This window comes from Dokdonella sp., assembly GCF_041395345.1.
In the GTDB taxonomy this organism is placed as follows: domain Bacteria; phylum Pseudomonadota; class Gammaproteobacteria; order Xanthomonadales; family Rhodanobacteraceae; genus Dokdonella.
Window position 1 is genome coordinate 230,687 of record NZ_JAWLAR010000004.1, and the last position, 44,564, is coordinate 275,250.

Annotated in this window: 33 protein-coding genes (1 of these 33 cut by a window edge); 21 read left to right on the forward strand and 12 right to left on the reverse strand. The window is 61.1% G+C overall.

What is annotated here, in order from left to right:
• On the forward strand, positions 1–170 hold the end of the coding sequence (locus tag R3F00_RS05500; RefSeq protein ID WP_371280726.1) for a TIGR00730 family Rossman fold protein. The gene continues 412 nt to the left of window position 1, outside the view; the window shows 170 of its 582 coding nt (coding positions 413–582); its start codon lies beyond the left edge, outside the window; it ends in the stop codon at positions 168–170.
• Between the two features lie 355 nt (positions 171–525).
• On the opposite strand, the gene R3F00_RS05505 is transcribed toward R3F00_RS05500, so the two are convergent.
• Both R3F00_RS05505 and R3F00_RS05510 read right to left on the reverse strand, forming a co-directional pair.
• Positions 526–939, reverse strand: coding sequence for a TfoX/Sxy family protein (locus R3F00_RS05505; protein WP_371280727.1), 414 nt, complete (start codon positions 937–939; stop codon positions 526–528).
• Entirely contained in the window at positions 936–1,454 is a 519-nt protein-coding gene (locus tag R3F00_RS05510) for a GAF domain-containing protein (protein ID WP_371280728.1), read from the reverse strand. Before R3F00_RS05510 ends, R3F00_RS05505 begins: the two co-directional genes overlap by 4 nt.
• 436 nt (positions 1,455–1,890) lie before the next feature.
• Here R3F00_RS05510 and R3F00_RS05515 point away from each other — a divergent pair, with 436 nt between their 5' ends.
• The 4 genes from R3F00_RS05515 (at position 1,891) to R3F00_RS05530 (ending at position 7,249) form a co-directional block, all read left to right on the forward strand.
• On the forward strand, positions 1,891–2,631 hold the full coding sequence (locus R3F00_RS05515) for a TMEM175 family protein (protein WP_371280729.1): 741 nt from the start codon (positions 1,891–1,893) through the stop codon (positions 2,629–2,631).
• Positions 2,628–3,341, forward strand: coding sequence for a dethiobiotin synthase (gene bioD, locus R3F00_RS05520; RefSeq protein WP_371280730.1), 714 nt, complete (start codon positions 2,628–2,630; stop codon positions 3,339–3,341). Before R3F00_RS05515 ends, bioD begins: the two co-directional genes overlap by 4 nt.
• Before the next feature lie 6 nt (positions 3,342–3,347).
• Positions 3,348–3,698, forward strand: coding sequence for a hypothetical protein (locus R3F00_RS05525; protein WP_371280731.1), 351 nt, complete (start codon positions 3,348–3,350; stop codon positions 3,696–3,698).
• Between the two features lie 254 nt (positions 3,699–3,952).
• The gene (locus R3F00_RS05530) at positions 3,953–7,249 is read left to right on the forward strand and encodes an amidohydrolase family protein (protein WP_371280732.1); all 3,297 of its coding nucleotides are present in this window, start codon (positions 3,953–3,955) and stop codon (positions 7,247–7,249) included.
• Between the two features lie 376 nt (positions 7,250–7,625).
• Here R3F00_RS05530 and R3F00_RS05535 read toward each other — a convergent pair whose 3' ends face one another.
• A complete protein-coding gene (locus R3F00_RS05535) occupies positions 7,626–9,251 on the reverse strand; it encodes an oligopeptide:H+ symporter (protein ID WP_371280733.1) in 1,626 nt (541 codons plus the stop codon).
• A 131-nt stretch (positions 9,252–9,382) separates the two neighbouring features.
• Here R3F00_RS05535 and R3F00_RS05540 point away from each other — a divergent pair, with 131 nt between their 5' ends.
• The gene (locus R3F00_RS05540; RefSeq protein WP_371280734.1) at positions 9,383–11,329 is read left to right on the forward strand and encodes an OPT family oligopeptide transporter; all 1,947 of its coding nucleotides are present in this window, start codon (positions 9,383–9,385) and stop codon (positions 11,327–11,329) included.
• A 202-nt stretch (positions 11,330–11,531) separates the two neighbouring features.
• Here the strand turns inward: R3F00_RS05540 and ppc are convergent, their stop codons facing one another.
• Together ppc and R3F00_RS05550 are read right to left on the reverse strand one after the other, a co-directional pair.
• Positions 11,532–14,261 (reverse strand): phosphoenolpyruvate carboxylase, encoded by a 2,730-nt coding sequence (gene ppc, locus R3F00_RS05545; RefSeq protein ID WP_371280735.1) that lies wholly within the window; start codon positions 14,259–14,261, stop codon positions 11,532–11,534.
• A gap of 328 nt (positions 14,262–14,589) precedes the next feature.
• Positions 14,590–16,605: an amidohydrolase family protein gene (locus tag R3F00_RS05550; protein ID WP_371280736.1), complete on the reverse strand. Its 2,016-nt coding sequence runs from the start codon at positions 16,603–16,605 to the stop codon at positions 14,590–14,592.
• A 273-nt stretch (positions 16,606–16,878) separates the two neighbouring features.
• Here R3F00_RS05550 and dcp point away from each other — a divergent pair, with 273 nt between their 5' ends.
• From dcp to R3F00_RS05575, 5 genes are all read left to right on the forward strand, one after another.
• Complete coding sequence (gene dcp / locus R3F00_RS05555) at positions 16,879–19,035, forward strand: peptidyl-dipeptidase Dcp (RefSeq protein WP_371280737.1); 2,157 nt, start codon at positions 16,879–16,881, stop codon at positions 19,033–19,035.
• 610 nt (positions 19,036–19,645) lie between these two features.
• Positions 19,646–19,876, forward strand: a complete 231-nt coding sequence (locus tag R3F00_RS05560) for a hypothetical protein (protein WP_371280738.1) — start codon at positions 19,646–19,648, stop codon at positions 19,874–19,876.
• Between the two features lie 448 nt (positions 19,877–20,324).
• Positions 20,325–20,696, forward strand: coding sequence for a VOC family protein (locus tag R3F00_RS05565; protein ID WP_371280739.1), 372 nt, complete (start codon positions 20,325–20,327; stop codon positions 20,694–20,696).
• A gap of 177 nt (positions 20,697–20,873) precedes the next feature.
• A complete protein-coding gene (locus R3F00_RS05570; RefSeq protein ID WP_371280740.1) occupies positions 20,874–21,782 on the forward strand; it encodes a haloalkane dehalogenase in 909 nt (302 codons plus the stop codon).
• Positions 21,783–21,931: 149 nt separating this feature from the next.
• Complete coding sequence (locus R3F00_RS05575; RefSeq protein ID WP_371280741.1) at positions 21,932–24,721, forward strand: hypothetical protein; 2,790 nt, start codon at positions 21,932–21,934, stop codon at positions 24,719–24,721.
• A gap of 153 nt (positions 24,722–24,874) precedes the next feature.
• Here R3F00_RS05575 and R3F00_RS05580 read toward each other — a convergent pair whose 3' ends face one another.
• Both R3F00_RS05580 and R3F00_RS05585 read right to left on the reverse strand, forming a co-directional pair.
• Positions 24,875–25,777 carry an alpha/beta fold hydrolase gene (locus R3F00_RS05580; protein ID WP_371280742.1) on the reverse strand — a complete coding sequence of 301 codons (903 nt, stop codon included), beginning with the start codon at positions 25,775–25,777 and terminating at the stop codon, positions 24,875–24,877.
• A gap of 337 nt (positions 25,778–26,114) precedes the next feature.
• On the reverse strand, positions 26,115–26,468 hold the full coding sequence (locus R3F00_RS05585; RefSeq protein ID WP_371280743.1) for a hypothetical protein: 354 nt from the start codon (positions 26,466–26,468) through the stop codon (positions 26,115–26,117).
• 366 nt (positions 26,469–26,834) lie between these two features.
• Between R3F00_RS05585 and R3F00_RS05590 the strand changes: the two genes are divergently transcribed.
• Both R3F00_RS05590 and R3F00_RS05595 read left to right on the forward strand, forming a co-directional pair.
• Positions 26,835–27,113 (forward strand): hypothetical protein, encoded by a 279-nt coding sequence (locus R3F00_RS05590; RefSeq protein ID WP_371280744.1) that lies wholly within the window; start codon positions 26,835–26,837, stop codon positions 27,111–27,113.
• Positions 27,114–27,152: 39 nt separating this feature from the next.
• A complete protein-coding gene (locus R3F00_RS05595; RefSeq protein WP_371280745.1) occupies positions 27,153–27,779 on the forward strand; it encodes an MliC family protein in 627 nt (208 codons plus the stop codon).
• Positions 27,780–27,865: 86 nt separating this feature from the next.
• Here R3F00_RS05595 and R3F00_RS05600 read toward each other — a convergent pair whose 3' ends face one another.
• Positions 27,866–28,357 (reverse strand): fasciclin domain-containing protein, encoded by a 492-nt coding sequence (locus R3F00_RS05600; RefSeq protein ID WP_371280747.1) that lies wholly within the window; start codon positions 28,355–28,357, stop codon positions 27,866–27,868.
• A gap of 215 nt (positions 28,358–28,572) precedes the next feature.
• On the opposite strand from R3F00_RS05600, the gene R3F00_RS05605 reads away from it, so the two are divergent.
• A complete protein-coding gene (locus R3F00_RS05605) occupies positions 28,573–29,499 on the forward strand; it encodes a MerR family transcriptional regulator (RefSeq protein ID WP_371280748.1) in 927 nt (308 codons plus the stop codon).
• 174 nt (positions 29,500–29,673) lie between these two features.
• Here R3F00_RS05605 and R3F00_RS05610 read toward each other — a convergent pair whose 3' ends face one another.
• The 3 genes from R3F00_RS05610 to R3F00_RS05620 all read right to left on the reverse strand — a co-directional run bounded on the left by R3F00_RS05610 (position 29,674) and on the right by R3F00_RS05620 (position 33,756).
• Complete coding sequence (locus tag R3F00_RS05610) at positions 29,674–30,315, reverse strand: sterol desaturase family protein (RefSeq protein WP_371280749.1); 642 nt, start codon at positions 30,313–30,315, stop codon at positions 29,674–29,676.
• 450 nt (positions 30,316–30,765) lie between these two features.
• Positions 30,766–32,604 (reverse strand): putative bifunctional diguanylate cyclase/phosphodiesterase, encoded by a 1,839-nt coding sequence (locus R3F00_RS05615; protein ID WP_371280750.1) that lies wholly within the window; start codon positions 32,602–32,604, stop codon positions 30,766–30,768.
• 9 nt (positions 32,605–32,613) lie between these two features.
• Positions 32,614–33,756: an FIST signal transduction protein gene (locus tag R3F00_RS05620; protein ID WP_371280751.1), complete on the reverse strand. Its 1,143-nt coding sequence runs from the start codon at positions 33,754–33,756 to the stop codon at positions 32,614–32,616.
• Positions 33,757–33,989: 233 nt separating this feature from the next.
• Between R3F00_RS05620 and R3F00_RS05625 the strand changes: the two genes are divergently transcribed.
• The 3 genes from R3F00_RS05625 to R3F00_RS05635 all read left to right on the forward strand — a co-directional run bounded on the left by R3F00_RS05625 (position 33,990) and on the right by R3F00_RS05635 (position 37,826).
• Positions 33,990–34,352, forward strand: coding sequence for an STAS/SEC14 domain-containing protein (locus R3F00_RS05625; RefSeq protein WP_371280752.1), 363 nt, complete (start codon positions 33,990–33,992; stop codon positions 34,350–34,352).
• A 110-nt stretch (positions 34,353–34,462) separates the two neighbouring features.
• Positions 34,463–35,872, forward strand: a complete 1,410-nt coding sequence (locus R3F00_RS05630) for a M64 family metallopeptidase (protein WP_371280753.1) — start codon at positions 34,463–34,465, stop codon at positions 35,870–35,872.
• A 178-nt stretch (positions 35,873–36,050) separates the two neighbouring features.
• Entirely contained in the window at positions 36,051–37,826 is a 1,776-nt protein-coding gene (locus R3F00_RS05635; protein ID WP_371280754.1) for a DUF885 family protein, read from the forward strand.
• A 312-nt stretch (positions 37,827–38,138) separates the two neighbouring features.
• On the opposite strand, the gene R3F00_RS05640 is transcribed toward R3F00_RS05635, so the two are convergent.
• A complete protein-coding gene (locus R3F00_RS05640; RefSeq protein ID WP_371280756.1) occupies positions 38,139–39,203 on the reverse strand; it encodes an AraC family transcriptional regulator in 1,065 nt (354 codons plus the stop codon).
• Positions 39,204–39,408: 205 nt separating this feature from the next.
• Between R3F00_RS05640 and R3F00_RS05645 the strand changes: the two genes are divergently transcribed.
• From R3F00_RS05645 to R3F00_RS05660, 4 genes are all read left to right on the forward strand, one after another.
• Positions 39,409–40,920, forward strand: a complete 1,512-nt coding sequence (locus tag R3F00_RS05645) for a DUF1254 domain-containing protein (protein WP_371280757.1) — start codon at positions 39,409–39,411, stop codon at positions 40,918–40,920.
• A 77-nt stretch (positions 40,921–40,997) separates the two neighbouring features.
• Complete coding sequence (locus R3F00_RS05650) at positions 40,998–42,524, forward strand: DUF1254 domain-containing protein (RefSeq protein ID WP_371280758.1); 1,527 nt, start codon at positions 40,998–41,000, stop codon at positions 42,522–42,524.
• A gap of 340 nt (positions 42,525–42,864) precedes the next feature.
• Positions 42,865–43,326, forward strand: a complete 462-nt coding sequence (locus R3F00_RS05655; protein WP_371280759.1) for a glycine zipper 2TM domain-containing protein — start codon at positions 42,865–42,867, stop codon at positions 43,324–43,326.
• A gap of 279 nt (positions 43,327–43,605) precedes the next feature.
• The gene (locus R3F00_RS05660) at positions 43,606–44,007 is read left to right on the forward strand and encodes a hypothetical protein (RefSeq protein WP_371280760.1); all 402 of its coding nucleotides are present in this window, start codon (positions 43,606–43,608) and stop codon (positions 44,005–44,007) included.
• The last annotated feature ends 557 nt before the right edge of the window (positions 44,008–44,564 follow it).

Below are 44,564 nucleotides of genomic sequence, written 5' to 3' on the forward strand. Positions count from 1 at the left end.
ACACGCCGTTGCAGGGCTTCATGGAAAGCGTGATCTCGGAGCGCTTCATGAATGCCGAGCATCTTTCGATGTGGAGCATGGTCGACGCTCCCGAAGAAGTGTTGCCTGCGATCAGGGCAACACCGCGCTGGCGTGAAGATGCGCGCGACATCGCGGTAGTGCGGCGCTGATCTTTTCGTAGGAGGCCCGTCAGGGGCGATGCTCTTGTCGCAATGCAATGGAAAACATCGCGACCGAAGGGAGTCCCCTTTTGGGACGACCGAAGGAAGTCCCCTTTTTGGGACGGCTGAGGCACGCTCCTGCGGGAGAACGGAAGAGCATCGCGGCTTAAGCACGCTCCTACGGGAGGATCGTAGAGCATCGCCCCTGACGGGCCTCCTACAAAAGTCGTAGGGGTGGGTCGTAGGGGTGGGTCTTAGACCCACCCGCTCCTGTTGGGGATCAGGAAAAATCAGGCAGGGAGCGGGCGGGTCTGAGACCCGCCCCTACAACAGAAACAAAAGTGCGTGACGCGGCGACAGCAACTCAGTCGTAATCGCCTGACGTTCCGGTCAATTCGCGCACGCCGCTGTCACCGTCTCCAAAGCCATCGCCATCCGAATCAAGCGGCGGCGCTTCGGTGCCATCGATCTCGGCGCTGCGGTCGGCCTGTTTTTCCCAGCGTGTCTTGATCGGGTTGTCCGACTCGGCTTCTTCGAGTTCGAGAATCAGCCCGCTTTTGCGCTCGGCAGAAAGATCGGTCCAGTGGCAGTCGTCGATCGCACCGGCCAGCGAATAGAGCAGGTTCAGGCTCGGCCGGAAGCCTGCACGCTTGACCTTGAGGAACACATCCACGGGACCGACTCGAACCAGATCTTCTTCCGTTCGTACACCGACCTGACGCAACCACGCCGCAGACTTCGGGCCGACGTTGCGGATCTTGACGTCACGCGCGCTCATGCCGCTGCCCCTGCCCTGACTTCATCCATGCGAAGGGATTCGATGAACACCTCGCAAAGGGCCATCATGCCGCGCCTGTCCTCGTCGTCGAATCGACCGAGCTCCGGGCTGTCGACATCCCAGACGCCGAGAAGTTCGCCATCAAGAATCAGGGGCACGACGATCTCCGATCGCGATGCGGCGTCGCAGGCGATATGGCCCTCGAATGCGTGCACGTCATCGACCATCTGGGTCTCACGCGTGCTTGCAGCGGTACCGCAGACACCACGGCCCATCGCGATGCGCACGCAAGCCGGCTTGCCCTGGAATGGACCAACGACGAGTTCACGCCCATCGAAGAAATAGAATCCGCACCAGTTGATGGCAGGCAGCGCGTGCCATGCCAATGCGGCAAGATTGGCTGCATTGGCGATGCGATCGCGCTCGCCGTGGAGCAGGCCACGCGCCTGACTTGCCAGTTCGGCGTAAAAGCTGGTCTTGTCGGCCGACTCAATGCTTGTCATCTCGAAGGACATCGATACGCTTCCATCGTGAAATGCGAATATGGGCAAGCATTCTACCTGCCATTGTTTTCCATCGCAGGTGCCGCCCGGATCTGCCATTCGGCATGTCGCGCGGTTTTCTTGATTCCGCCCCCATATAGTGCTTGTCGAAGGCAAATGGCACCTTCTTAGGATAGACACTTGCCATTCGTCATCCTGGCGCAGGCTGGACTGTCGAGGCAGGATGCCGGAACGTACATTCGCGTAGCGTATGGCTCGAAGGGCATGCTGCAGCAGCAGGCAATCCAGTTCCTTCTCGGGCTTTGCAGTGATGTCAGAGAAACTCGATGACCGGCCATTCGGCTGTTGAAAAGCACCCCGGCGTACGCTGGAATAGCGAAGCTTGAGTCAGTGCCACTCTGTTGAAGGCAGCGCTGAACAGGCCCGACAACATCAGGCACCCATATCCATGCCAGAGAACCAAGAGTCCGCACGCGACGATGACGGCTTTCGCAATCGCGGCGCTGAAGTCACCCGCATAGAGGCCTTCTACGACGCCGCGTTTGCCTTCGCGATCACCCTGATGGTGATATCCATCGACGAGATTCCGAATTCGGCGGAAAGCCTCATCGACGCCTTGAAGTCGGTTCCGGCGTTTGCCGCCAGTTTCCTCATGATCGTGCTGTTCTGGAGCGCGCACTCGACCTGGAGCCGTCGCTACGGCATCAACGACCGCCCAAGCCAGCGCCTGAGCCTGCTCACCGTTTTTCTGGTCCTCGTGTTCATCTATCCGATGCGCATGGTCTTCGCCGGATTCTTCTTCTGGATCTCCGATGGATGGTTGCCGGCCCATATCGACACCAGCGACGGCCCCGGCGACATGCGCCTGATCATCGTGGCCTTCGCTGTCGCCTTCGGAACCATGGGCGCGGCGACGTGGGCACTGTACCGGCACGCCTGGAATCTGCGAGACAAACTGGGTCTGGACGCACGCGAGACCATCGTGACGCGGTACTCGGTACTGCGCTGGGTGGCTGTGCCGATCGTTTCATCGCTTTCCCTGATCCTGTCGATTGTGCTTTCGATGTTTCCCGCCAACGCGTGGTTGGTCGCCACGCCGGCCCTGCTGTTCTTTCTGCTGCTTCTCAATCGTCGATGGCTGCACTGGCGCATGCAGGCCGATTTGAGAGATCTGGAAGCCAGTCATTGAGCAGGGGTGTCTTCGTCACCGGAACCGATACCGAAATCGGCAAGACGCATGTCAGTTGCACGCTGCTGCGCGGGCTGATCGCAAATGACGTGGCTGCCGTTGGCATGAAGCCCGTGGCCAGTGGCGCCCGCCAGACCGCCACTGGCCTGCGCAACGAAGATGCCGAAGCGCTGATTGCAGCCGCCGGATTTGGCGGCGCGTATGCCGACGTCAATCCTTATGTCTTTGCCGACCCGATCGCTCCCCATCTGGCCGCGCGCGAGAATGCGGCATGCATTTCGATCGCGCAGATTCGGGCGGCGCACGCGCGTCTTGCCACGGGCAACCGGTTCGTCGTGGTCGAGGGCGTTGGCGGCTGGCTGGCCCCGCTCGGCGATGACCTGATGCAATCCGATCTGGTTCGCTCCCTGGACGTGCCGGTGATCCTCGTCGTCGGCATGCGCCTGGGCTGCATCAATCACGCGGTGCTCACGGCACGCGCGATTGCAGAGGACGGATGTCGACTGATGGGCTGGATTGCCAATCGAATGGACCCGGACATGCTGCGTTTCGAAGCCAATATCGAAAGTATCCGGCAGCGCATTCATGCGCCGTTGCTCGGAACCATGGACCATGCCGAAGATCCTGCAGCTTCGATCCGGCCTCATGCTCTCGAGGCGGCTGTCAGAATGCTGGGGAATCCGACGTACCAGACACCGCAATCAGGATAAATCGACATGTCCAAGGCACAGCGCTACTTCATCACGATCAGCGATCTTTCCACCGCTCGTGGCGATTACCCCGAACTGAGCTTCGACGGTGTATCGCCTGAGCACTTGGCGAAAGATCTCGAAGCCGCCCTGCGAGAGCCCACGCTGTGGGAGCGCTGGCGCGTCATGCAGGACGATCCGGACGAAGTGGATCCACAAACAGCCATCGTCGATCCGGAGGCGACGGTGACTGCATCGCTGGAAGCCCAGCGCGTCGAAGTCATCGTCACGACGAGCCTGTCGCACTCGATCGTCAAGCATCGGCTCGACCTGCTGGTGGGCCGCAACTGGAAACTGCGGGATGTCAGTTCGGTTTGATTGCGGTTGTATCCGACCCCGCGAAGTCAGGTCGTCGCAAAAGTGCGCCGCATTGCGGCTCCCCTGTAGGAATCGCATTCATGCGTGATGCTCTCGCTGCGCTGCCAAAAGCATCGCGACTGAAGTCGGCTCCTACGGAGTGGAGCCATCCAGCGGCCTGGAAATCTGAGGCAATCAGGACTTCTGCCCTGTGCCTGGCGACCTGATCCGTTTTAGGATGACCGGTCAATTCGAGATTCTCCAGGGAGTTTTCCATGTCGATCCGCCATCTCGCAGCCCTGACCCTGGGCTGCCTGCTGTTGCCCGCATTCGCCTACTCGGCTGAAAAGAAAGACGAAAAGCCCGATTGGGATGTCAATGCGGCGCACGGCAAGACCAAGACCGTTCGCTTCAGCACCGATGAGGGCACCTGGCTCGATCTCGATGTAAGTCCCGACGGCAAGACGATCGTCTTCAGCATGCTCGGCGATCTCTACCTGTTGCCGATCGAGGGCGGCAAGGCCCGGCGCATCAGCCAGGGCGCCGCCTGGGATGTGCAGCCCGCCTTCTCGCCGGATGGCAAGGAGCTGGCCTACACCTCCGATCGCGGCGGCGGCAACAACATCTGGCGCAAGCCGCTTGTCGGTGGCGAAGGTACCCAGGTGACGAAGGAGGATTTCCGCCTGCTCAACAACCCGGCCTGGACGCCGGATGGCCAGTACCTGATCGCACGCAAGCATTTCACCAGCGAACGTTCGCTGGGTGCAGGCGAATTGTGGATGTACCACATCGCCGGCGGTGCCGGACTGCAATTGACCAAGCAGAAGAACGACCAGCAGGATCTTGGCGAGCCGGCAGTCAGCCCGGATGGGAACTACGTCTATTTTTCCGAAGACGTGAGCCCGGGCCCCTACTTCCAGTACAACAAGGATCCGCATGGCGTGATCTATGCGATCAAGCGCCTGGATCGTCGTGACGGCGAGATCGAGAAGGTCATCGGAACGCCGGGCGGCGCCGTGCGCCCCGAGCCCTCGCCCGATGGCAAGTCGCTGGCTTTCGTCAAGCGCGTGCGCGAGAAGACCGTGCTGGAAAAGCTCGATCTGGAGACTGGGCAGGTCACGCCCCTGTGGGACGGACTCTCGCACGACATGCAGGAAGCCTGGGCCATTTTCGGCCCGTACCCCAATTTCTCCTGGACGCCGGATTCCAGCGCGCTCGTGATCTGGGCGCAGGGCAAGCTCTGGCGCGTGGATGCCGGCACCGGCAAGCCGCAGGAAATTCCGTTCACGGCGGAGGTCGAACAGGTCGTGGCCGAACCGCTGCGTTTCGAGCAGAGCATCGGTCGCGGGACATTCGAGCCGAAGATGATCCGCGATGTCGCCACCAGCCCGGATGGCAAGACCCTGGTCTTCCACGCGCTGGGGCAGCTGTGGGTGAAGTCCCTGCCGAACGGCAGCCCGACTCGTTTGACCGCGGACAACAGCCATTTCGAGTATCAGCCGAGCTTCAGTGCCAACGGCAAGAAGATGCTCTACACGACCTGGTCAGACGCCGACCAGGGTCGCATCGTCGAATATGACGTTGCCGCGAAGACCTCACGCATCCTGACTGCGAAGCCGGGCTTCTACTACGGCCCGAAATTCTCGCCGGATGGTTCGCGCATCGTCTATTCGAAGACTTCCGGCAGCTCGCTGACCGGCAATCTCAATTCGGGCGAGGCAGGCATCTATGTGATGCCTGCGGCCGGGGGCGAAGCGCGGCGACTGGTCCGCGAGGGTGGCGATCCGGAGTTCACGCCGGACGGCAAGCGCATCACCTTTCTCACCGGCGAAGGCCTGGAGAAGAAGCTCAAGAGCATCGGCATTGATGGCAGCGATCCGCGTGATGTATTCGATCTGAAGTACATCAATTTCGTCAGCGTCAGCCCGAACGGCAAGTGGGTGGCCTTCACGGAGTTGTTCAATGCCTATGTCGCACCGATGCCGCATACCGGACATGTGATCGAATTGTCGAAGGACACCAAGGCCATTCCGGTCAGCCTGATCAGCAAGGATGTCGGTTCCTACCTGCACTGGTCGGCGGATTCGCGTTCGCTGCACTGGATGGTCGGGCGCGAGTACCACACGCGCGATCTCGACAAGGCTTTTGCCTTCCTGCCCGGTGCCCCGAAGGATCTTCCCGAGCCCGGCAGCGACAGGGGTATCGATGTCGGCCTGACCGCCCGCTACGACGCACCCGGCGACGTATTCGCCTTTACCGGGGCGCGCCTGGTCACGATGAAGGATGCCGAGTCGGAACAGGAAGTCATCGAGGATGGCGTCATCGTCGTTGAAGGCGATTCGATCAAGGCGATCGGTGCCAGCGGCAATGTGGCGATTCCCTCGAATGCCAGGGTCATCGATGCCAGCGGCAAGACTATCGTGCCGGGCTATATCGATGTCCACGCCCACGTCAATCATTTCACCAGCGGTGTCGTTCCGCAGCAGAACTGGGCCTACTACACCAACCTCGCGTTCGGCGTGACCACCACGCATGATCCGTCGGCGACCACCGAAACCGTGTTCTCGCAAGCCGAACTGGTCAAGGCCGGCGAGATGGTCGGCCCGCGCATCTACTCGACCGGCACGATCCTGTATGGCGCCGATGGCGACTTCAAGGCCGAGGTCAATTCGCTGGACGATGCGCGCTCGCACCTGCGCCGCATGAAGGCGAATGGCGCCTTCAGCGTGAAGAGCTACAACCAGCCGCGCCGAAACCAGCGCCAGCAGATCAACCAGGCCGCCCGCGAGCTGAACATGCTCGTGGTCGAGGAAGGCGGTTCCACCTTCAACCACAACATGACCATGATCCTCGATGGCGTCACCAGCATCGAGCACAACATCCCGGTCGCACCGTTGTACGACGATGTCATCAACCTGTGGAAAGAAACCGACGTGCGCAACACGCCGACCCTGGTGGTCAGCTATGGCGGCCTCAGCGGGGAATACTGGTGGTATGCGCGCGACAACGTCTGGGAAGACAAGAAACTCAATCGCTTCTTCCCGAAGGAAACCCTTGACGCCCGTGCCATCCGCCGCGAAACCGCGCCGGATTGGGACTACTACCATATCGAGGTGAGCAAGGCGGCGAAGAAACTTCGCGACAACGGCATCAAGATCCAGACCGGCGGCCATGGTCAGCTGCAGGGCCTTTCCGAGAACTGGGAAACCTGGATGCTGACGCAGGGTGGCTTCAGCAATTTCGAAGCCCTGCGCGCCGCCACCATCGACGGTGCCGACCTGATCGGCCTGTCGAAGGAAATCGGCTCACTGGAACCCGGCAAGCGCGCCGATTTCGTCGTCCTCAACACCAACCCGCTCGACGATATCCGCTCGACTATCGATACGCGCTACGTCGTGGTCAATGGCCGTGTCTTCGACATCGATGCGGACATGGCCGAGGTCGGCGGCAAGGGCCGCAAGGCACCCGAGTTCTACTGGCAGCAGCATCAGGACGGCCGCAGCTACGGCATCGAATACGGACCCACGGCTTCGTGCCATTGCCCGAAGTCCGGGACGAGGCACGTTCATTGATCAGTTGGAGTGCCGGCCTTGCGCCGGCACTCTCGCCTTCGGGCGGTCGGTATTCTGCCAGTCGCGTATTTGTTGACTGGCGCCCGTCGCTTTCTATCCAGCCGGCGACGCGGTTTTGATGCGCACCGATGTCTCGGCATCAGCCCAATGCTTTCATAAGCCTTCGGCACGTGAGTTGCTTTCTCTTGAGTGGCCAAGAAAAAAGTAACCACTGCGCTGCTCCTGCAGCGCAGTGAGCAGCAATGAAAAGTGACTCGCCCGCACGGGAGGCGGCTGAAAAAGCGGCATGGATGCCGTGCTCCGCAGGAGGGTGCTCTTCAACCCCAGGCAACCGGGTCCCGGCATTCGCCGGGACCTCTACAACCTGAGCGCAGCGCTATACCGTCCGATAATGATCCGCCATCGGATAGCGTCGCGCATACATCGCGAAGGCCAATGCAGCCAGTAGCGCGAACGCGGCAAAGAAGAACATCAGGAAGGCCGGTTCGCTGAGTCCGCTGCTGGCGATATAGGAGGTCACGCCCTCGTTGCGAACTGCGGCGTTGGTGATCAGGACCCAGAGGTTGCCGAAGGTGACAGAGAGCAGCCAGAAACTCATGATCGTGCCTTTCATCGACGGCGGTGCCTGGCTGTAGGCAAACTCGAGCCCGGTCGCGGAGACCAGAACCTCGCCGAAGGTCAGCAGCACGTAGGGCAGCACCTGCCAGGCGATCGAAGTCGGATCGCCACCATCGATGTTCATCTGGATCAGTCCGGCCGCTACCCAGGCCAGGCCCGAAAACGCGATGCCGAAGCCCATCCGGCGCAGCGCGGTGACCTCCACGCCCATGCGTCGCAGCATCGGGTAGAGCACGATGTTGTTGAACGGAATCAGCAACATGACCAGCAGGGGATTGAGCGCCTGCATCTGCGCTGGCTCCTGCACGAGCCAGCTCGGCCACCACCACGAATCATGCGGCATGATCATGGCGTTGCCCTGCAGGATCCAGGTCGAGGCCTTCTGGTCGAACAGCGACCAGAACGGCGTGACCAGGGCAAAAACGATGAGGATGCGCAGCACGGCGCGCACGCCTTCGACGGCCATGTCCGAATGCTTGCCACGCGCTCGCTCCAGCTGCCACGAGGTACCGATTCCGCCGAACAGGATCAGCAGCCCGAGTGCCACGCAGAAGGTGATGACGAAACTGAAGTGCTCGGGCCACCATGCGGGCGCAATGGCCCAGAGCAGAAAGATGGCCACCGATGCGACGACACCGATCGCCGCCATGATCAATCCGGCACTCCCCTTGCCCGGTGCGAACAGCGCGGTCCTGGCGACGTTGATCAGCGAATCGGGATTCGGCGGCGACGGTGGCACATGCACGTATTTCTTGCGGCCGGCCCAAAAAATCACGGTGGCGATGAACATCAGGATTCCGGGGATGCCGAATGCCCATGCCGGGCCCCAGGCGGCAAGGATGCGGGGCATCAGCAGCGAGGCGAAGAACGATCCGAAGTTGATCGTCCAGTAGAACGCGTCGTAGACGACCTTTGCCGTGGCCTTGTTGCTCTGGTCGAACTGGTCGCCAACGAAGGCCGAGACCAGGGGCTTGATGCCGCCCGATCCGAGTGCAATCAGGAAGAGACCCGTATAGAAGCCCGTGCGATTCGATTCGAAGATGGCCAGGCAGGCGTGACCCGCGCAGTACAGCAACGACAACCAGAAAACGGTCTGGTACTTGCCGAAGAAGCGATCCGAGATCCAACCGCCGAGCAGCGGAAAGAAATACACGCCGATGACGAAGGTGTGGAAGACGTCCTTGGCGATGCCGGCGCGTTCGGCAATCGGCGCATACAGCAGCAGGGTCGTGATCAGGAACGGCGTGAGGATGTTGCGCATGCCGTAGAAGCTGAAGCGCTCGCAGGCCTCGTTGCCGATGATGTAGGGAATTTGCCGCGGCATGCGTGCGGCGGCTTCGGCAACGGCGTCCGGATTCTCGGGATTGGCGGGAATGGGCTTCATCGTGTTTGCAAGATCAATGGGATTGCACGCTACTATGCACGTCGCGGCGCGTGGCGTGAACCGGGCGCGTCGGTTGTTGCAACGCATCACATCCATGCGCCGACGGATTGGCACCACTCGGGGAGAACTCCATGAGCGTCATTGCTGAACCCGCACCGCAGCTCACTCTGCGCGCGATCCTGCTTTCCGTTGTTCTGGTGGTGATTCTCGCCGCGGCCAATACGTATCTCGGCCTGTTCGCCGGCATGACCATCGCATCGGCAATTCCGGCAGCGGTGGTCTCGATGGGTGTGCTGAGACTGCTCGGCGGTGGCGGCATCCTCGAAAACAACATCGTGCAAACCGGCGCGTCGGCCGGCTCCTCGATCGCTTCGGGTGTGATCTTCACGATTCCGGCCCTGGTCATCCTCGGCTACTGGCAGGAATTCGAGTACCAATGGGTGTTTGCCATCGCCGGACTCGGTGGACTGCTCGGCGTGATCTTCTCGGTGCCGTTACGGCGTTCGCTGATCGTCGACCAGGGCCTCGCGTTTCCAGAGGGCAAGGCGGCTGCCGAAGTGCTCAAGACCGGCGAGGATCCCGGCCAGGGCATCAAGACGCTCGGCATTGCCGCGCTGCTTGGCGGTTTCGCCAAGGTCGCCGCAGCCAGCGGCCTGCGCCTGTTCCCCGATACCGCAGCGAGCGCGGCCTATGTCGGCAAGGGCATTGCCTACATGGGCACCAACCTGTCTCCGGCGCTGCTCGGCGTCGGATATATCGTCGGTTTCAATATCGGCATCGTCTGCCTGCTGGGTGCGGTGATCGGCTGGAACGTCGCGATTCCCATCTATAGCAGCTTCTTCCTCGATGGCGATCCGGCGCTGGCCGCACAGGTCGCCGCAGCAAGTGCCGAGGATGCTGCCTACATCATCTGGTCTGCACAGGTTCGTTACCTGGGCGTCGGCGCGATGCTGATCGGCGGTATCTGGACCCTGATCTCCCTGCGCAAATCGCTGTTCTCCGGCATTCGCAGCGGCCTCGATGCGACGCGCTCGGGTTCCACGGCCGTGATCGCGCATACCGAAAAAGACATCCCGATGAAATACATCGCGATCGGTCTCGTGTTGTTCACGCTGCCGCTGCTGTGGCTGTACCAGAGCATCGTCCATCAGTGGACTGCGAGCATCCCGATGACGATCATCATGATCGTCGCCGGCTTCCTGTTTGTCTCGGTGTCGGCGTACATGGCCGGTCTGGTCGGCTCGTCGAACAACCCGGTGTCGGGAATCACCATTTCGACCATCCTGTTTGCCGCGCTCATACTCGTGCTGCTGCTTGGACGTGATTCATCGATCGGCGCGGTCGCTGCCATCATGATCGGCGCGGTGGTCTGCTGCGCAGCCTGTATCGGCGGCGACAATCTGCAGGATCTGAAATGCGGACATATCGTTGGCGCAACGCCGTGGAAGCAGCAGCTCATGCTCGCCATTGGCGCGGTCTCGTCTGCCCTGATCATGGCTCCGGTGCTGAACCTCCTTTTGCATGCCTACGGCATCGGCGTGCCGACTGCCGAACATCCGAATCCGTTGCTGGCCCCGCAAGCCAACCTGATGGCCTCGGTGGCCAAGGGCATCTTCGGTGGCCAGTTGCCGTGGACCACAATCGGTATTGGCGCGGGCATCGGTGCAGTCATCATCGCGGTCGATTCCTGGCTCAAGGCCAGCGGAAAGAAATTCCGCATTCCGGTGCTGGCCTGCGCGATCGGCATCTACCTGCCAATCGAACTGATGGTGCCAATCTTCCTGGGAGGCCTGCTATCGCACATTGTCGAGCGCTTCTTCGGCGGCGCGAAAGATGAGGAGCATCACGGCAAGATCCATCGCAAGGGCATGCTGTTCGCGGCCGGCCTGATTACCGGCGAAGCGCTGATGGGCATCTTCATCGCGATACCCATCGTGGTCACCGGCCGCGCCGATGTGCTCGCCCTGCCCGGATCACTGCAATTCGGTGGCTGGCTCGGCCTGCTCCTGCTCGCCTACATCGCCTGGCTGCTGTACCGCTACGCGACGAAGCCGGAGCCGGAAGCGGCAAACAGCTAGGATCAAGAGCCCACCCTCATCCGCCCTCCGGGCACCTTCTCCCGCCAGCGGGAGAAGGAACATCAAGAGCCCACCCTCATCCGCCTGATTCGCACCTTCCCTGGTGCTCTCCCTACGGGCCGGCTACCGCCGTTCGCGTTCGATCCCCTCGAACGCAGTCGGCACCTTCTCCCGCCAGCGGGAGAAGGAACGTTCCTGGAGCTCATCCCGTGTTCTGGATGCCTGCGGCAATGCCGTTGACTGTTGCGATCAGGGCGTGCAGCAGATCGTCGTCCTTGCGGTCGGTGGCGCGCCAGCGGGTGAGGAGATCAACCTGGAGCAGGCTGATCGGATCGACGTAGGGATTGCGCAGGCGGATTGATTGGCGCAGACGCAAATCGTGTGCGAGCAGTTCGGTCTCGCCCTTGAGATCGAGGATGGCCGTGCGCGTACGCTCGAATTCGGCGCTGACCTCGGCGAAAAAGGGTTCGTGCAACGAACCGGCCAGGCGAGAATAGCGCTCAAAAATGGCGAGATCGGACTTGGCCAGCACCATCTCGACGTCGTCCACCAGCTGCGCGAAGAACGGCCAGTCACGGGTCATCTCGGCCATCGCTTCGCGACCAAAGGTTTCGATGCCATGGGCCAATCCGCTGCCGACGCCGTACCATCCGGTCAGCGCGGCGCGTGTTTGCGACCACGCGAACACCCACGGTATCGCGCGCAGGTTCTCGACACCGCCGGTTCCGCCACGCCGCGATGGACGTGAACCGATACGCAGGCGTTCGATCACGTCGATCGGCGTCGCATGGCGGAAATATTCGGTGAAATCCGCATTGTCGTGAATGAAGGCGCGGTAGCGCCTGCGCGCCTCGGCGGCGATGGCAGCGGCCATCGAACGCCAGATCATCTCGCGCGGCTCGGGTGGACGCGGACGCAAGGTTGCACGCAAGACAGCACCCGTCATCTGCTCGAGATTGCGCAGGGCAATCGCGCGGATACCGTATTTGCGATGGATGACCTCGCCCTGCTCGGTCAGGCGCAGGCTGCCCTGCACCGACCCCCTGGGCGCCGCAATCACGGCGCGTTCCGTCTTGCCGCCGCCGCGGCTGGCCGAACCGCCGCGACCATGGAAGAAGACGATGCGTATCCCGGATTCCTGTGCCAGCCGGGTCAGCGCGATCTGGGTTTGCTGCAGTGCCCAGCGCGAAGCGACCAGGCCACCGTCCTTGGCGCTGTCGGAGTAGCCGAGCATGACCATCTGGCGATTGCCGCGCGCCTGCAGGTGCCTCCGATAGATCGGGTCGGCGAACAGCGACTGGACCACAGCTTCCGCAGCATCGAGATCGGCGACCGTTTCGAACAACGGCGCGACATCCAGCGGCACGTTGCCATGCGCATCCAGGAATCCAGCAATGCTGCCCAGCGCGATCACGGCCAGCGCATCGGCCGCACTGCGACTCATGCTGACAATGTAAGGACCAAATGCCTGTGCGCCATAGCGTGGCCGCAAGCGGGCGACGGTCCGGAAAACGGCCAGGGTCTTGACCGCCGTTTCGTCTTCGCATGCGGCAACCGCCGACGTATCTTCAAGAACGCCATGCAGGCGCGCGACGCGATCATCCACTTCGCGCGACGACCAATCCGGGTCGTCAAGCAGGGCGGCCAAGGTGGCGTCGTGGATTGCGGAATCCTGTCGCAAATCGAGAGTGGCAAGGTGAAACCCGAATGTTTCGACACGACGCAAGAGTCGACGCGCGGCGAACCATCCCGCATGTACACCACGATTCTGCTGCAGGCTGTCGGCAACGATGCGTATATCGTGGATGAAGGTATCCACATCCGAATAGCCCGCTTCCGAACCGCGCTCGGTTTCGGCGATGCGCGCGTTGACCAATTTCAGATATTGCCGGTAGGGCATGTCGTCATGACGGGCGCGCAGTTTCTTCGCTGCGGACGGTAGCGCAATGCGATAGTCCTCGATGCGCGCCAGCAGTTCCGACGAGCACCCAACTCGCGATAGCGAATGGCTCAGCAATCGGCCCAGCTGATAGATCTCCTTGCGATACAGCGCCAGAACTTGCCGGCGTTGCGTGGACAAGGTGGTGGCAATGGTGTCGGCGCCAACATTCGGATTTCCGTCCATGTCGCCGCCGACCCAGTTGCCGAAACGCAGCAGCGTCGGCAGATCATTGGCCGCGGGCTCCTCGCCAAGCGCGTCGTTGAGCACCTCGTAGAACACCGGTACGACACGGTAGAGCACGTCGGTCAGGTAGAAGCCGACGTTTTCCAGTTCGTCGCTGACCGTGGGCTTGTCCAGCGCGAATTCGGCGGTCTGCCAGGCTGCGGTCAAGGCCATGCGCACGCGTTCCAGATCGGCACGACGTTCGACCGGCGTGCGACTGCGATCGATATCGGCGACCAGCGCCCGAACGACCTCGGTTTCCTTTTCGAGCAGGGCGCGGCGCACGGCTTCGGTCGGGTGTGCGGTGAAGACGGGCTCGATCAGCAGGTGGGACAGGCAGTCGTGCAGCTCCTCGTTGCCAACCCCGTTCTCGCGCAGCTTGCCGATCACATCGCGCAAGCCACCAGGCTGGGGCGCGGCGTCTGCCATTTCATATTCGCGACGTCGGCGGATGCGATGCACGCGTTCGGCCACGTTGACGGCCTGGAAGTAGGTGGAGAAGGCGCGCACCAGATCGGTAGCGTGGGCAACATCCACATCCTTCAGTTGGTGTTCGAGATCGCCGGTGCCGGTGTCGGATTCACGCCGGGTGATAGCGGCGATACGAATGCGCTCGACCTCTTCGAGGAAGGCTTCACCGAGTTGCTCGGCAAGTATGTCGCCGACCAGGGATCCCACGCGATTGACGTCATCGCGCAAGGCCTTGTCGGTTTCGGGGAGGTCGCTCGAACGCAGGCTGTCTGCGGCATTTCTGGATGGATTGTTCATCCGGCAAGCCTACATTGTTGCAACGCGGCATAGTAGATGGCGTCGATGCCCCATGCTCGACGCACGGGCGAGTGCTTTATCGATTTCGTCGCAGGAGCTGGCTTCAGCCGCGATGCTCTTGTTGCACATGGCAAAGAGCATCACGACCGGAGGAAGTCCCCTTCTCGGGACGACCGGAGGAAGTCCCCTTTTCGGGACGACCAGAGGAAGTCCCCTTCTCGGGACGACCGGAGGAAGTCCCCTTTTCGGGACGGCTGAAGCATGTTCCTGCAAGCGACTGACGTGCCCGGCGCCCGAACGGGCGCGGGCTTGGATTGGCTGTCCCTCGTTACTGCTTCGGTGTTGGCTCTATGCTGACTGCCTTGAACAGTGCGTCGGCGTCGTACATGCGGTCGCCACGAATGGTTGTCCTTACCTTGCGGATATCGGCCATGTTGATCGTGGGATCGCCATCGACAAGGATCAGGTCGGACACATAGCCCGGCGCAACACGTCCGTACTCGTCCTCACGCTTCATGACCTCGGCGCTGCCGATGGTGGCGATCTGCAACACATTCATCGGCGGAATGCCGGATTCGACATACAGTTCGAACTCGCGGGGCAAGGTCATGCCGGCGAGATTGTCGGTTCCCGGAACAATGTGCACGCCGCTGCGGTAGAGCACGCCGACCATGTTGACCATGTTCTGGTAGGAATCACGGAACAGCGCCACCTGCTCCGGCTTCATCTCCAGGCCACCGGCACCCGATCGGATTTGTCGTTGCCAGGTGCTCGGGAAGCGATCGACGATCGCAGCAAAGCCCGGCCCCGGTACGCCGGGGCGGCTCAGGAACATGTCCTCGAAGGTGCCGACGGTCGGATCGATGACGATGTTTCGATCCTTGAGCAACTTGATGAATGCAACGACCTCCGGTGAGCTCAGATCGAGCTCGGCACCATACTCTGCGACCGCCGTGAAGCGCGCTGGCGTGCGCGTGTCCTGGACCTTGTCGAACATGAAGTTGAGAAACAGCATGTTGATGTGCTGTATCTCGTCTGCGCCATTCTCGACAAACTGCTGGGCGGTCATGTAGGCCGGTACGTGGCCGCTGACCCGCAGGCCCTTTGCATGCGCGGCCTTGGCGATAACCGGCATCAATTCAGGTTTCACCGAGCTGTAGATCTTGATCTGCTCGTGACCGCTGGCGGCGTAATCGTTGACCGCGGCAATGGCTTCTTCTTCGTTCTCGACCAGCACCTTGGTCGGGCCGGCGAAGGGTCCCTTGCCATCGATGATGCCGGCACGAATGATGCGCGGGCCGATGTCCTTGCCCGATTCGATGCCCTCGATCAGACCGGTCAGCACATCAGTCTGGTTGGCCATGTCGCGCACCGTGGTCACGCCCGACGCGAGTTCGAGCAGGCCATCCGAGCCACCCGAGAAATGCACGTGCATGTCCCACAGGCCGGGCATCAGGAACTGCCCACCGCCATCGAATTCGTCGACGCCAGGCAGCAGGGTGACGTCGGCGGCGCCGATCGAGACGATGCGCCCGTCGTCGATCAGCACCGAGCGCGCGTCGACTACCTCGCCACTGGGCGGATCGAAAACACGCACGTTGCGGATCAGCAGTGGCTTGTCGAGAACGCGGGTCAACGACTTGGCGCGGGATTCCGCAAGGCGCTTCTCCTCAAGCTCCTGGCGATCGCCGATCGTCTTGATGCTGTCTTCGTAACCTTCGCGGATCATCGTCATCCAGCCCGAGTAGGTGGCGAAGAACTGCTGGTCTTCGTCCAGCCAGATGTAGTCGGGAAGCAGACCGAGCCCGCTGACCGCATAGAGATCAATCGTCCGTGTTCCGGGTGCGCCCTTGACCTCGACGCTTGCCAGTTTGCTGATGCCAGCTTCTCCCGAGGGCTGCAGGGCGAGCCTGTTGTCCGCAGCCGCGAGCAGCGCGCGCGCGAGCAGGGCGCCATCTTCGGGCACCTGATTCAGTCCGAGAAAAAACGTCGGGCCGGTAACGGTCCGCTTCTCGTCCTCGGAGGCGTTCTTCCAGCTCAGCGTGTCGCCGACTCGCGACCAGCTCTCGTCAACCGGGGCCTTCAGATAATCCACGCCCTTGAGTGTTGCCGAGGTGGGCATGCCTTGCGCATCGAGTTGATAGCTGGCATCGAGATTGGGGCCGCGCCCGCGGTCATTGAACTCGAAATGCACGTCGAGCTTGCCGTTATCGGCATAGCGCGCTTCCTGGAAGCCGGCATTCGCACCGGCCAGAATCACGACGCTCCGTTCGACTCGCTCGGCAGCCAGGGCCGAGCCGAACGAAGCTGCACACAAAAACAGAAAAACGACTGACCGATTCATTCGCAATCCCCAAGAAGGCGTGTTCCCCGTTACCGGGATTCTCCCATACGTGACGCAAGTCGCAAATTCGCGCGGGCAGCATCCCGGCTGCGCCTGCTTTCGCCAGCGTCGTTTCGGACACCAGCAGCGGTGGCTCTGGCTGTTGCGGGGCCCTCCGGCCTTCGACGCAACCGAGGAAAGGTCCTCAAGTGGCGCATCCGTGACCTCCCGCACTTGGCGAAAGCCCTGATCGGGGTCTATCGTGCGGCTCCATTTGGCCCCGGGACCCCCCCAATGATCCGATCCGCACTTGCCGTAGCGCTGCTCTTGGCGCTCGCTGCCTGTTCTTCCCCGTCTACCGAAACAGCGCCGCCCCAGGCTGCCGCACCCGCCCAGTCGGAGGAAACCGCGCCCGTGAATCCGCTTTTCGCTGCCAGCACCCTGCCCTTGCAGGCCCCTCCCTTCGACAAGATCAAGGACACCGACTACCAGCCGGCCATCGAGGAGGGCATGACACGGCATCTGGCCGAGATCGAGAAGATCGCCAACAATCCGGACGCACCCACCTTCGACAACACCTTCGTTGCCATGGAGGAAACCGGAGAACTGCTGACCCGCGCAAGCCGCATCTTCTTTGCCCTCGTCCAGGCCAATACCAACGACACCCTGCAGGCAGCCCAGGTCGAACTGGCCCCCAAGCTGGCCGCACACAGCGACGCGATCTACCTCAATGCGAAGCTGTTCGACCGCGTCAAGGCCATCTACGACGCCCGCGAAACCAGTGGACTTGATCCGGTCCAGCTTCGCCTGGTCGAGAAGACCTGCACGGATTTCGTCCGTGCCGGTGCCCAGCTCAACGATGCGGACCAGTCCAAACTGCGCGCGCTGAACAAGGAAGAGTCGACGCTCTCGACGGAGTTCCAGAACAAACTGCTGGCCGGCACCAATGCGGCAGCGGTGGAAGTGGACGATGTCGCAAGGCTGGACGGACTGGGCGAAGGCGGCATTGCCGCAGCGGCCGATGCCGCCAGGGAAAAGGGACTCGCCGACGGCAAGTACCTGCTGACCCTGCAGAACACCACCCAGCAACCCGTACTCGGTTCGCTGACCGATCGCGAACTGCGGCTCAAGGTGCTTGAGGCATCCGAAACACGAACCAGTCGCGGCGACGAAAACGATACCCGTGCGATCATCCAGCGCCTGGCCCAGCTTCGCGCCGAGCGCGCGCAGTTGCTCGGCTATCCGAATTTCGCTGCCTACAGTCTGGCTGACCAGATGGCCGAAACTCCCGAGAATGCGGTCAAGTTGATGACCGACATGGTCCCCGCCGCGACCGCTCGCGCGCGCAGCGAAGCGGCCAAGATCCAGAAAATGATCGACGCGGACAAGGGGGGCTTCAAGCTCACCGCGGCCGACTGGGACTTGTACGCCGACCAAGTGCGCATGGCCGAATACGACCTCGACGAAGCGCAGGTCAAGCCCTACTTCGAGCTCAATCGCGTGCTCAACGACGGCGTCTTCTTCGCCGCCAACCAGCTCTACGGCATCACATTCAAGGAGCGCACCGATCTTCCGGTCTACCACCCGGACGTGCGCGTGTTCGACGTATTCGATGCCGATGGCAGCCAGCTCGCCCTGTTCTATGCCGATTTCTTCAAGCGTCCGAGCAAGGGTGGCGGCGCATGGATGGATGTGTTCGTCGAGCAGGATGGCCTGACTGGCACCAAGCCGGTCGTCTACAACGTCTGCAACTTCACCAAGCCCGCCAACGGTCAACCCGCCCTGCTCAGCTTCGATGACGCGACCACGATGTTCCACGAGTTCGGTCACGCCCTGCACGGCATGTTCTCGAACGTGAAGTACCCGAGCATCGCCGGCACCAGCACTTCCCGCGACTTCGTCGAGTTCCCTTCGCAATTCAACGAGAACTGGGCACTCGAACCCACCGTCTTCGCCAACTACGCCAAGCACCATGAAACCGGTGAACCGATGCCGCAGGAACTGGTCGACAAGATCGTCAAGGCACGTGCCTTCAACCAGGGCTACGCAAGTACCGAATACCTAGCCGCTGCCCTGCTTGACCAGGCCTGGCACCAGCTGCCTGCCGACGCACCGCTGCAGGATGTCGACCAGTTCGAACTCGACGCCCTGAATCGCTACAAGGTCAATCTGGCCGAAGTGCCGCCGCGCTACAAGACGCCGTATTTCGCACACATCTGGGGTGGCGGCTATTCGGCCGGCTACTACGCCTACCTCTGGAGCGAAGTCCTCGACCACGACGCTTTCCAGTGGTTCAAGGAGAACGGCGGCATGAGCCGCGAGAATGGCCAGACCTTCCGCGACCAGGTGCTCTCGCGCGGCAACTCCGAGGAACTGGCCGCCATGTACAAGGCCTTCCGCGGCAAGGATCCCAGCGTCGAACCGCTGCTGGAATTCCGCGGCCTGAAGTAGGCCTGGATGCGCGCCGCTACTCGCGCTGAAGCATCAACGAGAAGGCCGGCATATGCCGGCCTTTTCATTTGCAGGTCTTCCTGTCTTCGCGCGGGTAGTTACTCTGGCCAGAAAATATCCCGGATCCGGAAAGCAGGATTCGGCCGGCGCTCTGAAGCACTCGGTCGAACTCACTGGCAAACTAGCCTGAGTTACAGGCTGGTCCCCATGCCAGGGCGCGGAAGCAGATTCCATCATGAGTGCGAAAGGGTGCTGGCCTCATGTTGGCGTGCAATCTTCGATACTGAAAACTGCCAGGCAAATATCTGCTGCCGGTTTGGCATCTGCTGCCGGTTTGGCATCGGATTCCGCACATGCAAGGAGCATACTCATCGACCCAATTCGCAGATCGGCTCGAATGAGCTCGATGGGGCAAGCGGTCCCTTGCGAGCAGCATTCACGTTGAGCCATCAGAGTTGTTGCTGATCGATGCGGCTATTTACACGACTACTGGACGTTCGCTTCAATCGGGAGTCGCTCAAGTAGTGGCCCATCAACTCCAGGCAGGCGTCCAGGTCGACGTCGCGCACGACACGGCTCAATCCTTGCTACGGGTGGAAAGAAGATGCACATGGTCGGCAAGTTGCTCTGGATTCTCGGATGGGCCCTGGTCATTTGGTCGTCTTTGGTCGGCCTCCCGTTCATAGGTCTTTTTCTGCTGGGTTTCGTGGCATCCGGTGGTCGCGAATATGGCGGGGAATTGGCAGGCATGCTCTTGCTTGCGACTGCCGGCATTGTTTCCGGGCTCATTGTCATCAAGCTTGGGAAATGGCTTGGTCGAAGTGGAAAACGCGATGCCTAGCGCCAGGCAAGCATGCGTATCCCGTCAACATGAAGCCTTCGGCGGGACCTGTAAGTGGCACGAACCCTGCGGCAGTACGATCAGGCTGCTGGAACTCGAAGAGAATCGTGGGACATCACATCCAGGCACCTGACGGGTTCCGGGTTCAAGGGCGACAAAGTCTCGAGAGTCATCGCGCACTGGAAGCTGGCGTCGGCGCCCCTGCCCGTCCGGGAGGCGTCCTATGGCGAGAGCCAGGCCGGGCGCAGGGAATTCGTCACTCCTCCGGGCATGCGATACCCGACGGTAGCATCAGCCCGTCGAGCAGCAATATGCCTTGCGCTACCGTGGGGGCTTCGGCATGGGATAACCACTCGCGCAGTCGCATCCTCGCCTCTGGTCCAGCGTGCCGAACTTGAAGCCGAATTCCACCTGTTGTAGATGAATCCTGTACTCCCGGGAGAAAGCCATGAAAACCAATCCTGTCGTCTGGTTCGAAATCTACGTGCAGGACATGAAGCGGGCCGTGTCGTTTTATGAAAATGTCCTTGGCGTCCGTCTGGCGCAGCTCGAGGGACCGGGTATCGAGATGTGGACCTTCCCTCGCAGTCTCGAGTTGCACGGTGCCGCTGGCGCCCTGGTCAAGGCGGAAGGCGTTCCCTCGGGCGGCAACAGCACGCTTGTGTACTTCGGATGCGAGGACTGCGCCGTCGGGGCCAGTCGGGTCACCGAGAATGGCGGAACAATGGTCAAGGAGAAGTTCTCGATCGGCGAGCACGGGTTCGTTGCGCTGGTCAAAGACTCCGAGGGCAACATGGCGGGCCTTCATTCCATGAAGTAAGGACGCCGCCCAACGAAGCTGCGCGGCCCGACAGTTCCCAGGTAGCGATATCGGGCAGCCCGGGCATACCCAGTTTCGCATCGCGATACTCAAATGGTGTCAAGCCTGCTTCGCGAACGGTATCCGTTCTGCATCTGCTAACGTCGCGGCTCCATGGTTTGAACAAGGTCCGCCGTCATGCAGGTATTGCGTACGCCCGATGCATGTTTCGAGAATCTTCCCGGCTACGCGTTCGAGCCGCGCTATCTCGAGCTGACCGACGCGGCCAGTGGCCGGCAACTGCGCATGGCCTACGTCGATGAGGGTCCGCGTGATGCCGCACCCGTATTGTTGATGCATGGCGAACCCTCCTGGTCGTATCTGTACAGGAAGATGATCCCGTTGCTGGTGGCCGCAGGTCATCGTGTTGTCGCGCCGGACCTGATCGGATTTGGCCGGTCGGACAAGCCCACGGCGATCGAGGACTACAGCTATCAGCGGCATGTCGACTGGATGGGCCAGTTTCTCGATGAGATCGATCCGGGAGGCATGACGCTGTGCTGCCAGGACTGGGGTGGACTGATCGGATTGCGCCTGGTTGCCGAACATGGCGAACGCTTCGCACGCGTTCTGGCCGCCAACACGTTTCTGCCGACCGGCGATCACGACCTTGGCAAGGCTTTCCACGAGTGGCGCGAATTTGCACGAAGCGTGCCGGTTCTGCCGATCGGCCAGATTGTGTCGCGAGGCTGCGCCAAGCCCCTGACCGAAGCGGAGATCGCCGCTTACGATGCGCCTTTCCCCGATGAGACCTACAAGGCAGGTGCACGCGCCTTTCCGCTGCTGGTGCCGGCAAGTCCGGACGATCCGGCGGCCGAACCCAATCGACGGGCATGGAAGCGCCTGATGCAATGGGACAAACCTTTCCTGACTGCTTTCAGTGATCAGGATCCGATTACGCGCGGCGCCGATGCCATCCTGCAAAAGCTGATTCCCGGCGCGGCCAGCCAGGTCCACCGCACCCTGGCTGGGGGCGGCCATTTCCTGCAGGAAGACGTCGGACCAGAGCTGGCGGGCGTACTCGCGGACTTCATTGCCGCGAGCTGACCCGTTCTTGCCAGTCGCCCGGTTCTGGATGTCGCCATTCGATCCCGAGACCCCCCGGATCATCCTCGGGATCTAGGCATCGGGACTCGACTTGATATACCGTTGCAGGCTTATGGCTCCAGCTTGGGGCGATCAGGGGAGAAAGAATCGTGAGCAGACGACCATTTGGTTGGCGCAGTGTTGTGCGCGTATTTGCGGGGGTTGCACTTTGCGTGTTTGCCGGTGCTGCAGGCGCCGCAGACGCCGGCGATCCGACTACGGCCGAGGCGAAGTCGGCCGCTAAGGCTGCCGAACACGTCACCGCCGAATCCTGCGCGATGCTGGACGACCCGAAGCTGGCCAATCGCATGGACGGCCTGCTGTTCTTCCTGGCCAAGGCCTGCGGACGCCAGGCGGATTTCATCGGGCAGGTCGAGTCCGAGCTTCCCTTCGGCATCCTGCCCTATCTTGAGCCGGTTACCGACGTCAATGTCAGCGATCCATCCGGAGATGCCGGCACCACGCGCACGCAGAGCGAAACGTCGATCGAGCGCAATCCGGTTACCGGCACGCTGTGCGCCGCCTACAACGACTCCTACCATGGCGTGACCCAGGATCTCGGTTTTTCCGGCTTCTCGCGTTCGACGGATGGCGGCCAGACCTGGGTGGACCGGGGTGCGGTCAGCGGCGACGACTCGGGTGATCCGAGCCTCGTCTGGCGGCGGCTTGATGGCAAGTTCTACTACGCAGCCCTGCGCAACGGAGGCCTGGCACTCTATCGTTCCGACGATGATTGCATGACCTTCACCTTCGTCAGCCAGTTCGCATCGGGCAATGACGACAAGGAAATCATGGCCATCGACAATGAGCCGACCAGCCCGTACTACGGTCGCATCTATATTGTCTGGATCGATTTCGGTGTCGGTGCGCGCATTCACAGCATTCACTCAACGGATGCAGGCGCCACCTGGTCCACACAGCTGGCGATCAGCCCGGCCGGCGTGGATACGCAGGGCGCCTGGCCGACCATCGCTCCGAACGGTGATGTCTATGTGACCTGGCTGACCTGGCTGGATCCCGCCGGATACCCGACCGGCAACCTCGAGATTCCGATTCTTCGCTCCACCAATGGCGGTGTGAGCTATTCAGCGCTGACGCCGGCCATGTCCAACCAGCCCAATCCGCGCGACGCCGCCGCGACTTCGTCCTGCGGTCGCCCGGCGATCAAGGGCAATGTGCGCCTGCTGCCGTCACCGCAGATCGTGTTCCGCAACGGCTACCTGCATTCGGTGTATGCCTATGACCCGGACGGGTTTGGAACGGGAGACGTGATCAATGTCTACTACCGTCGCTACAACCCGAACACGTCCACCTGGGACGCAGAGGTCCTGATCAACGATGACGGGACGACGACGGATCAGTACCAGCCAACCTTGTCTGTCGGTTCGGCCGGCCAGGTCACGGTGGGCTACTACAGCCGCCAGAACGACACGGTCAACAACCTGCTCGTGGACTACTACTCGCGAACGTCGTTCGACAATGGTGCCAGCTGGACCCTGCCCAGCGTTCGCCTCAGCGACAGCTCAAGCGCCATCGTGCTCGACACATCGTTGGCCACCTGCTACCACGGCGACTATGACCAGCAGCTGCAGGATGATGACGGTCGCGCCCACTACCTGTGGTCGGATGATCGTGGCGGCACGCCGGATATCTATACGGATCGCACCCTGGTCGGAACCGACTTTTTGCTGGTGCCGGAATCCGGCAGCGCGTCCGTGTGCAGTCCGGACGATGCGGTCTATTCGTTGAACGTAAACCAGTTTCAGGGATTCTCGGAGCCGGTTACCCTTTCCGCGTCAGGCAATCCGGCGGGTTCGACAGTCATATTCGGTACAAACCCGGTCACCCCGCCGAATTCAACCTCGGTCACGATCACAACCGCTGGCGTGACAGCCGGGACTTCGGTCGTCGATATCATGGGCACCTCAAGCCCCAGCGCGATCGTGCAGTCTGCCGCCCTCGGCCTCAGCGTATTCACTGCGGCACCGGCAGCACCCGTCCTCACCGCGCCAGCCGACAATGCGACCATCGTGCCGGTGCGCCCGGATTTCACCTGGGATGCCGCTGCACAGGGATCGAACTACATCCTCGAAGTGGATGACGAGCCGGGCTTTGGCGCGCCATTGGTCTATTCCACTACGGTCAGCGGTACCAGCCACACTCCGACTGTCGACCTGCCGTCCAATACGGTTCTGTACTGGCGTGTGAGGTCCGACAACGTTTGCGGGGTCGGGGCCGACTCTTCCGCCTTCAGCTTCACGACCACGCCACTGCCCGGCGACTGCCCGATTGGTTCGGCGAACAATCCGCTCTACTCGACCGATTTCGAAGGCGACAACTCGGCATGGACGCTTGGATCCGGCAGCACCGGGGCAAGCAACTGGGCGATTTCGACGGCTCGTCCGCACAGCGGATCGAACGCCTTCCTGGCCCAGGACATCATTACCGTTTCGGATCAACGCCTGATTTCGCCAGCGGTCGCTTTGCCGACCGGGCAGGACCCGTTGTCCCTGATCTTCTGGAATGACCAGACCCTGGAGGACAAGACAGGCGGTTGCTACGACGGCGGAATGATCGAAGTTTCGACCAACGGCGGTACGACGTTCACTCCGATCAATGGTTCGGCGATGCTGACCGATCCGTACGACGGTCCGACGACCGGACTTGGCAATCTCGATGGCTGGTGTGGCGACCCGCAAGCCTATTTGCGCTCTGTGGTCGACCTGACCGCGTTCGCCGGGCAGACCGTGCAGTTCCGCTTCCGGGTCGGCACGGACACCTCGGTGGGACGCGTGCCGCATGGCTGGTACATCGACGACGTGACGGTCCAGTCCTGCGTGCCTGTAGCAGTGGTGGACGTGATCTACGTCGACGGATTCGACCCGCCGCCGACTCAGTAGTTGCTGCGGTACCGGGCGTGGCTAGCGGCCGCGACCCCACCGTGAACAAGGAAGCCGCCCACCCGGGCGGCTTTTCTTTTCTCGACAGCCGGACATCGAAGCAGCTGCTGGTCGAATCGGGCACGCAAGAACTCCCGCATCCAGCCGCCGGGATCAAGGCTCGGGAAGAAATCCGCGTATCAGTTGATTGATGCGATCGGGCTGCTCGTGAATGATCCAGTGGCTGCAATCGGCAATTCGCTCGATGACCAGTTCGTCCACCCATTGCTCAAGGCCATCAAGCAAGCTGGTCATCAGTGCATGATCGGCTTCGCCCCAGATCACGCAGGTCGGGACGCGGACGCGGAAGCTTTCGGGATCCAGGTTCAATGTGGATGGGCCCGCCCCTGACGTGTCGGCCGGATGCAGGGGCGTGGCCCGGTAGTAGTTGACCGCACCCCGGAGTCCGCGTGCCCAGCACGCGTGGTAGCGCGCCCGAACCTCCTTGTCGAACCAGGCCGGCAATGTCGAGCTGTGCCTGTCGCGGAAAAACCCGTCCATGCGGGCGAATTCGTTCTCCGCCAGCTTGCTTTCAGAACCCTCTGCGCGCAGCCAGTTCATGTAGGCACTGGCCGCAATCTGTTCGGGATCGTGTGTCAGCGCCTGCACGAACAACCATGGATGTGGCGAATTGATGATGATCAGCCTGTGCAGCAACTCGGGCCTGGCAATGGCCAGGTTCCAGGCAACCGCACCTCCCCAATCATGCGCGACAAGAACAAAACGCTCGTAGCCAAGCTCCGCGACGAGCTGGCAGAGATCTTCCACGAGGTGGCGCGCCCGGTAGGCGGGAACCTCGTCTGGCATGTCGGACAAGTTGAAGCCGCGCAGGTCGGGTGCCACGGCAAAATGGTCTCCGCCGAACGCCTGCAACTGCGCTTCCCAGGCGTACCAGAATTCCGGGAATCCGTGCACGAACAAGAGCAGGGGTTTGCCGCGCTCACCGGAACTGGCGTAGTGAAGGCGGGTACCGTTGGGCAAGGCCGCGAACTGGCCGCTCTCTATGCGCGATGTCATCTGCAGTACTCGGTCCGTGATGACAGGCAATGTAGCAAGTCGAGCAGTAATTTTCGGAACAGGGTCCGGTCAAGTCCCGACTTCCTGCCATGCGAACGGGAACGGGCCCGCCGGGCAGACTCGGCCGCGCGGCAAATCGAAGCTTGGCATGGCTGGGGCGGGACGCGAACAGAAGTCCCGGATGCAGGAGGAACGGGCGACCTTCGAAAGTCGCGTGCAGTGCAATCAGGCGCAGACTACGCGCCGGCAATCGGAAGCAGGCATTGCTTCGTCGAACCAGGGTTCCTCGGCAGCAGTGGCGGGACGTGTGGACGCCCGCCCGCTGCGCTTGACTGGCTCAGGGAGTCAACGCCTTGGCGGCGCGCTCACGTCCGGCAAGATCGACCACGAACTCGACGGTGCTGCCCCTCTTGGCGTCCTGGAAAATCAGCCGGGTTCCCTCGGGATCCCTGCTCAGGGTGATCAGTCCACCCTCGGAAAACAGGCACCGACCGGGATTCAGCTTGTCCCGAAGCGCTTCCTGGCAGTCCTCAAGTTCGAAGTCTTCCGCGACGATCTTGACGACCTGGGTGTCCCCGTAGGCGGTGATGCGCGCGCCCTGACCCACCGGTTCGACCATGACCGTATCGTTGGGCCCAAAGCGGGCGGATGAAAAGAGTGCAGCAGTAAGTAGCAGTGATGTAGTGAGCATGGATTGCCCTCCCTCGACAAATTCCGGCGCGACAGTACAGGTGCTGGCGTCGGTGTAGCAGTAGCAGAGCGCCCGCCTGTGCAGCCATCTTGCGAGTGACGATGGTCGCTTCGGTGGACAGTTCCGGGCGAAAGTCAAGCAATATTTGTGCCACACGGACTTGTCGAATCGGACTGGCGCACAGGCGAGCAAGGCAACGGAGGGGGCATCCCAAGCCATCGCCGACACCCGGGTACAGCCATGTCGCGTCCGGAATATCCATTTGTATCAATCATTTGAGCCAGGCTCGCCAGCAACGGGGGCGGCGCGCAAGGCTGGCTGCAGGGGTGCGGCAGCCCATGCCGATACTGGCTTCGGAGACCTTGCATGCGCCCCGGCCGCGGAGACATTCCGGGCCGCCAAGGCGTGGACCGGCGCAGGTCGGTCCACGCCGATACAAAAATTGTCGAATTTGACCGCTGCCGTGGTCAGCTCATGTCAGGCTGCCTTCAGCAGAGCCACATGGCGCCGTCAATCCGCCCGCTTGAGCACGAATTCGGTCACGAACTTGCCAGACCTTTCGGGCTTCTTTCCATCCCGGCAGGACTCGTCAAACAGGGTCAGATGCAGCGCATCGCCTTCGATGTTGTTTGCGTTTTACGGTAGATTTCCGGATATGTCGGAAAGCAAGTCGGGAGCAGCACAATGAGGCCAACCGTTTTCGGAAATTCGATCTTCTTCACCTGCCCTGTATCGGCCCTGCTTCTCCTGTTTGCTGGCCCAAACTACCGCGCCGAGCCCCCGTCGTTTGATTGCGGCAAGGCAAGCGAAGGCAGCATTGAGGCGCTGATCTGTGCCGACAGCAGCCTGTCGGCCCTTGATCGGAAACTTGCAGAAGTCTATGCACAAGCCACGAAAAAGGCTGCCAACGAGCATCCACCGACGCTGAAGACAATGCAGCGTGGCTGGATCAAGGGACGCGATGAATGCTGGAAAAGTGAAGACAAGAAGCAGTGCGTGCGGGACGAATACACGATCCGGATTGCCGAGCTGCAGGCCCGCTATCGGCTGGTCCCCGCCAAGGGTCCGATCTTCTATTTCTGTGACGGAAATCGGGCCAACGAAGTGGTTGCAACGTTCTTCGAGACCGAGCCGCCCAGCCTGATCGCCGAACGAGGCGACAGCTCCTCGCTGATGTTCCTGAAGCAGAGTGCCAGCGGTTCGAAGTACGAAGGCGGCAATGAATCGTTCTGGGAGCATCAGGGTGAAGTCATGCTGACCTGGGGTTACGAGGCGCCGACCATGAAATGCGAAAAGGCACCTCAAGGGTGAATCGATGACGTACGCCCCGCCAGGGAGGGATGACGGGGCGATACGGTCGAGCCTGCGAGAGCGCAGCTCGACTCGACACCAAGGGGTTATTCGGGAATCAGTACGCTGTCGATGACGTGGATGACACCGTTGGAAGCCTCGATATCCGCGGTGACCACGGTGGCGCCATTGATCATGACCTTGCCGTCGACGACCTTGATCGTCACCGACTTGCCGTTGACCGTGTCGGCGCTGGTCAGCTTGACCACATCCGCGGCCATGACCTTGCCGGACACGACGTGATAGGTGAGCACGCCGGTGAGCGCGGCCTTGTCCTTGAGCAGGCCATCGAGCGTTCCCGCCGGAAGCTTTTCAAATGCGGCGTCGGTTGGCGCAAACACCGTAAACGGACCCGGGCCCTTCAGAGTGGCGATCAGGTCGGCTGCATCGAGCGCAGTTGCGAGGGTGGTGAACGATCCGGCTGCGACAGCCGTGTCGACGATGTCTTTCTTGTCGGACTTCTTGCTCATGTCGCCCGCGCTGGCTGCGAGAGGGACGGCAATGAAGGCTGCGGAAAGAAGGAGGGTTGCAAGTTTCATGGGTGGTGCTCCTGGGGAGGAATTTTTAGGAGGGTCACTGTCCAGGGCGTGTCCATGTATCCGGCTCTGGAAATGGCGTTTGTACGGTATATGTCCAGCTTTTGAATGTCAAGGAGCCACCATTTCTTGGACAAACCATGAAAAAACATGGACAAAATCCGACAAGGTTCTTAACATGGGGAATGGATGAGGCCCAACCAGTTCCCTTGCACTCCGTGCGCGTCGTTGCCCGACGCACCGGACTTTCCCCGGATCTGCTACGGGCCTGGGAACGGCGCTACGATGTGGTCCGGCCCACCCGAACAGACGGGGGCCAGCGCAACTACTCCGACGCCGACATAGAACGTCTCCAGTTGCTGGTTCGTGCCACCCATGCAGGGCGCCAGATCAGCCAGGTCGCCGAACTCGACAATGATGCGCTGCGCCGGATGATTGCCGAAGACCTTGCCGCGACACCGGTGACGATCGCCAGTGCTGGCGACCAGGCCGCGGTCGCTGCGTTCATGGACGACGCACTTGGCGCAATCGAAAGTTTCAACGCCGCATCGCTTGAAGCAACCTTGCGCTCCGCAGCGCTGCACCTGCCATCGGAAGAGGTGCTCGATCTTTTGTTTGGTCCGTTACTGAAGACCATCGGTATGCGCTGGCAGGAGGGCCGGATGCCTCCAGCCAACGAACATCTCGCCACGGCTGTCATTCGTCGCGTGCTGACCTGGATGATGGATTTTCCGAACGTCCGCCCGGATGCTCCCAGCATCGTTGTAGGGACACCAGCGTTTCAGAATCACGATCTTGGCGCGATGCTGGCAGCGACTGCGGCAAGCCTGAGCGGATGGCATGTCATGTTCCTCGGGGCAAATCTCCCCGCGGCAGAACTCACGCGTGCGGCTGGAATGGTGAATGCGGATACCGTCGCGCTCTCGATCGTGCATCCCACCGATGACAGCCGCGTCAGCGACGAACTTCGCGAACTTCGCGCCTCGTTGCCAAAAACTGTCGGACTGGTGGTTGGTGGCGCCGGAGCCTCGGCCTACCTCGGCCTACTTGATGAAATCGGCGCGCACAGAATGGATTCGATCCGGACACTGCGCGCCTGGTTAGGTTCTCGTGCGGAACTGCATCGGCGTGCATCGGCCGTATGAGGGTAGAGGCTTTGCGTCAAGCGACGCCGTCGCTCCAGCATCCGACAGCACGCAGGTTCGGGCTGCTGGAAAGACTGGATTTCACCACGGATCCAGACGGCCAAATCTTCCGCATCCAGACTGGCAGCCCTGACGATAGCAGCTGCGAATCAGCCGGTAACCCTGTCCAACGACTCAGCCCGAGCGCGAGCGGCGCCGGTGGCGTGTGCCGAGGACGTAGTCCCAAAGCGGCGTGGTGACACCGAAGTTGCGATCCGGGTTGTGGTGATGGACGTGATGGCGTGCGGCCCAGCTGCGCATCCACGGCAGGCGGAAACGGGTGGCGTGGATGGCAAAGTGGCTGAGCCCGTAGGCGACATAACCAAAGGCGATCGCACCGCCAAGCAGGCAGGCATTGCTGGCCGGCATGAAGAGGTAGAACAGCAGGGTCAATCCGAGCAGGATGGCCGAGGGCAAAAAGAACGGCAGTCCGTCATAGCCGTGCGGATCCAGATGATGGGCGTCGTGACCACGCCGGTACATCGACTCGGGTCCGTGGAAGATCCACCGATGGAACACATACTCGATAAGACTGAATGCGAGCAGCCCGGCCATCACCGTGAAAAAGTCCATCAGCCACGAACCGCTGTGCTGGTGAACGCCTGCGGCCAGCAACGCGGTGGCCAGGCTGCCGGTGAACACGAACTCGAGCCAGTAGTTGGTCCGTGTCGTCGACATGCGAATGATGCTGTCGAGCAGGGTTGATCCGAATGCGCGCGGAGATGAAGTCAGCAGGCTGGCGCCGCTCGAAAGCAGGGACTTGAAGGTAGCGATCAAGGAAGTGTCTGCAGGCCGTGAATGGGAGGTTTGGTACGCCGTGACCGAAATCCATCCGGCGACTGGTACCGTCATATTGTCTCAAAGGCCGTAGAGTAATGCTTCAGCATTTCTCAACGGACAGTTGAATCGGGTGCGCTCGCTGGCAGCTTGGGGCCGGAATATGGGGTGTCCGACCCTTGTTCAACTGCTGACGAGGCATCCCCGAGGGGGCTCGCCGGCTGGCTGGCCGTCGCGACCGTTGGGAATGATCGACAGGTCGGTTCCGCCCTCCCTGTCAGATGATCGGGTGCCCGCTGCCTCCCGTACCCTGCCCGGTCGCTCACTGTCTCCGAACCGGCGCGGACAGAGGCCGCTCTCAAACGCGGGACTTGAAGCGCCGTTGGCAGGGCGAATCTGGCTGCTTTGATCCAAGGTCGTGGCGGGACATCGGGAACCCGGGAATGGAACTTAACCCGCCGCCGCAACGGCGAGGGCTTCGAGGACATCCTCCAGCGGCGCGGGCCGGCTGAAGAGAAAGCCCTGATAAAGGCTGCATCCAATGATCTTCAGGCACTCCTGTTCTGCCTGAGTCTCGACACCCTCGGCGATCAACTGGATGCCGAGCGTGTGTCCCAAGGCAACAATGGTCTCGACGATGGCCTGGTTGCCCGGGACCGAGTCGATATTGCGCACGAACTCCTGATCGATCTTGAGCGTTCCTACCGGCAGCCTGCTCAGATAGGAGAGCGAGGAAAAGCCGGTACCGAAATCGTCGATGATGACTTCGATTCCCTGGTTGCGCAGGGCGGCCATCTTGCCGATCGCCGATTCCTTGTTGCGAATCAGCGCGCTTTCGGTGATTTCAATCGCAAGCAGTTCAGGATTGGCACCCGTCTCTGCGATGATGTCGCTCAGGATCCCGACAAAATCGTCGCGATTGAACTGCACTGCGCTGACATTGACCGAAACCTTGCGGAACGAGGCCGGCAGTATCGAATCCTGGAAGCGCCTGACATCTTCGCAGGCTCTCTTGAGCACCCAGCGCCCAAGGTCGAGGATAAGACCTGTTTCTTCTGCAATCGGAATGAACTCGTGCGGAACAACCGTTTCGCGATACGGGCTGTTCCAGCGGATCAGCGCTTCGGCACCGATGCAGTGGCCGGCGCCATCGTGCTGGGTCTGGTAGTGCAGCTCGAACTGACCGAGATCCTTCAGGGCGAACTGCAGTTCCTTTTCGATCTCGCGCCGCCATTCCAGATCCGACGACAGCTGCCGGTCGTAGTAAACCGAACTGCTGAGTCCGGAGAGCTTGGCCTGATACATGGCCGTATCTGCGCGCCTCAGAATCTGTTCTGCGCTGCATTCACCATCAGGAAACAGTTCGATTCCGATGGAGGGGGTCACATAGAGCAGGTGATCACCGGCCTGGATGGTGCCGGAGAATTCGGCGCGTATGCGTCCGAGAAGCGCGTCTACCCGACCAATCGCCTCGGCCTGGCTGCCAGCCCGACGCCGCAGCAGGATGACGAACTCGTCTCCGCTCAGGCGTGCAGCGATGCCGTCCTCGCCCATCGATCCCTGAAGTATCGTCGCCACGGCAATCAGGAGCTGATCACCAATGGCGTGTCCCAGGGTGTCATTGACCACCTTGAAGCGATCAAGGTCCAGGAACAGGAGCGCGCCAAACGATTCGTGGCCCGTTGCAATGGCCAGCTCTTCTTCCAGCAATCGCATCAGCTGACGCCGATTGGGCATTTGGGTCAGGTCATCGTGCAGCAATTGGTGGAGGATGGTTTCTTCGGCCTTCTTTCTTGCCGCTATTGCGAGCAGCAATCCCTCATGCTCGATGGACGCCTGGCAACTCAGGCCCAGTCGCTCGATCAGCGGCTTGAGCAATTCGATGATCGCGTCGTCTAGCGGACCCTTTATCCGGCACAGGGTGATGACGCCAAAACTTCCCAGGGCAAATGCGTACGTGTGACCGCCTGATCCCTCCTCGACGCGATGCGCGCATCTCACCGCACTGCCTGACCCGGGCCCGAAGTCCGCCACGTCGGGCACCTGCGAATGCAAGGGCAGGCTGAGATAATGCGAAAGGCTCACTGCATGCGAATCGTCCTCCGCGCGCAACTGCACGCTTCCATCGTCCAGCTGCCGGAAGTGGAAATGGACGGCGGCCAGGCCGAGCCGACGCAGGCAGACACGCGAAAACGACAACAACATGGGGCGAAGGCGCAAGGCCGTGCCGATGGCCATGCCAAGCTCATGCTGGATCGATACGTACTTGAGTGTGTTCGTTTGGGGCACGCTCAGCTCTCAGTAGACCGAAACGACCGTGGACTTGTTCATCAATTCGATTGCACCGCACCTGGAATTGGCGATTTCGCCCAGGGTCAGGGCACCGACGACGCTACGAACCCCCGGCAGCGCGCTATTGATGGCGCTGAGCTCGGCTGCGAATCTGTCATCGAGGAACAGCACGCGACTGATGCAATCGAATGCCAACGCCCGATAGACCGATGAGGCTTCGCCGTTCATGCGCAGGCGTCGGCTCTGCAACGCCTGCATGGCGGCTTCAGCGGCCGAGTCAATCAGCAGTTGGGCTTCGCCCTTGAGCAGATAGACCGTCGCGTTCTGCGGAACCTCGCCAACGCAGACCAGGTGATCGCCGACACGCCGAATCGGATCCCGCACCAGAAAGTCTCCGTCGACACTCTCGATGCCGAGCGGATAGGTCTTGGAGATCGCAAAGAAATCCGTATCGGCAAAGCGCATTCCGGAATGGGCTTCGACGATCTCGCTGTACACCCCGAAGGCTGGGCAATAGTTCAGTTCCTCGAGCACGTTCGCGTGCGAACGCGTTACCAGGTAAGGACCTTCGAGCTTCTGCCAACCGTGGGCAATGCCGCTGTCGATTCTGGTTTCAAGAGCGATCAGGAGCGCGGCATCTTCGAGCATTCCATCCGCACAGAAGAGGCTCGGGCGCTGGACGAAATCGATATAGCCCGCGCCACCCCCGACGACGGGCGCCCGCGCACCGAGCACTTCATACAGGGAGTCGACAAATGACTCGATGTTCGACGACAGGCCATCGACCAGCGTGATCAGGGAAACCGCCCCGGCGAACCACTGGCCCAGCTCCTGCAACTGCGGCTCCAGACCGTGCCTGTCGGAAAGACCCCTGACGACAACGACCTCGACCGACTCTCTGAAACCCAGCACCAGGGTGCCATGGGCATGGCACTGCACGCCGTGGATGATGTTTGGAAAAACGCCGCCGAAAACAGGAACAGGCAGGGATTGCAGCCAGGGATCCAGATCCGCTGGCTGCCATTTGTCAGCCGCGCTGGCCAGAATCATGAGACTCCTGGCACCGGCATCCAGCATCCGCCCCGCGCAGGCCTGCAGATCTTCGAGGCGACCACCTTCGAAAAAGCATTCGCCCTGGTCGTCTGTCATCGCCTGGCTCCCCGATATACCGACCGCATGCTGTCCCCGCCGGCCATTGGCTGACTCGGGAACCCCCATTGCCCCTGCGCAAGTTTTCCGATGCCCCTCCGCTTGCGATGCAACATCACAGCGGCACAATCGGCAGGTTGCCTGCCGTGCCAGTGTAACGCAGGATGACGGACAGGCTGGACAGACCCCTCCACTGAATTGCACTGATCAAACCCCTACCGGAGTACCCGACCATGAGCGCCGAGATAGTCAGCTTTTCCGACAACATTCTGACCATGAAGATATCCGGCAAACTCAGCGAAACCGAGCTCAGTGCGGTTCAAGGCAGGGCGGTATTGCTGATACGCCAGCATGGCGCGGTACGCATCCTTGTGCTGGGCGAAGACTTCCAGGGCTGGGAGAACAAGGGTGACTGGGGTGATCTCTGGTTTCAGGCCGAGAACGACCAATACATCTCGCGCATGGCGATCGTCGGGGAAAGGAAATGGGAAGAACTGTCACTCGTCTTCACCGCCAAGGGCATGCGTCCATTCCCGATCGAGTACTTCGCGCCCAGTGAAGAGGCACTTGCACGCGCCTGGCTTGAGAACGATTGAATTGCGGGGCCCGTTTTCCGCCCGCCCGCATGCGATCTTCAATCTCGTCGGCTGGCGTGGAAGACACGAACCGGCGGGCATGAACCCGGAATTCCTCAGCGGAGGACAGCATGAATGCACTTCCAATCGCCACGGCCCTGCTGCTGATACTCGGTATCGTTGCATCCGCGCAGGCCGAGCAGCCAGCCACGCTGCGTGTCGACTATGTTCACAGCGGCAATGCGATGCAGGACATCTACAGCCTCGAGCGCGTCGTGCTCGAACCCCTGCCCTGGCCGGGAAATCTCGACCAGCGCATCGACACCCTGAATCGCGGCGCCTACTTCTTCGACGTGGTCGATCGCGACACCGGCGAGGTGCTCTATTCTCGCGGCTTCAGTTCGATCTTCGGCGAATGGCGAACCACTGCCGAGGCGCGCCAGCAGAATGCGGCATTCAGTGAGTCGCTACGCTTCCCGAAACCCGACAAGCCGGTCCGAATCCGACTCTATGCACGCGACGATCGCAATGAGTTTTCCATGGTCTGGACGCAGGATATCGATCCGGACGGCATGGATGTGCGACGTGCGCATGCGCCGCTGCCATCGCCCATGATCGTCATTCGCAACAACGGCGCGCCCGCGGACAAGGTCGACCTGCTCATCCTCGGTGACGGCTACACCGGAAACGAACGCGACAAATTCATCGCCGATGCCAGGCGACTGAGCGATGAGCTGTTCAAGGTCTCGCCGTTTCGCGAGCGCGCGAACCACTTCAATGTATGGGCATTGATGTCCCCTGCGCCGGAGTCCGGCGTGGCCAGGCCTTCCAGCGGCCTGTTTCGATGGACTCCGCTGGGTACGCGCTACGACGCATTCGGCAGCGAGCGCTATGTGCTGACGTTCGAGAATCACGCCATGCGCGAGCTGGCCCAGTACGCGCCGTATGAATTCGTCGAGATCCTGGTCAACAACGAAACCTACGGCGGTGGTGGCATCTACGGCCTCTATAGCACGGCTGCTGCGGACAGCGTCTGGTCGACCTATCTGTTCGTGCACGAATTTGGTCATCACTTTGCTGGCCTCGCCGACGAGTACTACACCTCGCCGGTCAGCTACGAGCCTTCGGGTGAGAAACGCGAACCCTGGGAGCCGAACGTGACCGCCCTGCACGATCCGGCCCGCCTGAAATGGCGCGAGCGGGTGAAGGAAGGCACACCGTTGCCGACACCCTGGCCCAAGGCCGAATTCGAAGAACATCAGCGTGAATTTCAGGCAGAGCGGCGCAAGCTCCGCGAGGACGGCAAGCCGGAATCGGAAATGAATGCCTTGTTCAAGCGAGAGCAGCAGTTTTCAGCAAAGTTGTTCGCCACGGCCAGGCATCAACACGATGTCGGCGCCTTCGAGGGCGCGAACTATGAGGCCAGTGGCTACTATCGCGCGCAGATGAACTGCGTGATGTTCACACGCACCACGAATTTCTGTGACGTGTGCAGCGATGCGATCGACGCCTCGATCGACCTCCACAGCAAGCACCCATAATCGGGCAACCAGCGAGCGCCCAATTGACGCCCCCACTCCATTCGCGCCGGCGGGAGAAGGCTCCTCTCGCCACGCTGCATGAGCCTGTGCAATAGTTTCTTGACGAGTCGGGCCTGAAGCCGATGTGCGGCTCGATCGTGTTCAGACAAGCCCTGGAAACAACTGACAGGAGATTCCCATGATCCGCATTGCAGCCTGCGCCTGCGCAGCCCTCTTGTGCCTGGCCACCCGCGTGCATGCCGAAACCAATGCCCAGACGCAGGCGGCCGCAGGCAAGGAATTGCGCGCATTGTTTGATGCCGAATGGGAGCGCGGCCTGGTCGAGTCGCCTGAAAGCGCCAGCTACAACGGCGACCCGCGGTTCAACGACCGCTGGAGCGATTTCAGTCTGGAAGCCATCGCCAGAAGCGAGGCCGGAAATCGCGCCGCACTGGTCAAGCTGCATGCGATTGATCGCTCGGCATTGAGCAAGGCCGACAAGCTCAACTACGACACCTTTGAATGGCTGCTCGAAAAATCAATCGAACGTCAGAAATTCCTCGAATTCCTGCAGCCAGTGGGCCACCAGGGGGGTGTGCAGAACGCCGATGGCATCGTCGAGATCCTGCCATTCGCCACGATCAGGGACTATCAGGACTGGCTCAAGCGCATGCAGGCCTTGCCCAGGGTTATCCAGCAAGTCACCGTGCTGATGCAGAAGGGCGTCAAGCAGAATGTGATGCCGCCCAAGGTGCTGATGCAGCGCGTGCCGGCGCAGATTGCCTCGCAGGTCGTCGAGGATCCGACCCTGAGTCCCTTCTATCGGCCGTTCCTGCACTTTCCCGATTCGATTCCGGCCTCTGAACAGAGCCGCTTGCAGGCCGAGGCCAGGGCGATCATCACGGACCAGATCGTGCCGGCGTATCGCAAGTTCGGCGTCTTCTTCGACAAGGAGTACCTGCCACATGCGCGCGAATCGATCGCTGCGGCCGATCAGGCGAACGGCAAGGCCTATTACGACTTCCTCGCCGCCTACTACACCACCACCGACCTCACCGCCGCGGAGATCCACACCATCGGCCTGGCCGAAGTTGCGCGCATCCGCGCCGAGATGGAGAAGGTCAAGACGCAGACCGGCTTCAAGGGCAGCCTGCCCGAATTCTTCACCTACCTGCGTACCGATCCGAAGTTCTACCTGACGTCACCGGAAGCCTTGCTCGAACGCTATCGTGCCGTTTCAAAGCGCATCGACCCCGAGCTGGTCAAGGTGTTTCATGTCATTCCGCGCATGCCTTATGGAGTGCGCCCGATTCCAGCCAATATTGCCCCGGATACGACAACGGCCTACTACCAGCCCGGTGCCACCGATGGCAGCCGCGCCGGCTTCTACTACGTGAACCTGTACAAGCCCGAAGTTCGTCCGACCTGGGAGATGATGCCGCTCAGCCTGCATGAAGCCGTGCCCGGCCATCACTTCCAGTTTGCACGCGGACTCGAGCTAGAGGGGGCGCCGGATTTCCGGCGCACCGCCTACTTTGTCGCCTACGGAGAAGGCTGGGGCCTGTATGCCGAACAGCTCGGCTTCGACATGGGCCTGTACGACGATCCCTACGATCATTTCGGCCAGCTCACCTACGAGATGTGGCGCGCGGTGCGTCTGGTCATCGACACCGGCATGCATTCGATGGGCTGGAGTCGCGACAAGGCGATTGCCTACTTCAAGGACAACGCCGCCAAGACCGAACAGGACATCGTCAACGAAGTGGATCGCTACATCGGAACGCCCGGCCAGGCCCTGGCCTACAAGATCGGCCAGCTGAAGATTTCCCAATTGCGCTCCGAGGCTGAACAAAAGATGGGAGCGAAGTTCGACTTGCGCGCATTCAACGATGCCGTGCTTGCAACCGGTTCCGTCCCGCTGAATGTGCTGGAAAACCACATGAGCGAATGGATGTCTGCAGAGAAGGCAGACTGAAGGCCGATCCTGGTTGAGACCTGGCCTGACCCCAGCGGTTCGTCCCCGGATCGAGTCCGGGGCGTGCTCTGAGCCGAGTGACACTTGCCTGGGTCCGATCGTGGCTGTGACCTGACCCTACCCGAGCCGTTCGTCCTGAGCCTGTCGAAGGATGAACTCACGTTGCGGAACGGGTGAGGCGGACTTCCGCCCATGGTTCGACAAGCTCACCACGAACGGAAGTCAATCACTCTTCCCGCCAAGTCAGTGCCAATCGGCTCTGAGCCTGTCGGCGGATGAACTCAGCTTGCCGAAGCGTTCGAATCCCGCCAATCACGCATTCGAATGCGTTCTTTCCGACTCACGCCATTGCGTGGGAGTGACTCCCGACCAGCGGCGAAAGGCGCGCGTGAACGCACTCGGATCGGCGTAGTGCAGACTCTGCGCGATCGCAATGACCGGCATTGCGGTATCGGCCAGGAGCTGACGCGAAACTTCATAGCGGAGCTCGTCACTCAGCGCCTTGAATGAAAGCTCAAAAGCCTGCAGTCGGCGGTCCAGGGTACGCCGGTGCATGCCCAGCTCGGCGGCAACGGATTGCATGGAACAGGTACCAGACAAGAGCTGTCGGCGCACGACGCGCCGCACCTGTGCGACCAGGTCGCCCGTTTCGGCAGCTTCCAGCGCGCGTGCCCTGGCTTGGAGAATACGCAATCTGGCGGGATCGGCCGTTGGTAGCGGCGCATCGAGCCATGCGCGGTCGAATACTATTGCGGCCTGTTCGACATCGAATCGCAAGGGTGCCTTGAAGAGGTTGAGATAGGGCTGGATATCGACTGGGCGACTGCGGGAAAACAGGATTTCGTGCGGTCGCCACTTGCGCCCGCAAAGCGCGCGCAGCACGCTGAAAGATACAGCCAGGGCGTTGTCGCAGAGTACCTCGGCGCGTTCTACACCCGGTTCGTAGACCGTATAGCTGAAACTGGCGAACTGATTGACTTCCGACAGCGTCAGCAGCCCGCCACCGTCGGCGAGAGTCATGAATCGACACATCAGCTTCAGTGCGGCACGCACGTTTGCAGCTGACTTCATCAAGTCGGCGACGATTCCGTATGCCTCCAACGGGGTCGCATCGCCCATCAGCAGGCCAAAATGCGGGCATCCGGTACGGTCCGCGCAAAGGCCCATCAGGCGAGTGCCTTCGCGAAACGGAATCAGGTTGTCGGGATGCTCGAACAAACCGATCGGCAGTCCCGATTCGGTCAGCAAGCTGTCCAGGCTCACCCCGAATTGCTCCAGCAGCGGTGCCAGAGCCATCGTCGAGGCGGCGCGGTCATAGCCACCCGGGACGACGCCACTCGCGCGCATGATCGGGGACGTGTTCCTGATCGGATTCATGGATGTTCGAAGCGCCTGAATCGACAGCCAGAACTGCATTCTGGCGGGCTCGGGGGACAAAATGTGTCACAAATAGTCAAGTCGGCGCAATCGCCGGCGGTGTATAAAACGGAGTTGCTGCAGGCAGCATGGCCGAGCGAAGTAACGCGAAATTTATTGGCCAGCGCTAACGTTGTTCAAAAGGAAAGAGACCATGCAAACCCCCATGAAAACCATGACTGTTCTGGCCACCGCGCTTGCCGTTGCACTGACTGCAGGTGTCGCAGCGGCGCAAGACGCGCCGAAGATGAAGATGACCACGCCGATACCGGCGGACATCACGACACCGGATACGGTGGAGTCCCGTATCGGCACCCTCAAGTTCAATGACGGTTTCCCGACCGACGAGACGGTGCAGAAGGTCTACGACAATCTCGACTTCCAGCGTGGCGTCAATGTCTTTCTCGCCGCCACCCCGGGCAGCTCCACCGAGGGCCTGCGCCAGGGCCTGGCCAGCATTGGCGTGGACAACAACCAGACCGTGGCGCTCTTCGAAAACCTGATGGACTCCAGGTCGCTCTTCCTTACCCCCAATACCGAAAGTATCTACAGCGTAATGTGGGTAGACGTGAAGGATGGCCCGGTCGTGCTGGAGACTCCGCCGGACGTGCTCGGCATCATCGATGATCACTGGTTCCATTACGTGGCGGATTTCGGCCGGGTCGGCCCCGACAAGGGACAGGGCGGCAAGTATCTGCTGGTTCCGCCCGGCTACGAGGGCGACATACCGGAAGGCTATTTTGTCTACCACACCAAGACCTACGGTCACCTGGTTTTCTGGCGCGGCTTCATCAAGGACGGCAGCACGAAATCCGCGGTAGCCGCAACCAAGAAGTACGCCAGGATCTATAGCCTGAAGGATGCGGCCAATCCGCCGCCGATGAAGTTCATCAATGCCTCTGGCAAGCATTTCAATACCATCGGTGCCAGCACCTACAAGTTCTACGAGGACATCAACAACATCGTCCAGTACGAGCCCAACGAGGCTTTCAGCCCGGATACCCTGGGTCAGTTGGCCGCGCTGGGCATCGAGAAAGGCAAGCCATTCAGCCCCGATGCGCGGATGAAAAAGATCCTGACTGAAGCGGCAGCGGTCGGCGATGCCACTGCGCGTGCACTGGTCTTCAAGTATCCCGAAGATATCGCTTACTACCCCGGCAGTGCCTGGTTCCAGGGTTTCGTCGGCGACGATTACAAGTTCCAGTCCCAGCCGGGCGTCAACAATACCGATGCGATGGTCCACTTCCTCTTTTACGCCACCGGCGTTACTCCGGCGATGTCGTTGAAGATCGTCGGAAAGGGCTCGCAATACGCAATCGCAGCAACCGATTCCAACGGCAAGCGTCTGGATGGGAGCAAGACCTACAAGATTCACATGCCGCCGAACATTCCGGCCAGGGATTTCTGGTCGTTCGTGGTCTACGACAACCAGACCCGCTCCATGCTGCAGACCGACCAGCAGTACCCGAGCATCGGTAGCGAAAAGAAGGGCGTCGTCTCCAACCCCGACGGATCGGTAGACGTCTGGTTCGGGCCGACCGCCCCCAAGGGCCACGAGGCCAACTGGGTGCAGACGGTTCCCGGCAAGGGCTGGAGCGTGGCCTTGCGCCTTTACGGACCGGAAGAAGCGTGGTTCAACAAGACCTGGCGGCCGGGCGAAATCGAGCCGGTCGAGTAGGCAATCCGCTATCCGAAATTGAACGTGCGGGCTGCCTTCTTCTCGGGGAAGTCTGTCAAGCGACCAAGAAAAAAACAATGAAAAACCTCGTCAAGACCACGACCATTCTCGCTACCGCGCTGGCCTGCTCGCTGACAGCAGGCATCGTCGCAGCGAAGGATGCTCCGAAGATGAAGATGGCCACGCCGATACCGGCGGACATCACGACACCGGATACGGTGGAATCCCGCATTGGTACCCTCAAGTTCAATGACGGTTTCCCGACCGACGAGACAGTGCAGAAGGTTTACGACAACCTGGCTTTCCAGCGAGGCGTGCAAACCTTCCTGACCGCGTTGCCGGGTGGCTCGATGGAAGCCTTCCGCCAGGGCCTGGCGAGCGTGGGGGTGAACGACAACCAGTCCGTTCTGATGTTCGAGGAGCTGCTGGATTCCAGGTCGCTCTTCCTGACCGGTAACACCGAAAGTATCTACAGCCTGGCTTGGGTGGACCTGAAGGATGGCCCCCTCGTGTTCGAAGTGCCGCCGGACGTGCTCGGGTTCATCGACGATCACTGGTTCCAGTACGTAGCGGATTTTGGCCGGGTCGGCCCCGACAAGGGCCAGGGCGGCAAGTATCTCCTGCTTCCACCCGGCTACGAGGGCGACGTGCCGGAGGGCTATTTCGTCTATCACTCCAAGACCTACGGCAATCTTCTTTTCTGGCGCGGATTCATGAAAGGCGGCAATCCCAAGTCGGCCGTGGCGGAGATCAAGAAGTACACCAGGGTTTATCGCTTGAAGGATGCCGGCAACCCGCCACCGATGAAGTTCGTCAATGGTTCCGGCAAGGTCTTCAATACCATCGGCCCCAATACTTACAGGTTCTACGAAGACATCGACAAGATCGTCCAGTACGAGCCCAATGAGTCCTTCAGCCCGGATACCCTGGGTCAGTTGGCCGCGCTGGGTATCGAGAAGGGCAAGACCTTCAATCCTGACAGTCGGATGAAGAAGATCCTTGTCGAAGCTGCGGAAGTGGGAAACGCCACTGCGCGCGCCCTGGTTTTCAAGTATCCCGACAAGGACGTTGCCTTCTATCCGGGTAGCGCCTGGTTCACCGGGTTCGTTGGCGGCAACTATGAGTTCCAGTCCCAGCCGGGTGTAGACAACACCGACGCCATGGTTCACTTCATCTACTACGCCACCGGCATTACCCCGGCGATGGCGTTGAAACTGGTTGGCAAGGGCTCGCAATACGCAGCTGCGGTGACTGATTCCAGAGGCCAGCGGCTGGAGGGGAGCAAGACGTACAAGCTGCATATGCCGCCGAACATTCCGGCCAGGGATTTCTGGTCGTTCACGGTCTACGACAACCAGACCCGCTCCATGCTGCAGACCGATCAGAAATTTCCAAGCATCGGCAATGACAAGAAGGGAGTAGTGTCCAATTCCGACGGCTCGGTGGATGTCTGGTTCGGTCCGGTCGCGCCCAAGGGACATGAGTCCAACTGGGTGCAAACCGTTCCTGGCAAGGGCTGGAATGTGGTCATGCGGCTTTATGGGCCGGAAGAAGCATGGTTCAACAAGACCTGGCGGCCGGGCGAGATCGAGCCGGTCCAGTAGCACGGATCATGGACAGCAGCAGCGCGAACCGTCCCGGTTTCGTGGAGGGCTCGCGTGAGCAGGCTGGTCCATGCGGATCGACTCACGGCGTGCGTTCTGCTGGCCAGCACTCCTTCAGGACACGCCTGAAATGCCCTGCGAACAGTCGCAGGAGCGTGGCCGGCTGCGGATGGACGAACGCGCGTTCATGACGGTAAATTCCGCCATCCCTTCTTCCGAAGTTTCACTGTGGACGGCCGTCCTGGCCCGAAGACGGGAGCGCGAAATGCCGGTCAACTCGACCGGCATTTCCTGGTAGCACTCAACACACTAGAAGTACCGATCATTCAGGAGAAGCAGCATGTTGAATCGAGCTTTGTCTTATCTGTTGGTACCGACCCTGATGCTGATGCTGGGCGCCTGCGCGACAACCGGTGGAAACTCGGGCTCTACTGCCGGCGCAGTCGAGATCCGCAGCGGCGTCATCGAGCAGATGACCGATGTGCAGATCGACAGCAATCATCACAGGGGAGCGGGTGCCGTCGTTGGCGGCCTGGTCGGCCTTGGCCTGGGCAGCCTGGTCGGCGGTGGCACGGGCCGTGATGTTGCCCAGGTGCTCGGAACCATCGGCGGTGCGATTGCCGGAAACGAGATCCAGAAAAAGCACGACCAGCCGATCCCGGCGAAGCAGATCGTGGTGCGCATGAGCAACGGCGTGCTGGTCTCGGTGACCCAGCCCGACAGCGAGAGCGCGGGCCTGCGGGTCGGCCAGAGCATCTACGTTCGCGGCAATGGTGAAAACGCCAGGATTACGCCGCAATAGCCAGGCTTCCGACATCATCAAGAAGGCAGTCAGCGAAGTTGCGCGAGCGCGAAGCTCCGCAGCCTCGCTGCGCCTGCGCGAAGTGAAGCTGACACCGGAGAGATGATGAAGCGGGCATGCAAGGTGCGCATGACGGCTTTCGCTTGCGCTATCCGGCATGGCTACGGTTCTTCCGTGCGCCAGAACGAAGATCGCCCGACCGTCTCCCGCGTGCCGTACCACGGATTGCAGGGACTAGCTCGCTTCGATTGTCCGCCTGATCTCTGACCAACCGCGACCATGAACGCTCCCGCACCTGCACCTTCCAAAGGCCACCCCGCGGCGGTATGGATCATCGCCGGGGTATCGGGATTCTTCGTAGTCGCCGTGTTTGTCCTGGCAGGCAGTTTCCTCTGGGTCGGGTTTCAGGAATTCAGCGAGCAGGCGCGCACCGCCATCCGGAACGACCCGGATATTCGGGCGGCCGTCGGCGAGATCCGAGACATTCACTTCGACCTGACAGCCACAGGCGATGCACCCGGCGACGAGGAATTCGCATTCCGCGTCGAAGGCAGTCGTGCCAGTGGCTTGCTGGTCGGCCGCTTTGTAACAGTCAACGCGAACACCGAGGACTTGCGTAGCGGGCAGTTGTTTCTCGAAGACGGTCGCGTCATCCAGTTCGGGGGTTCTGTTCAGGATTGAACCGCCAGGCTCGATCGGGAATCTCCAGATATCCACCTGCAGGAGGCACCCGATCAACTTCCGTCCGAAGCCGGCCCATTCTGCAATGCGCAACCAATGCGCCGCGATCTGACGCGACCTCGGCAGAACCGCAAAGCGAGGCTTCATCCGGGTTCGGCGGCGAATGGCAGTGATCCGATGCCGACTCCTGGCTTTCGTCATCCCTTCAATAGCTGGAATGGGGAACCAGGGATCCGCGCCATTCGGCCCGGAGCCTGTCAGGAACCTCCTCCGCAGACGGGCGGCTGCGACAAGCCAGAGGTTCATTGCAGTGACTTCGTTCAGCTGCGTCGGCAACGCACACCGAACTCTCGCGGCATCGAAACAATTCTTGACATCCACCGCACTGCGATCGCCAGGAAACGGTGTTCGATCATGCTTGCGTTCCAGGCGGCGCCGAGCTGCAAACAAATTCCTGCATGCACACGGTATCATGTGCGCAGTGCCCATTTGCCCGGAAGACTTCACTCGAAGTTGCCCGCCGCGACCACCCACCATGAAATCCACCGAAGGAGGAT

Bases quoted from the DNA above. Each gene is read 5' to 3' on its own strand.
- R3F00_RS05505 (WP_371280727.1), bottom strand. From the start codon at position 939: ATGAGCGCGCGTGACGTCAAGATCCGCAACGTCGGCCCGAAGTCTGCG.
- R3F00_RS05510 (WP_371280728.1), bottom strand. From the start codon at position 1,454: ATGTCCTTCGAGATGACAAGCATTGAGTCGGCCGACAAGACCAGCTTT.
- R3F00_RS05515 (WP_371280729.1), top strand. From the start codon at position 1,891: ATGCCAGAGAACCAAGAGTCCGCACGCGACGATGACGGCTTTCGCAAT.
- R3F00_RS05525 (WP_371280731.1), top strand. From the start codon at position 3,348: ATGTCCAAGGCACAGCGCTACTTCATCACGATCAGCGATCTTTCCACC.
- R3F00_RS05530 (WP_371280732.1), top strand. From the start codon at position 3,953: ATGTCGATCCGCCATCTCGCAGCCCTGACCCTGGGCTGCCTGCTGTTG.
- R3F00_RS05535 (WP_371280733.1), bottom strand. From the start codon at position 9,251: ATGAAGCCCATTCCCGCCAATCCCGAGAATCCGGACGCCGTTGCCGAA.
- R3F00_RS05540 (WP_371280734.1), top strand. From the start codon at position 9,383: ATGAGCGTCATTGCTGAACCCGCACCGCAGCTCACTCTGCGCGCGATC.
- ppc (WP_371280735.1), bottom strand. From the start codon at position 14,261: ATGAACAATCCATCCAGAAATGCCGCAGACAGCCTGCGTTCGAGCGAC.
- R3F00_RS05550 (WP_371280736.1), bottom strand. From the start codon at position 16,605: ATGAATCGGTCAGTCGTTTTTCTGTTTTTGTGTGCAGCTTCGTTCGGC.
- dcp (WP_371280737.1), top strand. From the start codon at position 16,879: ATGATCCGATCCGCACTTGCCGTAGCGCTGCTCTTGGCGCTCGCTGCC.
- R3F00_RS05560 (WP_371280738.1), top strand. From the start codon at position 19,646: ATGGTCGGCAAGTTGCTCTGGATTCTCGGATGGGCCCTGGTCATTTGG.
- R3F00_RS05565 (WP_371280739.1), top strand. From the start codon at position 20,325: ATGAAAACCAATCCTGTCGTCTGGTTCGAAATCTACGTGCAGGACATG.
- R3F00_RS05570 (WP_371280740.1), top strand. From the start codon at position 20,874: ATGCAGGTATTGCGTACGCCCGATGCATGTTTCGAGAATCTTCCCGGC.
- R3F00_RS05580 (WP_371280742.1), bottom strand. From the start codon at position 25,777: ATGACATCGCGCATAGAGAGCGGCCAGTTCGCGGCCTTGCCCAACGGT.
- R3F00_RS05585 (WP_371280743.1), bottom strand. From the start codon at position 26,468: ATGCTCACTACATCACTGCTACTTACTGCTGCACTCTTTTCATCCGCC.
- R3F00_RS05590 (WP_371280744.1), top strand. From the start codon at position 26,835: ATGCGCCCCGGCCGCGGAGACATTCCGGGCCGCCAAGGCGTGGACCGG.
- R3F00_RS05595 (WP_371280745.1), top strand. From the start codon at position 27,153: ATGAGGCCAACCGTTTTCGGAAATTCGATCTTCTTCACCTGCCCTGTA.
- R3F00_RS05600 (WP_371280747.1), bottom strand. From the start codon at position 28,357: ATGAAACTTGCAACCCTCCTTCTTTCCGCAGCCTTCATTGCCGTCCCT.
- R3F00_RS05620 (WP_371280751.1), bottom strand. From the start codon at position 33,756: ATGACAGACGACCAGGGCGAATGCTTTTTCGAAGGTGGTCGCCTCGAA.
- R3F00_RS05625 (WP_371280752.1), top strand. From the start codon at position 33,990: ATGAGCGCCGAGATAGTCAGCTTTTCCGACAACATTCTGACCATGAAG.
- R3F00_RS05630 (WP_371280753.1), top strand. From the start codon at position 34,463: ATGAATGCACTTCCAATCGCCACGGCCCTGCTGCTGATACTCGGTATC.
- R3F00_RS05635 (WP_371280754.1), top strand. From the start codon at position 36,051: ATGATCCGCATTGCAGCCTGCGCCTGCGCAGCCCTCTTGTGCCTGGCC.
- R3F00_RS05640 (WP_371280756.1), bottom strand. From the start codon at position 39,203: ATGAATCCGATCAGGAACACGTCCCCGATCATGCGCGCGAGTGGCGTC.
- R3F00_RS05645 (WP_371280757.1), top strand. From the start codon at position 39,409: ATGAAAACCATGACTGTTCTGGCCACCGCGCTTGCCGTTGCACTGACT.
- R3F00_RS05650 (WP_371280758.1), top strand. From the start codon at position 40,998: ATGAAAAACCTCGTCAAGACCACGACCATTCTCGCTACCGCGCTGGCC.
- R3F00_RS05655 (WP_371280759.1), top strand. From the start codon at position 42,865: ATGTTGAATCGAGCTTTGTCTTATCTGTTGGTACCGACCCTGATGCTG.
- R3F00_RS05660 (WP_371280760.1), top strand. From the start codon at position 43,606: ATGAACGCTCCCGCACCTGCACCTTCCAAAGGCCACCCCGCGGCGGTA.